Origin of the sequence: Alteromonas sp. CH_MED4-4, assembly GCF_037029575.1 — a bacterium.
In the GTDB taxonomy this organism is placed as follows: Bacteria; Pseudomonadota; Gammaproteobacteria; order Enterobacterales; family Alteromonadaceae; genus Alteromonas; species Alteromonas macleodii.
Genome location: NZ_JAYMEU010000028.1, coordinates 1 through 57,671, shown reverse-complemented (window position 1 = coordinate 57,671; position 57,671 = coordinate 1). Strand labels below are relative to the sequence as shown.

The window sequence follows — 57,671 nt, the reverse complement described above, 5'->3', positions numbered from 1 at the left end:
TGAACTGCAGTTGCAATATTTTTCATGGATTGTTCCTAGTGAATTAGATTTACGTGCTTGTTGTTGGTTAACGCCCCGTAAATAGGCAAGGGCTAGCCAAATTGCATGCGTAGTTTTTACTTATGTTGCAATGGCGCGCATTCTAATTATCTAGTATTAAATAAATCAATTTTTTGCGGTGAATTAAATTCTAGCTATGAAAGAGTTAACTTAATTTTAAAGAATTTATAAATAGTAGGTTTAATTAATATTTTTGAGTTTTGTATTAATAATACTCAATAATTGTTTTTATATTGACCATGTGGTCGAAAAGTGTCTTTTTAGAGCGCTTATTAAGCGGTTTTCGTCTTGTTTTTAATTTGCTTGGTTAATTTTGAGTTAGAAGATTTTTGCTCGTATATTGCACTAACTGAGTAAATTTAAACCGTGTATATTAAAGTTTCTTTTTTTAACGTGAATAATAGTTGTTTTGTCGCTGTTTTAAATCAGGTAATTGCTAATGTTGCTCATAAGTTAAATATTTGTTGCTTCTCCATGTGTTATATTTTCTATCTTATTTCTTAATGATGTTTTTAATTATCCTTGATTCTGCGGAAACTATAAATAATGTAAGGGAGCTAACCTTAAATAAGGTCGAATAGATGAGAATAACGCTGATACTGTTTTGAACCGCTAGAAATAAAAAAGCCCACTTTGATATGGGCTTTAGTGCGCTTTCAAAATGCTCTTGCTTAACAAAAGTTTTGAGGCGTATTAAGCACTGAGCTTCTGAGCTAATTCCTGCCTTACTATTTCAGCGCCAGCGCTGAGCGCCTCAAGCTTGCCTCGAGCAACCTGTCGTGAAAGGGGGGCCATACCACAGTTTGTACAAGGGTAGAGTTTGTCGGCATCCACGTACTTTAATGCTTCACGTAATGTAGCTGCTACTTCTTCTGGTGTCTCTATTGTGTCAGTTGCAACATCAATAGCGCCCACCATCACTTTTTTGCCTTTAAGAAGCGAGATCAGTTCAATGGGTACATGAGAGTTATGGCACTCCAGAGAAACCATATCAATATTAGATTTTGCTAACTTAGGAAAGCTCTCCTCATATTGTCGCCACTCAGAGCCTAATGTCTTCTTCCAATCGGTATTAGCTTTGATGCCATATCCGTAGCAAATGTGCACTGCAGTTTCGCATTTAAGCCCTTCAATGGCTCTTTCTAATGCGGCAATACCCCATTCATTGACTTCATCGAAAAATACGTTAAACGAAGGTTCATCAAACTGGATAATGTCAACACCAGCAGCCTCAAGCTCCTTTGCCTCTTGGTTTAGTATTTTGGCAAACTCCCACGCAAGTTTTTCGCGACTTTTATAATGGTCGTCGTACAGCGTATCAACCATCGTCATAGGGCCAGGTAACGCCCATTTTATGGGCTGATCGGTTTGGCTCCTTAAGAACTTTGCGTCTTCAACGAACACTGATTTTGGCCGTGTAACAGCATGGGTAACGACAGGTACGCTAGCGTCGTAGCGATTGCGAATACGTACGGTTTTACGGTTTTCAAAATCAACACCGTCAAGGTGCTCAATAAAAGTAGTTACAAAATGCTGACGAGTTTGCTCACCGTCACACACAATATCTATGCCTGATAGGGCTTGTTCCTGAAGCGTAACGCGAAGCGCGTCTTTTTTGCCTTCCTCTAATGCTTCATCTTCTAGCTTCCACGGCGACCACAGGGTTTCAGGCTGTGCAAGCCACGATGGTTTTGGAAGACTGCCTGCAATTGAAGTGGGGAGTAGTTTTTTCATGTGATTCGCTTTCTTCTAATCAATAATTTGTATGGATGCGCGAGGGGCAGAACGTGCTGCCCTTATCATAGCTTTGTAGTCGCAACATGTGCGGTTTGAAAATCGCAAGTATCTAAATGAACGGATCAGGCGTAGCTTGCTGTGAATTGCGCTAACTTGTGTTGATAAGGCTTTATAAAGTTCTCTTCTACGAACTTGCCTTGTTCAACGGCTAGATGAGTCCGCTCCTCACGGTCATAAACAATGCGAGTCACTGAGTGATCGCTATTTTTCAAGTTTGGTTTGTAGCTTAAACCTGCCTGGGCGTTAGCGTTATAAATCTCAGGGCGATAAATTTTCTGGAAGGTCTCCATCGTAGCAATAGTGCTGATAAGTTCTAAATTGGTGTAGTCGTTTAACAAATCACCAAAGAAATAAAATGCAAAAGGAGCAGCACTGTTTGGTGGCATGAAATAGCGCACGTTTAAGCCCATCTTCTTGAAATACTGTTCAGTTAGTGATGATTCATTAGGCTGATATTCAACGCCTAAAACGGGGTGCTGATTTTCTGTTCGACGGTAGGTTTTATTGTCGGAAACGCTTAAACAAATGACCGGCAGCTTTGAAAAATGTGCTTTATAGGCTTCTGAATTAACGAAATACTTAAACAACTTTCCGTGCAGATCACCAAAATCGGTAGGGACACTGAACGAAGACTGGCCACGATTGTGATTAGATAGACGAACGCTAAAGTCATAATCGCGAACATAAGACGAGAAGTTGTTTCCCACAATACCTTGAGTGCGTTTACCCGTTTTTTTGTCAATTATATTGGTTTGTAAGATTTCGATAGTTGGGAATGTGTTGCCGTTACCCTCAACGTCGATATCTACCGACACAATTTCAAGTTCGACAGCATAGCGATCGCCACTTTCATTATCCCAGCTAGCCAGTGCATTAAAGCGGTTGTTTATCATGCTTAGTGCATCGCGCAAATTTTCTTTGCGGCGTTGACCACGAGCTAAATTGGCGAAGTTGGTGGTGATGCGTGTGTTGTCTGAAGGGCGATAATCTTCATTAAACTGAACGCTGTTAATAGTAAAAGAGAAATCTGTGTTCACGTTGTTGTTCATGAGAATGCGCTTCTATTCCTAAAGTTAAACCGAGTAGTGAGACTGCTGTAAAAGCTATGAACACGTTATACGTTGATTTAACTATGAATAAAAATGACTTATTTTCATTTTATCATGAAATATTGTCATGTATTGGGCGGGCGAAGAGCTAGTCGCCTACTAATGAGGCGGTAGATCTTTACTTGAAGTTGAGGTTTGCCACGAAATGCACAAATTATGCGTGTCTGATAAAACGTAATCATCACCGCCACAGTGACCAGTTTTTGTATGTGGCGGTCTATCCGCCACTAATGATTGCGTAACGCATCAATTAATTCGTCTTTGCTCATGTTAGAGCGACCTTCAATGCCGACTTCCTTGGCCTTTTGATACAGTTCCTCTTTAGTGCGATCCTCGTATTTTTTGCCTTTTCCACCATCTTTAGAAGGGGTTTGTTCGCTATTGGCTTGCGCATTGGCAATGCGCGCCGACTTCTCTTTACTGTAGCCTTCGTCGCGAAGGGCTTCGTAAGTGTCGTCGTTTTTAATTTGGTTGCCGTGGTCCTTAGCCATATTTAACTCCTGTTTTGCATACTGAGTAATCGATGAATGTTTCGCCGTAATTCTTACTTTGTATTTATATAGATGGATTACACAGTCGTTTAAAAGGCAGGCTTCAAGTGCGAAGAACCAATAGCGAGAGAGTGCTGCGCCTTTAACATCAGAAAAAATGTCATTCATCGCAAACGCCAAAAACGACAAAATAACGCTGCACCGTAATGTAACGACTTAACGCGTTAAAACTTCTTATGTTGTCAATTTTAGTGCGCCACATGCACGTAAAAAGTGCATTTATGTCAATGGTTTAGGTTTTTCATGCTATTGCGCGTTCAAAATTAAGCCTTTAGTCTAAAGTGAATATAGACGGAAGGCAGAGCGAAATATGAATAAAAATGAACAACAGAGCACCGTGAATTCTTCACGCCGTAATTGGTTAAAGTCTGTGGGATTAGGTGCAGGCGCGGTAGCGCTAACGACCAGCGTTGACAGTATTATGGGCGACCTTCGTGCCGCAGGTATGCAAACTGAACACTTCCCGTCTGCTACCCCCAATGTAAACGATGGTCTTATTCGCTTATCGTCAAATGAAAACGCCTTTGGGCCGTCAAAAAAAGCCGCAAAGGCAATGCAAAGCGAGCTTTTAAACCTAGCGCGTTATACCGACGCTACGGTTGAAGTGTTAGCGCAAAAAATTGCTGAGCAAGAAGGCGTATCTGCTGAGCAAATCGTAATTACGAATGGATCTTCACCTATTCTTTTTGGCTATGCGGACTGGATCACCAAAAACGGCAATAAGCTGGTAACGTCTATGGCAACCTACGAAGGCGTACCACGGGGCGCTGAGTTTATGGGGGCAGACGTGATCTACGTGCCGTTAGCCAATGATATGACTTTTGACCTAGATGCAATTGAAGCTGCAGTAACCGAAGATACGACTGCTGTGTACGTATGTAATCCAAATAATCCGACAGGGAGCATGGTAGATGCGGCGAAGCTTACCGCTTTTGCAAAACGCGTATCGAAGAAAGCACAGGTTTTCATCGATGAAGCCTACATTGAAATGTCTGATGCTTACCCCGCTAATGTGCAATCGAAGCTAGTAGCTGAGGGGTACAACGTGGTGATTTGCCGCACCTTCTCTAAAATTCACGCCATGGCGGGACAGCGTCTCGGTTACGCCATCATGCCTGCTGAGCAAGCTAAAACAATGGGCGGTATGCTACGCATGGGTGGTGTGAATTACTTGGCATTAGTAGCGGGTATGGCAAGTATGGATGATCATGAGAACTTAAACACAATGCGCTCACGCATTAAAACTGAGCGTGAAAAGTTAGTAAAAGTAGCTAAAGAGTTAAAGCAGCCGTTTGCGCCAAATCCACAAGGGAATTTTATTTACATGGATACGGGCATGCCGCACGATAAATTTGCAGAAAAGATGAAAGCTCAAGGTATAAAGGTTGTAGGGCGCACGTGGCCTGGGTACGACTCATGGTCACGTATTAGTGTAGGGACACCTGAAGAAACTGACGCGTGCGTTAAAGCATTAAAAGCGGTACTCGCTTAAAAAACAAAAATAACACCTAGCGCAGAGAGAAAAGGCTGAACGCAATTTGTGTTCAGCCTTCGTTTTTTGAATCGCTATTTCTCGATAGCAAACGTTAAGCCTGCTTTTTCTTCTAAACGGCGGATAAGCTTGTTACCAAGTGCTGCCGCAGGTGTGAAGAAACCACCAGATAAACTAACGTCTTTGCACAAGCAAAGGGCAGATTCTGAAATCATTTTACTGGTAGAGCCGTAACCTGGATCCTTGTCGCCTTTTACCGATACGGCTAGCATATCACCATTGGTAGCGGTACCCACAAACATGACATCGTAAAAGCCATTTTCGCGCTCTTCTTTGCTCGGGCCTTCACCTGGTTTAGGGCCATCATCACTTGCAAGCGACTTATCTTTGGCAACGTGATTCGCCATGGCTTCACCTTTCTCACCTGGACCAGTCATCATCATTTCATCATATTGAAAGTTCTTGCCGTAGCTATATCCGCCCAGGTAGTTCGTGCGATGAACGTTTTTAGTATTGATGGCCGCCATAATAAATGGTGCAACCCATGTGCCTAACTGCTCATCGAAGTAAGGTTTATTGCCATCGGGCTGTGGCTGATTTGACGCGCCATCGGTTAATGAGTGCGGGTTAATAAGTGCCGCCATGACAGACTTATCTTTGTGCGCAGCCGCCATGGTCGCTTTTAAACTTGCAGCCGTACCGCCAGAGAACGTGCCCTGCATTTTACGAACGCGACCTTTTACATATTCAATGACATCGCCAGTTTGCTTTTTGGCATGTTCTTGAAGGTAGTACACACCAAGGTCAAAAGGCACAGAGTCAAAGCCACACGAGAACACAATGTTTGCGCCGGTTTCTTTAGCTTTCGCTTCGTATTTATTGATCATTTGGTGCATCCAGGCTGGCTCACCGCAAAGATCTGTATAGCCGGTGCCGTTATCGACACATGCAGAAAGTAACTTTTCACCGTAAATTTGATACGGACCAACAGTGGTAAGTACAACGGCTGTGCGCTTCGTCAACGCATTTAGCGCGTCATCATCATCACCATCGGCTACAATGCTAGCAACGCTTTCACTAATGCCTAGCTCCTTTTTTACGCCGTTGAGTTTAGCTTCGTTTCGGCCTGCGACCGCCCACTTAACGTTGTCATCGCTGCCATACTGAGCCTGAAAATATTCAGCTACTAACTTACCCGTAAAACCTGTAGCACCGAAAATAACTACATCAAATTCCCGTTCGTTACTCATTGTTTTGTCCTGTTTTATCTCGTTTCGACACGTGTCATCAATATGCGTTACTCAATATACGCACAAGCACCCATATCTATCATTTTTTTCGGTAATATTTGTCTATTCACGAAATTAAATGGTGAGCATAAAAAAGCGTTAGCTTAATGATTCTACAAACTCAGCAAGCCGTGAAAGCCCTTCCTCCAAGCGTTCAATGCTAGTGGCGAAAGACAGTCTTACGTAATGGTTGGCATTGTGCTCACCAAAATCATTACCCGGCGTAAGCGCTACATGATGTTGTGAAAGTAGGGCATCACAAAATTCAATTGCACTTAGCCCTGTGTGCTTAATATTGATGTAGGCGTAAAACGCACCGTCAGGCTTTGCATCTAAACCAAGCCCCATATTTTCAAGTGCACTAAAAACAAGGGAAGCACGCTTTTCCAGCGTATGGCGGTTTTGCTCGCATTGCGCCAATGCTTCTGGTGTAAAGCACGCAAGAGCGGCCTTTTGCGAAAGGGTAGAAGGGCAAATAAACAAATTCTGCGCGAGTTTTTCAACGACGGGCGTCATTGCTTCGGGTACCACACACCAGCCAAGACGCCAGCCGGTCATACCAAAATATTTGGAAAAACTGTTTATTACGACCACTGTTTCTTCAAGCTGTGCATTGGCAAGTACGGTTTGAAGTTTGGTATCAGTGCCCAAGGTCGATTGGGAAGCGAATGTATCATTGCGTAAATCAAGATCAGCCGAAAGCGATAGATCCAAGTAAATTTCGTCAACAATTAAAAAGCCACCTTTGGATTTGCAGTACTCGCCAATTTTAGTCAACTCTTCTGCATCTATAACCGTACCAGTAGGATTGGCAGGTGTGGCAATAAGTACACCTTTCGTGTTGTGCTTCCAATTATCGGCAACACTTGTTGCGGTTAGCTGAAAGTTATCCTCACTGCGTGTTGGTACCAGCGTTACCTCTGCGCCAAATGCGTTTAAAAAACGTCGGTTACAAGGGTAAGAAGGGTCGCCCAATATCACGTTGTCGCCTGGTTCAACCAAGGCAGCACTTGCCAAAAGTAAAGCGCCAGAAGCCCCAGCGGTCACGACCACTCTAGAAGGGCTTACCGCTACGCCATGTTTAACTTCATAAAAGCGTGCAATGGCTTCACGTAGATCAGGCATGCCCAGCGCCGAGGTATAGGGAAAATCTGGGGCACTCAAGCTTTCTTTCATTGCCTCGAGTACTGCCGCGGGTGCGCCGAAATCAGGCTCGCCTAAATTAAGTCTTATAACATCTTTACCTTGCTGTTCTAGTGTCGTGGCTTTTTCGCCATAGGCCATAGCAAGAAACGGAGAGATCGCCGTAGCGCGAGAGGCAAACTTCAAAATAAAACCCTTATTAGTAAGTGCCAATTCAAACTGTACCGCAATTAGTGATCACTCTTGGTCATGATTCAAGGGAATTCTTCGAGAAGTACAATTAACTCGCTGACTTACTTCATAGCTAACTATTTAAACGAACAAACTTTTCGGCCAGCTCGTCTAGTGACTCTCTATTGTTCGGGTCGGGCTTAACCACATCGATAGGGCATACCGCTAAGCAAGTAGGGGCATCGTAATGCCCCACGCATTCTGTACAGCGTAACGGGTCTATTTCATACACTTTATTACCCATGCTTATAGCGGCATTAGGGCATTCGGGTTTGCACATGTCGCAGTTAATGCAGCTATCAAGAATAAGCAGTGCCATGCATTATGCCTCGCTCGCGTTTTCGGGTGTTACTGCACTAGGAGCTTTTCGAAACGGATTGCGGGTATCAACGCCTTCATCTAAATTTCGCAGCAGTAGGGCAAAGTTTAGAGACACATCGCTGGGTATCGGTATTCTTACTTGGTGTCCTGAACCCTTAGCATCCGTAATAGAATGGTTTCTCTTATCCAGCATCTTATTTAGAGTAAAGGTAATGTTGCCGCTTGGCGTCATCAACTCAAGCGAGTCACCTACACAGAATTTGTTTTTAACGTTTATAATTGCATAGCCAGACTCTTCACAACGGTCAATCACTTCACCAACAAATTGCTGTTTATCGCTGACTGAGTGGCCATACTCATAGTTCTGATACGCGTGGTGCGCATGGCGACGCAAGAAACCCTCGGTATAACCTCGATGCGCTAAAGTTTCCAAGCTTCCCATTAATGTACTATCAAAAGGCTTTCCTGCTACCGCGTCGTCAATTGCTTTTCTATAGACTTGAGCGGTTCGGGCACAGTAGTAATGTGATTTAGTGCGGCCTTCTATTTTTAAACTATGCACGCCCATTTGGGTTAACCTGCCAACATGTTGCACGGCACGCAAATCTTTAGAATTCATAATATAGGTGCCATGTTCGTCTTCAAAAGCTGGCATTAGCTCGCCAGGCTTTTCCTTTTCTTCTAACATGAACACTTGAGTGCTTGGTGTGCCTTCACCAAGGGTAGGAATTACCATTTGGGGCGCTGTCCCTTTTTTGTCAATCTCGTTGGCTTGAACGATGTCGCCAGTTTCGTTTTCCTGGCCTGCCTTAACATCGTAAGACCATCGACAAGCATTGGTACAAGTGCCCTGATTCGGATCGCGTTTATTCATATATCCAGACAATAAACAGCGGCCCGAATACGCCATACAAAGCGCTCCATGCACAAACACTTCAAGTTCCATATCTGGAACATGTTCGCGAATAGTTTCAATTTCTTCCAAAGAGAGTTCTCGCGATAAAATAACGCGCTCAATGCCTTGTTTTTGCCAAAACTTCACAGTAGCGTAGTTCACCGCATTGGCCTGTACACTTAAGTGAATAGGCATTTCGGGGAAGGCGTCACGCACCATCATAATAAGCCCCGGATCTGACATAATTAGCGCATCTGGCTTCATAGCAATTACTGGAGAAATATCTTTAAGGTAGGTACCTAGCTTGCTGTTATGCGGAGCAATGTTGCTTACTACATAGAACTTTTTACCTAAAGCGTGTGCTTCTTTTATGCCTATCGCTAAGTTTTCAAGGCTGAATTCGTTGTTTCTTACGCGAAGTGAGTAGCGAGGCTGCCCAGCATAAACAGCATCAGCGCCATAGGCAAAAGCGTAGCGCATATTGCGTAAGCTGCCCGCAGGTGCAAGCAACTCTGGGGCTGTTAACGTTTGGTTTAGCAATGTTGACGCTACGTCTTCACGTTGAAGTGAAGAACTTCGATTAGGTGAAAATTTTGAAGTCATAAATAAAAACCGCTACTAGACGCTTTAAACAAGGCGGCGGATTCTATAAGCCGTAAAATACCTCTACAAGCCAAATAAAGACTGCCTTTGACCGAGATCAAATAATTTGTTGTCGCTCATGTTTTTGAATGTTTAAACGGCAATTGAGCAGGGTCAATGCCAGCTGTTTTCTTCCATATAGTTGCTTTTTTAGTGCATTACCTTCGGTAGGAAAAACCAAGCCTGTTCACAGCTAAATAACATGCAAAAAGAGCGCATTTAAACGATGAACTGCCATGGGCAAAAGCCACCACATAGGGTAGGCTAGAAATTCACAATAATAAGGACTAACTGCATGCTGCAATTGAACATTTTTCACAAAGCGGCGCGACATGTAAAAGCATCGGGTAAATCGGCCATTGCGATTACGGTATTATTTGTCGTGTCTACGTCTTCCGCATTGGCAGCGCTGCCAAGCATTGGTGAATTCACCAGCGATATGACCAAAAAAGATGGTTTAATTCCTGTTTATTATGATGATGAAAGCGACAAAGTTTACTTGGCGGTGCCAACAGACCACGCCGAATACCTGTTTCAAAGTAGTTTGCCGTACGGCGTAGGGTCTAACGACATTGGCCTTGATCGCGGCCAGCTAGGCAATACGCGTTTAGTAAGATTTGAAAAATTTGGAAACAAGGTTTTATTAAAGCAGCACAACACCAAATACCGAGCAGCCCATGGCAGCGACGCTGAGAAACAGAGCATTGATGAAGCCTTTGCTGATTCGGTTATCGCAGGTTTTACGCTGGTAGCCAAAAACGACAGCGCCAGTCTAATAGATTACACACCGTTCTTATTAAGCGATATCCATGGCATTGGCAATCGCTTAGCGGGAACTAACCAAGGCAGTTTTAGCGTAGATAACATGCGAAGCGGCGTGTATTTACCTAAAACCAAAGGCTTTGAAAAAAATACTGAATTAGAGGCTTTAGTCACCTTTGCAGGTAAGAAGCCAGGCGAATACGTGCAGCAAGTTACGCCCGACCCAGAAAGCTTGTCGGTGCACTTGCATCATTCGTTTGTGGCTCTGCCTGACGATAATTACACGCCCAGAGAGTACCACCCGTACTCGGGCTACTGGAAATTCAGTTACTTTGATTATTCAACGCCTATCAGCGAGCCTACTGAACAGCGTTTTATTACCCGCCATCGTTTAAACAAGAAAACCCCGCATGCTGCAATGAGCGAAGCAGTGGAGCCTATTGTGTATTACCTAGATCCTGGTATTCCAGAACCCGTAATGACCGCGCTTAAAGAAGGGGCGAGCTGGTGGAATCAAGCCTATGAAGCCGCAGGCTACAAAGATGCGTTTCAGGTGAAAGTATTGCCCGAAGGTGCCGACCCAATGGACGTGCGCTATAACGTAATCAACTGGGTACATCGCGCAACGCGCGGTTGGTCTTATGGTTCGTCGGTTGTCGACCCGCGCACTGGTGAAATTATCAAAGGTCACGTTACGCTCGGCTCATTGCGTGTAAGACAAGATTATTTAATTGCCCTTGGTCTAACCAGTCCTTATAAGGACGGCAGCACCGACACCACTGCACAGCAAAAAATGGCTTTAGACCGCATTAGGCAGCTTTCAGCCCACGAAGTAGGGCACACATTGGGTATAGCCCACAACTTTGCGGCAAGTGAAAATAACCGTGCGTCGGTAATGGATTATCCTCATCCCAAAATTAGTATTAAAAACGGCAAAATTAGCTTGGAAGGCGCGTATGATAAAGGCATAGGCGCATGGGATATTCACGCCGTAGCGTATGGCTATCAAGATTTTGCCAGCGACGTAGAGGCAACCGAAGCCTTGGCAAAAATTATCGTAAAAGGCCGTAATGAGGGTTTAAGTTTTAAGTCAGACCCCGATACCCGCAGTAGTCGCCATGCATCGGCAAACGGCCATATGTGGGAAAACGGTAGCAATCCGCTAGATGCTTTCGATGAAATTTCACAAGTACGCGAACTGGCGTTAGCCAATTTAGGTTTAGACACCTTAAGCCCAAATAGCAGTTTATCCTCGCTTGAAAATGCTTTAGTGCCTATTTACTTACTCCACCGTTATCAGTTAGAAGCCGTTGCAAAGCAAGTCGGCGGCTTAGTGTATGAATACGAACGCAAAGGTGACTATACCAAAGCACAGGGCCAACAGTTTGTAGCGCCTGCAGTGCAGCAACGCGCTATGCAGCAGTTAATTACAGCTACTACCGCTGACTACTTGACTATACCTGAATCGGTACTCGCCCTTATTCCACCGACAGCGTATGGCGACGATATTACTCGCGAGCACTTTAAGGGCAAAATGGGGTTAATGTTAGACCCTGTTTCTGCCGCCGCTTCAGCATCTAACTTTGCGTTTGAATTACTATTGCACCCAGAGCGCTTAAACCGCTTGGAGTGGCAGACAAGAAGCACTAATGACAGACGCAAAAAAGTAGGCGTTTCTATGCTGGTGAAGCAAATACTTAACGTTCACTGGTATAAAAATAAGTCACAAAGCCCATTAGCAAAACGCTTACAGTTAGTGGCGTTAAATGCAGTGATGAAAGCAGTAACTAACGATAAGTTGGCGCCTGAAGTAAGAATGGAAGCCGAACTTGCTCTGCTTGAATTTAGCGAATGGTTAGACGACAAAGCAGACGACAATCAGTATGAAATACTGAAAGAACAGTTCGATACTTATTGGGCAAGTAAGGCATGGCCAAGTACCTTTGAAGTAGAGCCGCTACCGCCAGGTTAGCCGATTTAAAATGCGCTGCTACCAAGGACGCTGCTGATGCATAACCATAGTAGTAAAAAAACGTCAATGCCGCACAGGGATGCTGCGGTACGGCGTATTCCTGTATTTGTTGGGCTACTGCTAATTCTCATACCTTTAGCTGAAAGCGTTAATGGGAGTGTTTTGTGGGGGATGAACTACCATTCCCCAAAGCTCATGTCACAGGTCGGGGATATGGTAGCCTGGGTGAAATTGATAGCGGTATGTGTAGGTGTTTACCTGATTTTTAAGCAGAAAGGTGCACTTAAGCTTTTGTTCAAAAATAAATGGGTTTCTAACATCCTTAACATTTTTATCGCTGTAGTGGCTTTTATTCAGGTTAACCTAGGTTTTTTTGACGTCGCAATGGATATGGTGTTAACCGATAATACAGACTACTTTCATAAAGAATTTGAAATAGGCAAAAACACTATTTACGTGCATACCCTAGACCAAGGTGCTTTGGGAAAGGCTTATCATAACTTTTACTTAAAATGCCCACTTCCTTTACACCGTTTTGAATTAAAACCAATTGAACAAACAGACTGGGTTTTAGATTTACAGCTTAAAGCAACCGATGTTGGTTTTGGCGTGTTTAACGGACGTGGAGAGTTTAAACATGATATTGGTTTGAATGGGATAAATTGTACTTAAATTGTGAGCGGCTTCCTCGTCACGCTGGACAATATCATCATTGTATTGGACTCTGCCATTATTGATAGATCTTCCAAAAAGCCGTCTAGTGCTTTCATTGAATCTGTCGCTACTTTCATAATGAAGGCGCGTTCACCCGTCACATTGTATCCTTCAACGACCTCTAGCCGTTCTTTCATAAATGCTAGTATTTGCGGCTCCTTACCAATAAATACACGGGCTTGAACCATGGCTGTAATAGGTAATCCCATGTTGTGGCTATCGATTGTTGCAGTATAGCCAGTAATTACGCTTTCCTCTTCTAATCGCTTTACGCGTTCAGCAACCGCGGGGGCGGAAAGGTGGACACGTTTCGCTAATTCCGAGAAGGAAATACGCCCCTCAGACTGCAAAATATGTAGAATATTTCTGTTAATCTTGTCCATCTTATTTTTCCAAAGTAAACGCAGCCTTTTCCTTTGTTTTACAAAGTTAAATGCGCGAAATTCAATTATTGTGTTATTCATCGCTTAGCAGGTCAAGCATACACTGAGCAGTATCAATTGACCTACAGAAGACAAATCATGCAAATCGATGAATTTACACTTGAACGAATCCAATCGCTCTATGAAAACTTAGTTGAACTGAACCTATCTGATAGCGGTGTTCACCCATATCGATTAAACGAACTGCTCAATCAGGAGCAGCAACAAGAGCTATTGAGTATTGAACTTGGATACGGTTGGACTAATGGTAGTGTGCAACTTCGAGAGCGCATTGCTGCCCTATACAGCAATCGAACTTCTGACAATGTAATCGTTACAAATGGCTCGGCTGAAGCAAATTTTCTAATGGTAATGAGCTTACTTGAAAAAGGCGATGAGCTAATAGTTATTGTTCCTAACTACATGCAGATAGCTGGGTGGGCTAAGTCGTTAGGGGTGAAGGTCGTCGAAATTCCATTATTGGAACAAGACGGTTGGCTACCAAACTTTGAACTGCTAGAAAAAAGTATATCGGCTAACACCAAGATGCTCACTATTTGTCATCCCAACAACCCAACGGGATCTACGCTGCCTCTTGAACAAATACAGGAATTGGTGAACTTTGCAAAACGGCACGACATTTATATCCATGCTGATGAGGTATACAAAGGTGCGGAGTTTGATGGAAATGAACTACCTAGTTTTGCAGATGAATATGAAAAGGCGATTATTACCTGCGGCTTGTCAAAAGCTATGGCGATGCCTGGTTTACGCCTAGGATGGCTAGTTGGGCTACCCGACGACATCTACAAAACGTGGCAGTGTAAGGATTATACCAGCATCACCACTAGTGCTGTAAGCGAATATGTAGCGAATATAGTGCTAGAACCAACCTTTCGGCATCAGGTATTAACCCGCAGTAAAGAATTCTTAATAGATAATCTAAATAGAATTAGTAAGTGGGTCGATGAAAATTCCTGGGCCTCGTTTGTACCGCCCAAGGCAGGAGGTATGGCATTTATTCGTTATGATTTACCAGTTAACTCTACTGAACTTGCCCACGAGTTTAGACAAGAATTGAGCGTGCTTATTTTACCTGGTGATGTGTATGGCTTAGACGGTTACTTCAGAGTAGGAATAGGCGCGCCTAGCGATCATTTAGAAAAAGGGTTGGAGAGAATTAGTCATTATATGAAGCACAAATATGGGGTGTAAACATGAAGATTGTCACTAAATCTGAAATTCTGACCGTGCTGAGGCAATTCGACCCATTACTTGATGTTGAAAGTGGATTTGTTGACTATTCCAAAGGCTTAGCGTGCATCCCGCCTGTAAGTGAACTAGTGCTTGAGAAAGGTGAAGTACATATTAAGTGCGGTTACCTCAAGGCTGGAGTTCATTATGTGATTAAGGTTGCATCAGGCTTTTATGGCAATAGTGTATTAGGCTTGCCGTCCAGCAACGGCTTGATGATGCTGTTCTCCACCGAAACAGGTGAAGCCAAATGTTTACTGCAAGATGAAGGTATTTTAACCGACCATCGTACTGCAATTGCAGGCGCCATTGTTGCCAAGTATTTTGCTCCTGCCGTGGTCTCTGCCATTGGGGTAGTAGGCACTGGTATTCAGGCACGTCTTCAGGTGAAGCGAGTGAGTCAAGTGACAGGATGTAAAAAGATAATAGTGTGGGGACGTTCAACGGAAGCTGCTGAACGCTTTAGACGGTCCATGCAAGTCGAAGGTTATAATGTAGAGCTTATCGAGCACTTGGAGTCGTTGGCCGGGAAGTCAAACCTAATCATTACCACAACCCCGTCTTCCCGACCGTTACTAAGCCAGAATATGATCCAAGCAGGAACATTAATAATTGCAATTGGCTCCGATACACCCGAGAAGCAGGAGCTGGATACAGATATTTTGGTGAATGCCACCAGAATTATTGTGGACAGTAAAAAGCAAAGTTTAACACGTGGTGAGGTATCTAGAGCACTTCGTGCATCCGCTATCGGTGAACATCAAGTGTTCGAGTTGGGAGCAGAAATCGCAAAGGGGAGGCGACCAACGATGGCAACAGAGACAACGGTTGTAGATTTAACGGGGTTGGCAGTTCAGGATTTAAAAATTGCCGAATTTGTACTAAATAGGATTAACTAAGCTTTATCTTGCTAAATATTCAGTGAATCTAGCAAAACGGACTATTGACCCTTGCGTAGTTCGCCAATTTTTCTCGTGAAAAAGGTGCGCTTTGTAGCTGCTTTATGAATCAGCGAGAAAGCACTCCCTTAGGGCGGTTGCAACAAACTCTAATCCAATTTGTTGCAACCAAGTTCGCATCGTATCTATTTGTAGATAAAACCTACAATTCCCGATAATTAGTAAACACCTTGTAAAGCTGGGTTCCACTCAATACCGAAGCCGACGGGAAGTGTAGAATAGGGATCAAATCGCAAGGCGCTTCTAAGGTCCTGCTGCCGTTGTCGGTATCCAGATCGTCAATATTTAAAATTTGCGCCAGTGGTTCGCCTTTCTTCACCGTTTGGCTTGGTTTCGCCATGTACTCCACCATGCCGCCCCAGTTAGTAAACAGGGTTTTATAGTCTTTTAAATACACGCCTAAACGCTGCATTACTTTCGGTTTAACATCGCATTCGTGCAATACGCCTTTGGCGTTTAAGTAGCTAAGAATACTGGTGGCGTCTATATTACCTTCGTTAAAGTCGATAACTTCTTGGCTACCCATTTCAAGCGTAAACGCTTCAACGTTAAAGCTTACCTCACGCGCTAAATTAGTTTTTATGCTTTCTTGCAGTGTCCACCATGGGCAGAACGTCGCTTCGTCCAACGCCCCCGCAAATACGTTTGGAATAAAAATACAATGGGGAATGTTAAACAGCTTAGCACTGTCTTTGGCGTACTCGGGAATATAAACGTGACGGGTAGACACCGGGCCGTTGTGGAGATCTAGTACGAAATCGGCGTTGACCGCCATTTGCTGTAGCTTTAGGTTAAGCTGCTGCGCTAGTCCTAGGCCCCATGGTTCAGCCAGCTTGTTGTCGATAGCGTTAGACAAGTGAGCACGAAAACGTTGTTTTATGCCTTCAATAGACTCTTCGCGGGTGACTGTTTTGGCGAAATGCTCAACTGCATCCTTATCGAAGAAGTAGCCGCGGTTCCAGTTTGTGCCGTTCACAGGATCGAACCGGCCTAATGTGTACTCACCGGCTTTAATGTTAGTACCAATGGGATTACAGTTGGGCACTAGGATAATTTCGCCGCAAATATCCATGTCTTTTAAGCGCTGAATGAGATGGTAAATAACCACGTTACCTTGTACTTCTGCGCCGTGAATAGAACTTTGAATATACACGGTGGGGCCAGGGCGCGCTCCTTTCATTCGATAAATTGGCACGTTCATGTTACGTCCAGACGCGTTTTGCGCCACTACCATGTGTTTTTTCACTACTTGGGTTGTCATTTAAATCAACCTATTTTCTGTCTTGTTCTTTGTTTTAATCTGTTGTTTTTAATCACGTTTTTAGAATTCATGCCGCAAATTCACATAAACTTAACAAGCACATAGCTCGCAATCTACGCCTTTAGGTAGCTTCCAGTTTCGCCACTCGTGCGACAGAGCATCAAACGTCATTAACGTGTTTTTAGGAATATTATCGAAATCCATCAATACTTGCATGGCAAGCATAGCTTGGTAAGTACCAACAATATTTACTACTGGCGAGAATATACCTGCCTCTACACAGCTTAAATCGGGCGATTCAAATAGCGTCCGTAAGCATGCATAGCAGCGGCTCTCACCGGGTATAGCGACGAAAAGTTGGCCTTCAAAGCGAATGGCCGCGCCCGATACTAGCGGGGTATTTAGTTTAAAACACAGTAGGTTTATTAAATCTCGCGAGTTTGTATTGTCGGTGCAATCTAGCACAACGTCAGCACGCTCTATGGCTTGTTTTAATAATCGTGAAAGCTGAGTAGAGCTGGGCGCCGAAAACGGTTCTGCTATTACGGTAATGTCGCAGTCGCTGTTTATTTCACTAAGCCGCGCTTTAGCCGCCTCTACTTTATTTTTGCCTACATCTTGTTCGCTAAACAAGGTTTGCCTTGGCAGGTTGGTGGCCTCAACTGTGTCGTGGTCGATAAGTGTAAGAGAGCCCACGCCACTGGCGCAAAGGTTAGTAGCAGCCGCGGTGCCAAGCCCGCCAATACCAATGATACAAATATTGGCGTTTAGCAGCGCTTCTTGACCGTCTAGGTCCACTTTTGGAAGCACGATATGGCGGTTATAACGCATAGCCTGCTGATTAGTTAGGCTTTTAGACATAGTTTATGCCAACTTAGTTGTTGAATTCATGGCATGCACCCTTATAAAGTGATTACCAAATAGTATTTTGGCTGGTACTTTATCAAAAACCGCCAAAATGTCGCATATCAAATTAGGATTTCATATGTCAGTTGTCAGCCAACCCCTTAATATTGCCGTACTCACTATTTCAGATACGCGCACCCTCGAAAACGACAAGTCGGGAGACTACTTGAAAGAGGCGCTTACCTCGGTTGGCCATAAGCTTTACGATCGCGATTTGGTGAAAGACAATATTTATCAACAGCGCGCCGTGGTGTCGAAGTGGATTGCCGATAAAAACATTCACGCCGTATTAATTACCGGTGGTACAGGTTTCACCCACCGTGACTCAACGCCAGAGGCCATCAGTGTATTGTTCGACAAAGAAGTCGACGGCTTTGGCGAGCTATTCCGTCAAATTAGCTATGAAGAGATTGGTACATCAACCATTCAGTCTCGCGCGGTTGCGGGCTTTGCTAATAATACGGTTATTTTCTGCTTACCAGGCTCAACAGGCGCGTGTCGTACTGCGTGGGAAAAAATTATTTCTAGCCAGCTTGATGCCGACTTTAGACCGTGTAATTTCGTGAAGCATCTGGTGGAAGCATGAGTACCTTTAGCCATTTAAACGCTGGTGGCGAAGCCAATATGGTCGACGTTAGCGACAAAGACGTTACCAAGCGAGAAGCCACAGCAGAAGGTTTTTTATACGTAAGCGAAGACGTTATTCGCCAAATCTCTGAATCAAAAATTGCAAAAGGTGATGTATTTGCAGTTGCCCGTGTAGCGGGTATTCAAGGGGCGAAACGCTGCGCCGATCTTATTCCTCTTTGTCACCCATTGGCACTGTCAAAGGTGGATATTAATTTTGACATTCAGGCCGATCAGAATCGAATTCAAGCCACCTGTTATTGTAAGCTAAGCGGTAAAACCGGCGTTGAAATGGAAGCGCTCACGGGTGTAAATGTGGCGCTGTTAACCTTGTTTGATATGTGCAAAGCCATCGACCCTGGCATGCATATGGAAGGGGTACGGGTACTGGAGAAAAAAGGCGGTAAGACAGGCCATTGGCAGTCCGACACCTAGTTTTCACAAAGGCCAGTGAGCTAAAAAATGACGTGCATAAAGCGTACACGCATTCAAGACGCAACGCACTTTAGGCTCAACGTATTTCCGAGGCTTGGAAAGATTAATTAGCGCGCACAAAGCAACCTTAACAACGTAGATAACAGGCAAAGCATGCAGGTAACGGTAAAAACATTCGCACAAACCAGAGAGATTACGGGAGAGGACAATATCGCGCTTAATCTAAGCGAGAGCAGCACTATTGAGACCGTGATATCGCAGCTTAAAACGCGTAGTGACAAGTGGGCATTAGCACTAGAGGGCAGTGTGCTTACTGCCTGTAATCAAGAACTTTGCGATCTCCAAACAGTACTTAGCGACGGTGATGAGCTGGCGCTATTTCCACCTGTGACAGGGGGCTAGCTATGTTCGCGCTAGTTCAAGTTGAAGATTTCGACCAAGGAGAGCTTTACGCTAGGCTAAAACAGTCGGCAGATGAGAAGGCCTGCGGCAACACCGGCGCGATTGTTACTTTTACTGGGCTAGTGCGAGATTTTAATAACGCTGGCGACATAGACGGCATCGAATTAGAGCATTACCCGGGTATGACTGAAAAAGCGTTAATGCTTCTTGTTGAACAAGCGAGCGAACGCTTTTCACTTAACAGTGCTGGCGCACTGCACAGAGTAGGGCGCATACACAACAACGAACAAATTGTATGGGTAGGTGCCGCCGCTCCCCATCGTCAGGCGGCGTTTGACGCTGCCTGCTACTTAATGGATATGCTTAAACAGTCGGTACCGCTTTGGAAAAAAGAATTTAAGGGCGATAAATCTGAATGGGTTGAGGCGAAAGCATCTGACGATAAAGCGGCACTTAAGTGGATGCGCAAAAAGTAATGCTCTTTTCTTTAGCAATGCGACTTTCAAGTTTTGTTAACTTGGCCATGCTTATTTTGGTAAGTGTTAGCGCAAGTGCAAGTGCAAGTGTAGTCCCAGATGTTACGTTTTTTTCCAGCTCTGCAGCACATGCGGGTAGTTTTGAAGCGGCATATGATAATGTAAATGAAGGGAGCGTTATTAGTAACGAAAAACAAAACCAGTCAGTAAATTTCAAGCGCGACGAAAAAATTAACGTAGCCGTTGCGGCAAACTTTGCAAAACCGCTAAAGAGTATTGCCGAGCAGTTTACTGAGCTAACCGGCATAGATGTCGCGGTAACGGTATCTTCTAGCGGTACTTTGTATGCGCAAATTCAACATGGTGCTAGCTTCGACGTGTTTCTATCTGCAGATCGCGCTAGGCCGCAAGCGTTGGTGGATAACAACGTAGTTCACCACGGCAATCTGGTGGATTACGCTAAAGGCAAGCTTGCGTTTGTCTATGCTGGCGACTTATCAAGTGAGGCATCACGTGAAACATCCGGTAAAAGGAATTGCGAGCAAATCGCGCGCTCATCTACTGGAGACACAACTGCACAAATAAACGCTCAGCTTACCGATTGCTTGTCGAGGCAGCTTGTTCAATTAATGGAAAACCCTCAAAACAAGGTAGCTATCGCAAACCCTAAACTGGCTCCCTATGGTGATGCTGCGCAACAGGCGTTGCAAAACTTATCCTTATGGCAACAGTTTTTACCTCACAGAGTGATGGGTAAAAACGTGCTACAAACCTTGCAGTTTTACACCACGGGCAGCGTGAAAGGGGCGTTCGTTGCGTACTCATTGGCCTTAGATTTGCCCGCAGACTTATCCTCTAATTTGCCTTCTAATTTTAACAGTGTTGTGAATACCAAAAGCGCCGATGCTGTTACGGTTATCGTCCCCGTACCTGAAACCTTGTATCAACCCATCATTCAGTCGTTGGTGGTTAACAGTAAAACGGTAGCTACACTATCACCGAATCTGTTCGAGCCACTTCCAATTAAAAATGTGACAGCGCCAGTTGATGAGCCTGTTCACAAAGGCGACAATGAGACAACCAGAGCGTTTCGTTTGAGTGACGCTAATGGAGTGTCATCACCCAGCCTGTTCGTACAGTATTTAATGTCGCAAGGGGTGCAGCACAGCTTAATTGAATGGGGTTATGAACCTACCATTGCATCGGGCGTCGGTAACTAAGTATGCTCACAGAATTCTTCGGGGCATCGACACTTGAAGCCATATTACTCACCTTAAAACTGGCCTTTATAACCAGTGGTTTGCTGTTGTTAATCGCATTGCCGCTAGCGTGGTTTTTAGCGAAATGGCAGAGCAAAGCTAAGCCTTTGGTGATGGCGATACTCGCGTTGCCTTTGGTGTTACCGCCAACTGTGCTGGGGTTTTATCTACTTATTGCTTTTTCACCGCAAAGTGCGTTGGGGCAGGGATGGCAAAGCCTAACCGGGAGTACTTTAGCATTTAGCTTTGAAGGCTTGGTATTGGGGTCTGTTATCTACTCCCTTCCTTTTGCTCTACAGCCTTTGTACAGCGGTTTTTCACAATTGGATAACCGTTATTTAGATGTAGCAAAAACGCTGGGGTTTTCGGCTTTTGAAGCGTTTATAAAAATAGTGCTGCCTTTAAGCAAAGCGCCCATCGTGGTGGCATTAGGCTTAAGCTTTGCACATACCATAGGCGAGTTTGGCGTAGTATTAATGATAGGTGGCAATATTCCTGGAGAAACTCAGGTGCTGTCTATCGCGCTATATGAACAGGTAGAAGCGCTGGAATATAGCAGTGCACACAACCTTGCGTTGGCCCTTTTGATTTTTTCATTCGTGATGCTCGCGGCGCTCTATCGTTTTAACGGTGTCACCCGTAGTGATGAGGCGCGTTAACATGCAAATATCTGCGCTACTACCAAATCGCATTAACGCACAAATCTCATTGCTGCCACAAAGCCGATTCATTGGGGTTACCGGTCCATCAGGTGCGGGAAAAAGCAGCTTGTTTCGCGCCCTAGCTGGCGTAGAAAAAAGCGCAAGTGTGCAAACGCCGTGGACCTCTCAAAAGGTCGGTATCGTTTTTCAGCAACCTATGTTATTTCCCCATACCGATGTGCGGGGTAATTTAGCTCTCGCGCAGCGTCACGCAAGCCCTAATGCATTGTCTATCGACGCGTGCTTGCGCGGCTGTTATTGCGATCATTTAATCGATAAGCCGGTTCAAGCGCTTTCTGGTGGTGAAGCGCAGCGGGTCGCGATTGCGCGTGCGTTGGTCAATGGGCCAGATGTGTTATTGCTCGATGAATCGTTAAGCGCAATTGATATCTTCACCCGTCGCAAAATTTACCAGTTTTTGAACAATTTGTGTGTGTCGGGGAAGCTCACCTGCCTTGTAATCTCTCACGATTTAGATGACCTTGCCTTGTTCAGCGATGAGTTGGTTTTTATTGACCAAGGCCGCACCGAGCTTTGTGGAAAAACGCGCGATGTATTGACTCAAGTATTCGCAAAAGAGGGATTTGCGACACCGTCTAGCGTACTTGAGGGATTTAAAGTTACTGCGCAAAGCGAAGCACATGACAGCAACCAGTCACAAAACGCCGTTGTCAGCTACAAACACGGTAGCGAAACCCAACAAGATCAAAATGCTCTAACCTTACAAGGCAATGAGCAGTGCCAGTCGGAAAACGGTATTGAGCGCGTTGAGGTAGCGGGGCAAGAGATATTCGTCACTGCAGAATCAGTGTCCTATTTGCCTCAGCAAAGCGGTGAAAAAGTTTTTGTTCGTTTTGCAGTTAAAGCCTGTGATGTAAGTATCGATACCAATATTGCTGACTTTGGCAATGCCAGCACAATCAGTATTTTAAATGCGCTGCCATGTGTTATATCTAGCATCGAACCCGTGGCGAATCCACTCAGTCCCCTGAACGAGCCAGAAAATAACGCCGATACAGAACTCACAGATACAAAGTTAACTTCTAAAAAGCTAGCGACCGTAAACAGCGCGAAAGTGTTGTTAAAACTTGATGTACTAGGCAGTAACCAAACCCTATATGCCAGCATTAGCTGTATCTCTCTATCGCGTCTTAAGCTTGATGTAGGGATGCAAGTGATTGCGCGGTTTAAATTGCCCTAGGTTTAAATGGCTTTGGAATAGCTACTGAGTATTTCACTTGCGTTCAAATAAGCGTCGAAACGCGCACAAATAGCCCGAATGTAAATGCGAGCAGACTCTGGCACTCGAATATACCGAGATGTTGTTTCGATAAGCCCGTCTTCTTTAAGTTCTTCAAGGTTGTTTAAGGCTGAAGCAAAGTATTCATCAAAAATGATGTGGTGCTTGTCGGCAATTGCTTGCTTGTCTACCGCTAAATTGCACATTAAGCTAGAAATCACGTCTCTGCGAATAAGGTCGTCGACACTTAATGACAGCCCAACCTTTGCATTGGGCAGGTGGTTGTCTAAGCGATGGTAATATTCTTTTAGCTCCTTAGCATTTTGCGCAAAGGCATTACCTACGGTGCTAATGGCTGATACGCCGAACCCTATAAGGTCAGCGTCGCCACGTAAGGTATACCCTTGAAAGTTACGGTGAAGCTCGCCTTTATTTTTCGCAATGGCCAGTGAGTCTTTGCTTAAGGCAAAATGATCAAGACCAATCATTTCATAACCTATGTTTGTAAAGCTGTTAACGGCAAGCTTGTAAAGCGCCGCTTTTTCTTCACTACTTGGCAGTGTTTCTTCAGCAAATTTACGCTGCGCTGCGAACCTCTCGGGAAGGTGTGCATAGCTAAAAAGCGAAATACGATCTGGCATCATGGCTTTTGTTGCGGCGATGGTTGATGAAAACGTTTCAATTGACTGATTCGGTAAACCATAAATTAGATCTAAGTTGACTGAGTCGAAACCCAGCGACCGAGCCTCGAATACTAAATCGGCAATGTGAGACGTGCTTTGTATGCGATTTATGGTTTTCTGAACATTATAATCAGTATCTTGTAAACCAAAGCTAATGCGTGTGTAGCCGAGACATTTTAAGTTTTGAAGATAGCGTTTATCGATATTTCTGGGATCTAACTCAATTGACAGTTCAGCACCTGCTTCAAAGGTAAAGTGTTTCTTAAGCAGGTACATTAAATAAGTATGCTGAGTCTCGCTCAAAAAACTGGGTGAACCGCCACCCAAGTGCAGAGAAACTGCACGCCTGCCGTCAGTTAAATAACGCTTAGACAGAATTTCTTTTTCTATGTAATCTAAATATTCGTCCGCTTTTTCATTGTGACGCGTCACCATTTTATTGCAGCCACAGTAGTAGCATAGCGTTTTGCAAAATGGAATGTGCACGTAGAGACTTACTGCCGGCGCTTTTGACACTGCAAGTGCTTGTGGAAGTATGTCATCTTGTAGCGGTTCAAATTTAAGTGCAGTAGGGTAAGAGGTATAGCGAGGAGCATTCAACGCATATTTGGTAATGATTGATACAGGTCGTTGTTGTACGGCAATTATTGTCATATTGGCTCTGCACTCATATGTAGATATCTAGGCGCGAATTCAATTCGATGGTTAAAGCTTAATGGATTGCTTAGGAGGCTGATTTGATCTACTTCAAGGTTTTGGTATTAAACCTGATAATTGTTTTACTTCTTCCAGTCATTTTGCTTCAAGCATTGTGGGTGAGGAAGAAGACCGCTGTACTACCAGAGCCCGACGGCGAGCGGGTATTAACCTCTGCCGATAGTAAATTGCTGCTAACTAATAACGTTTTGGTTATAGGCGATTCTGCCGCCGCTGGTGTTGGTGCAACGACGCAAATGGGGGCACTCACAGGTCTGCTGTACTCAAACCTTGTTAAGCATGGGCCAACGCGAGTGACGTTGAATGCTAAAACAGGTTTTAAAAGTGAAGATGTGCTCAAGCTTCTTCATGAAATGCCTGCCGAGCACTTTTCATCGGTGCTCGTCTCTATTGGTGTTAACGATGTGACCAAATTTGTACCGTTGAAACGGTGGCGACAAAACATCGATGCTATTAGTACGCTACTGTCAGATAAATTTGGGTGCGAAACAATATTATTTACTGCGCTACCGCCAATTCATTGCTTTCCAGCGCTTCCGCAACCTTTGCGTGCACTATTAGGTTACCGCGCGTGGATACTAAACCAAGCTTTGGCTGATAGCGTAACAGCCCGGGCTAACGCAGACATATTATATGTTAGTGCACTTAATGTGAGCGGAACTATGACGGATATTCAGCAAAGTGGTTTGATGGCAGAAGATGGCTTTCATCCCTCCACGAAAGGCTATGAAATATGGGCACACTCAGCCCTTGAAAAACTCTCCACGCTTTACAGCACCACAATGGGCACGACAACAAAAGTCACAGCAGAAACTGATGTAACTGCGACGAAATAATCGCAGTGTGGGGTTGAAGTTTCTTTTTGTAACCTTATCTAAGCCCTTATATCTTCATGAAATCAATAAAGCGAGGCCTATCATGGCAGCAAATGAGCAAGGTGTACAAAGTGCGAGCGGTATGCAGAGTGTAACAGTTAATATGGTTTCTGACGTAGTATGTCCATGGTGTATTGTTGGGTACCAGCGTTTGCAAGAAGCCATTAAAACCCTTGATAACATTGAAGTGGATATTAAGTTTCACCCCTTCGAGCTAAACCCCAATATGCCAGAAGAAGGGCAAAACCTTCGCGAGCACATAATGGAAAAATACGGCATTAGTGAGCAGCAAAGCGCGCAGAACCGAGCACGGTTAGTAGAAGCGGGCGAGCAATTAGGCTTTTCGTTTAACTTTACTGACGACTCTCGCATGCAGAACACGTTTAAGGCTCACCAACTTATTCACTTTGCTGCAGAAAACGGCCTTGAAGAAGAAATGAAGCTGGCCTTATTTAATGCCTACTTCACAGACGGTAAAAACATTAATGATCTAGGTGTTCTAGTAGCGTTGGCACAAACGGTTGGCCTTGATAAGTCTGAAGCTGAACAAGCGCTTAAGAGTGAAAAATACGCGCAAGCAGTGCGCGAGGAAGAAGCCCTTTGGATGCAGCGCGGTATCCAAAGTGTACCTACTTTTGTCATTGGTAATCAGGGCGTAGCCGGGGCACAAGAGCCAGCAACATTGGCTGCATTTATTTCCCAAGCGGCATCACAGCAATAAGCAAGTTAAACGGGTTTAGAGGTAGTTATGAGTAATCACGTTAACCATTTGTTGGCCCAGTGGCTTCCACTTAAAAACAAACATAAGTGGGTGTTAGGTTTTATTTTTAAAACCGAAGGCTCATGCTACCGCAAAGCAGGCGCCATGATGTTGTTTAGTGACGCTGGGCATCAGTTAGGTATATTAAGCGGTGGCTGCTTAGAAAGTGACATCGTTAAAAAAGCCCAGCGAGTAATGACAGACGGGGTTAGTCGTACCGCGGTTTACGACGATGAAGATGAAGAAGACATCGCGTTTAAGCTAGGTGTTGGATGCGGCGGTGTGGTGCACTTGGCACTCGTACCAGTTAACGAGAGTAACCAGTATTTATCGTTGGATGTGGTTAGCAAAAGCTTATCAAACGGAAAAGCGTGTGAGTGGCGCTGCGCTGTAGACGGTACGTTGGGTGATTGCACGGAATTGGAAGACCATTCTGCTAAACCTAGAAAAGCTGTGCTAGACACCGTTGATGGCAAGCGCATCTTGTCGGTTTTGATGCTGCCGCCTATCCACCTACTTGTTGTTGGAGGTGGGTACGACGCTACCTTTATGACTAAGCTTGCTAGTTTGCAGGGCTATTTAGTCAGCCTTTGGGATCCAAGGCCTGCACAAGCAAGACTTGAACATTTTCCCGAGGTAAATTACTTGATTGAAGACCCGTCTACTGAAGGCTTACGTCTTCACATGGGCGAACATAACGTTCAAGCAGCAGTGCTTATGTCCCATCACCGTGAAATTGATGCAAAGGCGCTGCAGGTGCTAAGCAAGCAATCGTTAACCTATACGGCAATGCTCGGGCCACTGCACCGTAAGCAGGAAATTATGGATTTAGCCGGGCTTGGCGATACCAACTTTACTCAGTATTTTGCAAGCCCCGCTGGTTTCGACATTGGTGGTGAGCTACCTGAGCATATAGCGCTGTCTGTTATTGCTCAGTGCCATGCGGTGTTTCATACCAAACCTACGCATTTAAAGCGTTAGAAAGACTTTCTGAAGGTAACGCCAAAGCTTCTAGGCGCGCCTGGGTAGGCCATGATCTTTCCGGTTTGTACGGGTACATCAAAGCCACTTCGTGCAACGTACTCTTCATCGAAAACGTTGCGCGACCACGCAATAATTTCGCTATCCCATTGTGGGATAGTGAAACTTACGCGAACGTTAAATAATGAAAAGTCGTCAGCGTATTTGTACGGGTCGTTCGCATCATCAAGAAATACGTCGCCCGTGTATTGGTAGTCAATACTGGCGGAGGCTGGATAATTCCCAACTTCGAAATAGTGATTCAGCATAAGAGATAGTGAGTTCTGAGGCTCGAAGCCTACGCGGTCTCCGTCTCTTGAACAGAACGGGTCGTTCGGCTCCACACGGCCCGGATCGTCAATGCCCGTGTGCCACGTGTACGCAACCCAACACGTACCGCGTTTAAACTCATCAAAGTTCGCCAATGTGCGCGATGCAACAGCGTGTAATTCGATATTTTCAGTCATTAGCCAAGTTGCTTCAAGTTCTACACCTTTGACTATGATATCGCCCGCATTTTGCAGGTTGAACCCCGTTCCGGTAAAGGTCGTCGCCTGAAAGTCGCTAATTTGTGTATAGTGCGCCGCAGCATTTACGCGCACGCCGTATTCTTCAAAATCGTGTTTTATACCTATTTCAGCACTTCGAGATTTTTCAGCATCAAAAAGCGGGCTAAGCGAAGGTAAAATTCTGTCGGTATTCGTACCGCCAGCTTTGTAACCAGTCGCAAAACTGGCGTACGTTAGTGTGTTGTCATTAGGGTGATAAGCCAGTTTTACCGTGCCGGTTAACTGTGAATCATCAAGCTCTTCGTTTAAGTCAGGTCGCGGCATAACCGCTGCAGACCCCAAGAAAAAATACCCCCAGCCCGCTTGTTGAAATGGTGCGATAGCGTTAAGGGACTGTGCTGTAGGGGCTTGTCCCGCCGCTAACGCAGCAGCGATGTTTTGTAACCCAAATACAGCACGACCTACATTAGGCCATTGCGCTGGGTCTTGAGTTAGTCCGTCAATACCAGGCCCTTGCTCATCGTAGGCTCCGACAATCGACTTTTCTTCGCGGGTATAGCGTAAGCCCGTTGTTAAGGTGAAATCACTGTTTAACAGCCAATCCAGCTGAGAGAATAAAGCAATACTATCTTGCTCTTGATAGGCGCTGTGCGCGAAAGCAGTACCGGACGGCGCGGGTGCTGCAGCAGGCGCAATAAAGCCTGATGTAACTGCAGATAGCTCGTTGATGGCGTTAGCCAAAGGCAGCAGATCGGGCGCGGCGGCATTAAAGAACGCACTAAAATCATCTTGCGTGGTAGTATCAAAGGTTAGATCTAAGTTTTGGCTGTAATAGTAAACACCTATTAAACCGCGCACATCTTCACTGGTGTAATGTAATCTAATTTCTTGAGAAAACGACTGCTGCTTGGCGTCGTTAGTGGCAGTAAGAAGGTCCGCATCAGAAAAGTCGGTATCTACCGTATCTAAGCTGTCAAACGCGCGGTACGCGCTTATGCTCACAAAATCCCATGCTTTGTTTAAAGCCACATCTACTTGAACTGATAGTCCTTTGTCTTTCATTTTTGAAAGGGGAGTTTGCGACAGCGAGGTTTTATAGTCATAAAAGTTATCGCGCCCGTAAATAGTTGCATTAAACGGCGGTTGTAGCAGCAGCGCATCAGTGCCGAATTTACCCGCTATGTCATTAGCCTGAATGTTGTTTTGAAAAGTAAGTGCGCCGCAGCATCGTTCGTCTAGCTCGCCGTAATCAGCAATAAGTCGCACGCTAATTTCATCTGTTGGAGTGTAAAGCAACTGTGCTTTTATCGCAGAACGGTTACGGTTATTTAGGGTTTGTCCGCTGCGCTCGTCGGTAATGAAACCGTCACTGTGAGAACTAAAGCCAGATACTCGCATGGCGAGTACATCGTCGATTAGCGAAAACGACGAGCCAGCGCTTAAACGAACCAAGTTATCATTGCCGATGATGGCTTCGGCAAAGCCGTCGCGTTCGTCGTGTGAAGGTGCGACCGTAGTTAACGTCATTGCGCCAGCGGCGGTATTCTTTCCGAATAGTGTGCCCTGTGGCCCACGCAACACTTCTATGGATTCAATATCGACTAAGTCGTTTATTAACGCGTTTTGTCGTGCACGGTACACACCATCTACGTATAAACCCACCGAAGACTCGAAGCCGAAGTTTTGTGAAGACGTGCCAATGCCGCGTATTGAAAACCCTGAATTTGTTACGCTTTGATTTTGAAACGCGCCAAAGGCAGGTACGTAGTTTTGCAGGTCAAACACATCTCGGCTAACTGTTTCAACTAGGTCTTGACCTGAAAGCGCAGTGACCGCAACGGGCACATCTTGCAAGTTTTGACTGGTCTTTTGCGCCTGTACAACAATGTGTTCCAGCGCCTTTTTGTTATGCGGAGTAGATAGAGCATTCTCATCGGCGTGAGCGTGGGGAGCCAAAGCAAGTGTCGACGAAACAATAGAGGCAATAAACGGCGAACTACACAGGCAACGCGTAATGGCGTTTTGTGGTGTAGATATGCTTAAGCTATTACAAGACAAAGCGTGTGTAAGTGACTTCATTTTGGTTCTTTTTATTTTTCAAAAGCGGGGGGCTTTAAACAAAATTAATCACGACAAGGTCGCGTCCAAATGCGTACAGTCCTTTACATTTTAAATACGCCAACTTCCCTATGACGTCGTGTAGTGCTTTTTCACTATACAATCTAATGAACATATATTGCACGCATTTGAAGCTATCATGTCAAATTTTGTTCGTAACGTGCAAAAAGCGAACGGATATTTGGCAGTGAATAGTTTCACATGATGCATACTCATTCAAAATATCAATTAAACTTATATCGCTGTTTTCCTTAGTATGTTGGTTGAAAGTTAACATATTAATAACATCAGGCAGCGGTATGACAGACATCTATTTAGTGCGACATGGTCAAGCGTCTTTTGGCAAAGCGAACTATGACAAACTTAGTGAACTGGGTGGGCAACAGGCCATTTGGCTTGGTGACTATTTCAAGCATCGCAATGTTGAATTTGATGCAGTTTTCTCTGGCGACATGGTTAGGCATCACGAAACCAAAGACGGTATTGCCTCGGGTATTGCTACTGAAGACTATACGCTACCTGAAGTTACAGTGAATAGTGCACTGAATGAATTCAATTTTCAGGCAGTGGCTACCGCCTATTTAACACGCTACCCAGAAGCAAAAGTACCTGAAGGTGCTTCGCCTTCTGAATATTACCGATTGCTAAAAAAAGCAATGCTTGCCTGGTCGCAAGACGAATTGGCGCATGAACTCCTTGATGAAACATGGGGTCAGTTCGAAGACAGAGTTCACAGTATGCTCACGCACCTTCAAAGTATAGATGCGAAGCGTGTTCTCGTTGTGAGTTCTGGCGGTGCAATTGCCATGATGCTCAAACACATTCTTGGCTACGATGCGGCCACCGTTGTAAATATGAATTTGCAGATCCGAAATGCCAGTTTTTCTCAATGCTTTGCCAATGCGCGAGGCGTTCACCTTAATAACTTCAACAGCGTACCTCACCTGGATGTGATTGACAGGTTACACGCCATTACCTACAGCTAAATGGGGCAGTTATGAACTTTGAATATAATGAAAAGACCCAAGCACTTTTAGAAAAACTAAAAGCGTTTATGAAAGAAGAAGTGTATCCAATTGAAAAGGAATACATTCACGCCGTAGAAAATGGCTCTGCCAACAATGGCGAAGGTCGTTGGAAAACGCCTGAAATGATGCATACATTGAAAAAGCGTGCAAAAGAAGCGGGTCTTTGGAATCTATTTTTACCTGAGGAATATAAGCCATATGGCGCGGGCTTGACTAACGCAGAGTATGCACCACTTTGTGAAGAAATGGGCAGAGTTTTGTTTAGCTCTGAAATCTTCAACTGTAGTGCGCCAGATACCGGCAATATGGAAGTGCTGGCGAAATACGGTAACGAGAGTCAGAAAAAGCAGTGGTTAGAGCCTCTCTTAAACGGGGAAATACGCTCAGCCTTTGCTATGACAGAGCCTGCAGTGGCATCAAGTGACGCGACAAACATCGAAACTTCCATTAAGCGCGATGGCGATGAATACGTTATCAACGGCCGTAAGTGGTACACCAGCGGTGCTATGAATGAAAACTGTAAAATTATGGTGGTAATGGGCAAAACTGATTTCGATGCGCCTCGTCACCAGCAGCAGTCTCAAATCTTAGTTCCTATGGACACCAAGGGTGTAACTATTGTTCGCCCAATGGCAGCAATGGGCTATTACGACGAGCCTATTGGTCATGCTGAAGTCTTGTTTGAAAACGTACGTGTACCGGCAGAAAACTTACTGCTTGGTGAAGGGCGTGGTTTTGAAATCGCGCAAGGGCGCTTAGGCCCGGGCCGTATTCACCATTGTATGCGCCTTATTGGCTGTGCACAGCGCGCGCTCGATATGGCCTGTGAACGAGTTGAAAGCCGAGTGGCGTTTGGCAAACCGTTGTCAAAACAGCAATCGGTTAGAGAAAGCATTGCGCAGATGCACTGTGATATTGAACAGGCGCGTCTGCTTACGTTGAAAGCGGCTGATAAGATGGATCGCTATGGCAACAAAGTATCGCGCGACCTTATCGCTGCTATCAAGATAGTTGCACCTACTATGGCCTGTAACGTTATCGACCATGCCATTCAGATGCACGGCGCTGCAGGTACAAGCCAAGATTTCGTATTGTCTGCCATGTACGCTTATGCGCGTACTATCAAGCTGGCAGATGGCCCTGATCAGGTTCACATGATGCAGTTAGGTCGTAATCTTATTGCTGAAAAAGCAGTCGCTGAATAAGTCAGTGTTGTAAATAAACAATACAAAAAATTACGGGTAAGGAGTGAATGTGTCTAAAGACAATGCGAAAGCCCCACATGTCATAGATTTAGCAGTGCTGAATTCGTATTTATCTTCTGCGTGCCCGAGTATTGGGCACGTCAAAAGCGCTGAGAAATTTGCGGGTGGGCAATCGAACCCGACGTTTAAACTTACTACGGATAACGGCGTTTATGTATTACGCCGTCAACCTCCGGGCAAATTACTGAAATCGGCCCATGCAGTTGACCGAGAATTTCGCGTTATCAACGCGTTGCAGGGCTCAGAAGTGCCTGTGCCCAAAGCGTACCATTTATGTGAAGATGCCAGCATAATCGGTAGCATGTTTTACATTATGGCCTATGTTGAAGGTGACATTTTCTGGAATAGCGCACTGCCTGAAATAGCATCTTCTGCTACTCGTGGTGCCATGTATGATGAAATGAACCGGGTGCTTGCAGCGCTTCACAGCGTAGATATTGAAAGCGCAGGCTTACGCGATTATGGAAGGCCTGGCAGCTACTTTGAACGTCAGCTAAGCAGGTGGACCAAGCAGTATCGTGCATCTGAACTTGAGCATGTTGAAGAAATTGAAAGTCTTATTCAGTATCTTGAAATCAACCTGCCAAAAGATGATGGTCAAGTCTCGTTGGTCCATGGCGATTTTCGTTTAGACAATATGATGTTTGATATGTCTGACCCTAAAAAACCAAGAGTAGTCGCGGTGCTTGATTGGGAATTATCAACGTTGGGGCATCCGTATGCCGATTTGGCTTACCAATGTATGCAGTTGCGCCTTCCCTCTGACATTGCGCACGCAGCTGGGTTAGGTGGTTTAGACAGAGAGCAGTTAGGCATTCCAAGCGAACAAGAATATATCAATGCGTATTGCGAGCGAAGAGGTATTGATGGCATTAGCAATTGGACGTTTTACCTCGCATTTAGTTTTTTCCGTTTAGCCGCTATTTTACAAGGCGTGGTAAAACGCGCACACGATGGCAATGCGTCAAGCGAGAAGGCTATGCAATTAGGCGCAATGGTGCGACCTCTGGCGCAAATTGCGAACCAAACCATTCACCAAAGCGAATAAACGCCATATAACGTATTTAATGACATGTCATGCTATCAATAGCGTGCTCGTCGAACAAAGCAACTGGAGACAGTATGAAAGCAATTGTATGCGAATCTTTTGGACCACTTGAAGAACTTCAATTTAAAGACGTTGCAGACCCAGAAGTAAAAAAAGGGCATGTAGTCGTAAATGTTGAAGCCGCAGGGGTGAACTTTCCAGACGGACTATTGGTGCAAGGTCTGTATCAAATGCAGCCAGACTTCCCGTTTATTCCTGGCAATGAAGTGGCAGGCACCATATCTGAAGTAGGTGAGGGCGTAAGCCATTTAAAAGAAGGGCAACGAGTTATTGCGTTGTCTAACTTAGGTGGTTACGCAGAAAAAGCGCTGATCCCTGCCACTCATGTTATGCCGTTACCTGATCCCATCCATGTTAATGAGGGGGCTGCTCTTGTAACTGCGCATGCGACAGCACATCACGCGTTAAAGCAGCGCGCAAAACTGCAGCCAGGCGAAACACTGGTTGTAACCGGCGCAGCGGGTGGTACTGGCTTAGCAGCAGTGCAAATAGGCAAGATTATGGGCGCTAAAGTTATTGCAGTTTGCTCAACAGAAGAAAAGCTGGCGCTTGCTAAAGAGTATGGCGCAGACGTTTTAATTAACTACAAAGAAAAAGATCTCAAAGAAACGCTGAAAGAAGTCACAGGCGGCAAAGGTGTCGATGTAGTTTATGAATGCGTTGGCGGTGACACATTCCACGCTTGCAGCCGCAGTATGGCATGGGAAGGGCGTTTACTTGTGGTTGGCTTTGCTGGCGGTGAGATCCCGAAATTCCCGGTTAATTTGGCGCTGGTAAAAGGCTATTCAGTCATGGGGGTATTTTGGGGTTCGTTTACTCAGCACGATCCAAAAGGCTTTGCGGAAAACATGCAAGAGCTTTTAACTTGGTATGTGCAAGGTAAGGTAAAGGTGGTCGTAGATGAAGCATTACCCTTAGAACAAGCAACGAAAGCCATGGCCAAGGTAATGAACCGGGAAGTGAAAGGTAAGATGGTGCTTGTGCCCTGATCCTACAAGCCTGACACGTGGGTAACTTAACAATAAAGCCTGAACAATCGATGTTCAGGCTTTTCTTGTTAACAGTGGGTTATTCCATAAGCCACATTCGGGCGCTTCTTCCTGGTACATAGAACTTGTGCCACTGAGTTGTAATATATTGCACATCATTACTTAACGTATCGCGGTAATTTCTATACCACCACAAATTGTCCGTAGATGTATCTACCCATATATCTTGGCCGTCTGCGCATTTATTAATACCCACAACGCCTTGATGGTCACGCTTGAAGAAAATAACGCAGTCATTATGACTTACCACTTGCATGCCACTGCCCTGAACTCCGTTATGGAATTTAACCATACCCTTGATGTCATCACGCTTGTACAAATCTACCCAACGATTATCACCACTTTCATTGTTATCTGAGTACAGTAATGGAACACCACCGTCACGGCCTAGTACATAGGCATTTGCCAAATGTTCGTCGGTAGGGTCAAGTAACTGGTAGCGGAAGCCGTCGTTTAGCGGGATGTCGTGGGTAATACTAAATGTGATGGCCTTGTCGCCTGATAAAGCCTGACCGTACGCTCCTGGGTCAACTAAGGCATTCATCGAACCACCGAAGCTAAATGCACTGCGTATCTGCGCGAAAAGCGGGAAGTCGTAGGCCGAGTGACCTGTTGCTGATAAATAAGGTGCAAGGAAGTTATCATACTCACTAGAGCCTGCACCGCCCGTGGTAATTATTTCTCCGAAAACATGCACGCCGTTTTTTATATTGCTGTCGAACACCGCGTTGATATGATAGTTGGTCATGTGCTTTGCAGCATCAACGCGGAAACCGGTTACACCCATGTCTTTTAACGCCTGAAGATACGCTTTTTGCTGGGCTACTACCCAATTATTGGGGTCTAGGTCGGGCAAGCCAGGATCTGGCGCGGCGCCGCATAATCTATTGTACTGAACATCGCCCACGTCGCTGTAGTTACTAATGCACTTAGGGCCACCTTGATCATACGTACCGTGGAAGTCACCACCGCCAAAAAGGCCGCTACTTACATCACCAAACAATGTGATGCCATTGTAGTATCCCTGATTTGAAGAGTACTGCTGTAGTATTTCACTTCCGGGGTAGTTTAAGTCTGAACGTTTCCATGCTTCGTTCGCCATATGATTAAAGACAATATCCGCATAGGTCTCTACACCTTTGGCATTTAATGCATTAACCATCGCTTGAAAGTCAGCAGTGTCACCAAGTGGGTTATCAATAACTCGATAGTCCTGTGGTTGATATCGCGCCCACCACTGATCACCTGTCGATTTATAAGCAGGCGAAACAAGTACTTTGGTGTAACCAAGATCCGCAATTTCCTGGGCTTTTGCGGCTACGTCGTCGTAGGTCCAGTTAAATGCGTGTAGTATAACGTCGGCATAGCTTTGATAACTTAATGTACTCAGTGCTGCGCCTATTAGAACGCCAGCCGCATGTTTCTTCATCTTCATAGTGTGTCCTATTTTATGTGGAAGCGAGATAAAAGATGAAAGTAATGCTTACATTTTGTTTACAAATAATAAACATCATGCATACGTATTCAATTCACCTTTAATTTTAAATTAAAGGAAAGGTGAACAATCAAGATGCGCAGGGAAGGGAGTACAGTTAGTTATTGCAATTGGGTTAGCGGCTCTTAGTTGCGCAGCACTGTTTGAATTTTTTGTTGCTACCGCAAACACAAGGTAGGTTTCTCCCGTATTTAATTTTGCCGCAGTCGTCGTGTAATACGCCGTCGTGATAACGCCACTTACCGTCTTCAACACTAAAATTCGACGTTTCGTGAAGCTGATACATGCTTTTATTTTCAAAATAGTAAGCAGTGAATTCAACAATGGCATTATTGGGTTTGGAGATGGACTTTAAATTAGTCTTAGAGATTGGCTCGGCGTTGGTTACTGCTTCGACTTTAGCGTCAGCATTTACAGTACTGTCTATCGAACTATCTTCAGTACTACTGACCGAGTTACCTACCAAGCTATCTACGGAGCTAGCCGCTAGAGTGGGGTGAACTTTAAGTGCGAACCATGTCGCACCTTGTGCGCTTTGCGCCAAATCCTCTACAGAAAGACCCTGCTGCTTTTCTTTGGTGTAGGTTTCAAGAATATACTGATAATGCGCTGTAGCGTAGGCTGAAAAACGGGAGCGCATAAGTTGCTCTGCAGAACTAGGGTGTTTATCACCCTTAATAAAAGGCCCGCAGCATTCGTCGAAGGATTTTGATGAGCAACAGTAGCAGCGCATAAGACAACTCGCAGTTTAAGAGTAAAACAAAGCGCTACAGTATAAGTATAAGTTGCGTGAGCTCCAACTTTTTTAGACGTAAATATTGCCGATATTCAAAGATTCCTTGGCGGTCCATGCCAGAGGGTACATGTCAGAGATTTCAAGCCAAAGAGTTGTATGAAAATAGATATTTAGGTTTTGTTTACGCACCGCTACTCAGGCAAACGTAAAATGTAAGCATAAACAGGCTTTGTATTACCAAGGACCTAATGCTACGTTTTGTTCGTCATTAATACTGTTAACACGTACATTCACTAGGCTGACAGAATAAAGCTCACACAGCTTTCTGATCATTTCACTGTCGGTTGGTTGAAGGTCTAAATCAATGTTTTCCACATACAGTGTTTTACACTGGCCACCTGTAATCAGCTTACTGATCCATTCGGGCATTTTTTCTTTTTCAGGTTTTTGAATACGGATAGCGTGATCTACAGTTTTCGAAAACGACACCGTATTTGAAAGCAGATAATTCCAACCTTTGTCGTTACTTCCTTTTCCATTACCTTGTTTTTCGCTAGGAAACCCTTCTATCGGCAAAGGTAGTTGAACAACATTTGAAACCGAAGCGCGTAAAGCATTGAATCGTGAAACTGAAGATGTGTTCATAGTAAAACCCTTTATGCATTTGCCCTTAAGTTCATAAATCGAACTTCAGGAATATTGTTATTGATTGATACTGGTTGCTTGTACAGTGTGTATGTGTATACAGTATTCTTAAAGGAGGACTTTGGCAAGTATTTAGTTGTACTTTTTTCACACAAATTGGTGTTTTCTCAGTAACTACATAAAAGATAATGGTTTTTTTGTGCTATCGAATTCTGAAGGAAGTATTCATACTCCGATTAAGGTAAGATGCGCGCGAATTTTACATAGAAAACTACTGTATAAAGCTGGAGGAGCGTTGAGCGCATTAATACATTTAGGCTACTTGGGGATGTTCTTATCGGCATTTTTGGCAGCCACTATATTGCCTTTTAGTTCTGAAATCGTGCTTAGTGCTTTATACAGTAGTGGGTTGAACTGGGTGTTGTTGCTTGTTGTTGCTTCGTTGGGAAATGTACTTGGCTCGGTGGTTAATTATGCATTGGGCTTCAAGTTCGGAAAAGAAATTGCGACCGATAAGTTAAAAGTGAGCGAAGCGGCGTTTAAACGTGCAAGCTACACCTTTACAAAGTGGGGGAAGTGGAGCTTGTTTTTATGCTGGGTACCTATTATTGGCGACCCTATTACTTTAGTAGCAGGTGTACTTAGAAGCCCGTTTTGGTTTTTTATTCTCGCGGTAACGCTCAGTAAAACAGCGCGTTATGCTGCGCTGCTTTACGTACTTGTTTAAAAGGTTTTCGACTTTAGTTTTCTCACGCCACTGCGTTTTTGCCTCTCGACTTCTTTTGGCTTTTCTTCTGATACGTCACATACCACAGCTTCATTCTTGGGCTCATTAATATCAGTCCAATCATCCAATACCAAACGGGCTCTTGCCAAAACGTCTTCTGCGACCAGCTGAAATGAAGTAGTGCAAGGGGCAGGATCAGGTAAATGCTGTTGTGAAGCTTCTGCCACTTTTTTCCCATGTTGCGCTGGATACGCTTGAACGACGTAGCGGTGAGAGCAAAAAGAAGAAGTAACGCTGCCATGCCAACAATGATGTATGGCCTGCTTACTATCTCGCTAGCCACTAGTGCCATATCAAGCTGGATTTCAAACACAATGTATGTGAGCAGGTGTGCAAAGGCGTACACAAAGGTGTATACGCCAATCATACGTCTGAATTGCATCGGTTCTGGGCTTGGTAGCCATTTAGCAAGTGGGCTAAGAGTAAGCGTTAGTAAAAGAAAGTGAATTGCCCAGGTTCCAGTCTCATTGATGAGCGTGTTTACAGGGTCTGGACCAAGCTGATCGGTTACCCCTGCAAAAAACAACCAGGCGATATAGCCCAATGCGAAAAGGTGAATAAGACCTTTTAGGCTGCGGCGTTGCCAAACAGAGAGTCGAAATGGTTTTTTTCTTAACGGCATTAAATGAACAACTTAATAATAATGTTTAATAGCTTCGGTCATGAGATATTGGTTAGAAGGGCTAGCTATTTGCTCGTAGCCCTATAAAACGTACCAGCTAGTAATAACGGGACAAGTCCATATCTTTGTATAGCGGCGCGACTTCGCTGTAACCGTTGAACATTTGGGTGTCGATGCGATTTCTGGCGAGTAGCCCACCTGTGGTTATTCTACGCTCGCTGGCCTGGCTCCACCTTGGGTGCGACACGTTTGGATTCACATTGGCGTAAAAGCCATACTCGTTGGCAGCCAGTCGATTCCATGTGGTAGGCGGCTTCTTGTCGGTAAGGCGAATTCTCACAATAGACTTAATGCTCTTAAAACCATACTTCCACGGTACAACAAGCCTGATAGGCGCGCCGTTTTGAGGTGGCAAGGTCTTCCCGTAAAGACCAACCGACATGAGCGTTAACGGGTGCATGGCTTCGTCAAGACGCAAACCCTCTACGTAAGGGTAATCAATACCACCACCGGTAAAGCGGCTTCGTTGACCGGGCATTTGCTCAGGGTCATATAAAGTTTCAAATGCCACATATTTGGCTGACATTAATGGCTCGGCTTGTTTTAACAACGCCCCCAACTCAAACCCAATCCAAGGCACCACCATCGACCATGCTTCCACGCAGCGCAAGCGGTAAATGCGTTCTTCAAGGGGAAAACGCTTTGTCAAGGCATCGTGATCAAGCTCAATGGGGTTTTTAACCATCCCGTCAACTTTTAACGTCCATGGATTAGTTTGAAATTCAGTCGCATTTTTGGCTGGTGCATCTTTAGATGTGCCAAACTCATAGAAGTTGTTGTAGCTGGTCACTTTATCTTCAGGCGTTCGGGTTTCCGTTATTTGAAACTCAGGGGGCTGACTAAACTCCAGCGCCTTTCCCTTAAACGCTGCCTTCTCTTCTTCATCTTCCCAAAACCAACCGGCAGCGCCTGCCGACTTCGCCAACAGCGTAGACGCTCCCACAAAGCCCATAGATTTGAGCAATGAACGGCGACTCTTGTAAACGTCTTCATTGGTTACGTCGTTATCAGTTAATTTTACTGAGGGTTTAAATGGTTTTGGCATTACGTCACCTAAATTATGATAAGACTATGAGAAATGGTCGTCACTTCGCCCAGTACATTTAGCTACGTTAATGTAACGAGTAAGTTCAACATAATAAAAAAGACCGAGAGTACGGTCTTTTCATTTCAATTAATTTGGAAAAACAAAACAATCTACATATGCAGACTATCTTGAATACCGCCTTGTTTAGGTGAAAAGATATTACTGTATAGGCGAGATGCGAATTCATCGGTCATACCCGATATATAGTCGGCGAGAACGCGCATACCATTGCCGCTCTCGCAGGCCTTACGCCAGCGAACTTGAGTGTTTTCGGGAAGTAAGCGGTCGGGATCTGATGCAAAGGCTTCAAAAAGCTCCATAACCACCAGCTGTCCTTTGTATTCAAGAAGCTGCACATCGGGGCGGCGTATTACTTTGTTAAACACAAAGCGTTTGAAAAGCTCCAAGGCTTGTGCAAAATGTTCAGGCATTACGGCGTTGAACGCCAGTAACGGGTGAGCGAAACCCTCAACGCCTTTTATTTCAATAGCTGTAATAAAGCTATTTACCAGCGCGCCTATGGCATTTTTTCTTTCGTGATGTGCAGCGCTAAATAGCTTATTGGTTAGCACTTCTATATTGTCTGAAAGCCACGGTACATCTAGCGCTTTTAGCGGCGTGGTTACATCCTCGACAAAGTGATGCTTGTCGACCATATCCATTACAATGGCATCTTCTAAGTCGTGAATGCCATAGGCGATATCGTCAGACAGTTCCATAATTGAGCAGTCGAACGATTTAAATTGCGTTTTACTGTGTGCATTCAGTTTTGCAGTAAACTGCATAAACCCATCTTTATCTTCATTGCTAAATGGCGTAAGTAGCCAGTCGAACAGGGGCTCATCGCAGCGAAACAGACCTTTTGGCGGATGCCAGTCGTGGGCCTTCACCTGACGAAGTGAAACAGGGCGCTCTGGCGTAGGTCCTTTACTATGAAGGGCATCGATAAAATTCGGATATTTAACCAAGCCTAACACGCTTCTTCTGCATAAATTCATGCCGTGTTCGGCGGTATAGGGCTCTAGCTGAGTGATGATCCTAAAAGTTTGTCCGTTTCCTTCAAACCCGCCGTATTGGTGCATCATGTAATTAAGCGCAATTTCACCACCATGGCCGAATGGGGGATGACCAATATCGTGAGCCAAACAGAGGGTTTCGATTAACGTAGGATCAAGCGCTAACGTCGAGGCAATATCTGGAAATTTCACCCAAAGTTGGGCAGTAATACCGGTGCCAATTTGGGCGGCTTCTAGAGAGTGGGTTAGTCGAGTGCGATAGAAGTCGCTCAGCCCCACACCGAGCACCTGGGTTTTTGCCTGCAATCTACGAAAGGCGGCGCTGTGAAGAACGCGCGCTTTATCACGTTGATATGGATTGCGATGATCGCCGTCTCTTGTTTCGCTACGGGGTAAACGACGCTCGTGTAATGCTAATTCCCAATCGCTTGTTGCCAAAAAAACCTCGCTGCCTTGCTGTGTATGCTACTTCTATTCGTCAGTATAGTGATTTATGGGCTGTTAGCCGCCTCGCTCACATATCGTCTTGCGTAATTTCATCAAGACTTAAAGAAAAGCTTGGTACGTAACGCGTTAAGAAGTAGTCCACCTCTTCAGAATGATATTCTTTAAGGGTTTTATCTAATCTTTTCTTAGCCAGCTTAAACTCTTGGTTACCAGCAGCTAATTCTTCAAGCGTTTTTAGGTAAGCGCAAAGTACGTCTGCTGCTTTCACAATAAAAGCTTCTTCTTCACTATGGTAGTGATGATCAATAAGCGCAGCGTAGTCTTCTCGAAATGCTTCTGGTGCCATTTCAATTAGCTTGTTCTCTGCAATTTTTTCGATCTTTTTATATTCTTCTTTAATCGCAGGGTTAAAGTATTTCACTGGGGTAGGGAGGTCTCCGGTGAGTACCTCCGACACGTCGTGAAATATTGCCATGGTAGCAATACGATCAGGGTTTAGTGTGCCGCCAAAAAACTTATTTTTTATTAAAGCAAGTGCGTGGGCAACCATGGCCACCTGCAAACTGTGCTCCTGCACATTTTCTGTGCGCACGTTGTGCATTAGCGGCCAGCGATTAATAAGCTTTAAGCGCGCCAGGTGCGCAAAAAAGTGACTTTTATCAGACACATTACGCCCCTTGCTTATACGTTCTAAAGAAGTTGCCAATACGATGCAGAGCAGGCACCAATACATCGCTGTGCGGTAAAAATACTAATCGAAAGTACGTGCCTTCGGTCAGGTTAAACGCGCGACCGTGTACCAGCAGAATTTTTTCAGAGCTTAATAAGTCCAGCACCATTTGTTCGTCGTTTTGAATGTTGAATTTCTTCTCATCTACTTTGGCGAAACAATACATGGCACCTTTAGGTTTAACGCACGAAATACCGTCAATGCCGTTTAGCATATCTGTAGTCACGTCGCGCTGAATGCGAAGACGCCCGTTTTCTTTCACCAAGTCGTCAATGCTTTGATAGCCGCCTAACGCAGTTTGAATAGCACTTTGACACGGTACGTTAGCGCACATCCGCATGGAAGACAGAATATTAAGCCCTTCAATATAGTCAGACGCTAATCGCTTATTGCCGCTGACTACAAGCCAGCCAGAGCGAAAGCCCGCCACACGGTAGTTTTTGCTTAAACCGCCAAAGGTAACAAAAAAAACATCGTCAGCCAGTGAAGCAATACTGGTGTGTTTTGCTTCATCGTAAAGAATTTTGTCGTAAATCTCGTCGCTAAATACAACAAGTCCATGTTCGCGGGCGACTTCAACCACATCTTGTAAAAGGGCTTTGTCGTAAACTGCGCCGGTTGGGTTGTTAGGGTTGATCAGTACGATCGCGCGAGTTTTACTGGTGATTTTACTTTTTATGTCGTCAATATCTGGGAACCAGCCTGCTTGCTCGTCGCAGCGATAATGAACGGGTGAACCTGACGAGAGGCTAACTGCTGCTGTCCAAAGCGGGTAGTCAGGGCTTGGAATAAGCACTTCATCGCCATGATTAAGTAGCGCCTGCATTGCCATCATAATTAACTCAGATACGCCGTTACCAATATAAACGTCATCTACACGGATGTCTTTAATGTTGCGCTGCTGGTAGTACTGCATCACGGCCACACGGGCAGCATAAATTCCTGTCGAGTCTGAATATCCTTGAGACGTAGGCAGGTTATGAATAACGTCTTTTACGATATCGTCAGGGGCTTCAAATCCAAATGGGGCAGGGTTACCGATATTCAGCTTTAATATGCGGTGTCCTTCGTCTTCCATTTTGCGTGCTTGCGCAGCGATTGGGCCTCTAATGTCGTAACAAACGTTATCTAATTTATGTGAGCGAGATACAGTTTTCATGGTCTATCTGGTTGATTTACATACCCTGAGATTATCGCAATACAAAGCCATATGCGATGGCCTTTTTGCAGTATTTCTGCTTTAAGCACTACTTTTTTCACCAAGTGGCTATTTATTGACCACATAACGAGATGAATGATCCGCGTGTCACTTAAGTATAAAATTTATGTTAATAGCTTGTGAACTTTTCATTCAGCGCCTATCGTAGTAGTAAGGCGTGTATAAAAAACGCGTTAGTAACAAACAGGCTAACAAGCAGAGGTGATAAGAATATGTCGCACCATTTCAAAGAAACACCAGAGAATGCAATCACGCAAAGTGGTATAGCACGCGTTATTCCCTGTAAAGAATTAGACGTTGGCGACCCTATAAAATGGTTGTCATTGGCATTACGAGACGCTATGCGCGCACCAGGTCTCACATTGTTTTATGGCGTTCTTTTCGCGGTTATTCCGTGGTTTATTATGTACTTGGTTGAAATGACAGGTTGGCACTTGGTCATTCTACCGGCCATTGTTTGCTTTATGTTGGTAGGTCCATTTTTGGCTGCTGGTCTTTATGATGTGAGCTGGGAAATGGAGAAAGGCCATAAGCCCACGTTACGCCATTCTTTGCGTGCAATGCGCCGAAATGCTTTTAACGAGTGGGGCTTTGCCATTTTACTTATGGTGATGATGATATTCTGGTTGCGTGTTGCATCGCTAATCCATGCACTTTATCCGCCTTATATCGAAAACGATTTAGAAAGCTTATTACCATTTTTAGCGCTAGGCACAATTGTTGGTGCGGGTTTTACATTGGCCATGCTTTTCATTACGGCGTTTACCCAACCAATTTTGATGGAACGCAAAGTTGACCTTGCCACCGCTGTATTAACCAGTGTTAACGCAGTGTGGCTTAATAAGGTGCCCATGCTTATTTGGGGGGCGATCATCTTTACCACCGTTGCGATTGGTTACGTAACCGGGTTTATTGGTTTTATCGTGTTAATGCCTATTATCGGCTACGCTTCATGGCATGCTTATATTGATGCCATTGAAACTAAGCGCGAACGCAAATATGAGTAATCGCCCACGCTTTCTGTAATTTAATTACGGAAATGGTGAGGTTTTCTGTACATTAGATGCGCTTTATCATTATATATTTTGTTAAAATTACAGTTTTAAGGCCCCAAAAGGGGCCTTTTTATACTTAAGTCTTATATTTCTTTCTTCCTACAAGTTCCATCGCTAGATATATTAGTAATATGTAATCTAAATTAATCTCGATAAAACAGTGATTTAGCCTAGTAACAATGGTGTAACAAACTGATTTACCACACATTTACCCCCATTACACAATCATTCAACAGAAAAGTTTTAATTCTTGATGCATAAATAAAGGGCGTTGAGCGAATTGTTGATTGTTCAGCTTTGTTCAACCAAAAACTAAGAGTTTGCCACAAACTTGATTAAAGCCTTTATCTACACATTGAGGAATTAAACATGAAACCAGTTAAATCGAAACTAGCCAACGCGGTAAAAGTTCTAGCTGTAACTGCAACCGTAGCATTTAGCGTTAACGCAACTGCCGCAGCACCACAAAAAGACATACGCTTTGTAGGCGAAACCCAATTCGCAGGGTTTTGTAAAGCAGTGATAAATGATGACGTTAGAGTACTTCGCTCTAGTCTTTCACGTAACGTAGGACGCATTGGTGCTAGTCAGCGTGAAGTGTTGCGTATGGTAACGTCTGAAGAAGGGTTGACGTGCAATGGCAGTAGCCTAATTGAGTTTTCAGTTGAGCGTCACGCTGATGCCGTACATGAATACTTAACGTCGCGTAGCTAAGGCGTTGATTGCGGTAACGATAAATCCAGAAAAAGCGGGCTAGCTTGCACTCATCGTCAATCACGTTGACGTAAATGGTGAAAACTAGACCCGCTTTTTGTCTTACTTTTTGCTTTAAAATGCGCCTTAATTAGCGATTTTAATATACGTGGCTACACGCGCTTTACTGGTTTTAAACAAACGTTGCGTTTTAAACCTAAGCTTTAGTAGCAACACGTAAGCAAGTGGTACTAAGAACAAGCTGGTTAGCGTTGAGAATACTAGCCCACCAATGATTGCAATGGCCATTGGTGAGTAGGGAGGACCGTCGCCACCAATTCGAGTACTCCCCATCGCAAGTGGAATAAGCCCTAGAACTGTAGTGGCTACTGTCATCAGAATAGGCCTGATACGTGTCATACATCCTTCAATTACTGCGTCATACAGCGACAAGCCTTCATTAATTAGCTGATTAATTCTGTCTACCAATACGATGCCATTGTTAACCACAATACCCATCAGAATCAGCATGCCAATCATCCCCATGATAGACATAGATGTGCCTGTAACCATGAATGCCCAAAAAACACCTGTGAAGGAAAACAGTAGTGACGTAATTACAGATGTTGGAAGAATTAGCGATTCAAACAGCGCGGCCATCACAACGTATATCATGCAAAGCGCTAATAGCATATTCATTTGCATTACGGCATTGGCTTCATCCTGGCGAGAGAAGCTGCCGTCTAGCGTCCACTTATAGCCTGTCGGCAATTCGATATTAGCTAATGCTTTTTCTATGCGCTCACGAGCTTGTTCGGTGGTGGTTTCACCCTCTAAGTTTGCACCAATAGCTAGCGCGGTTTGACGATAGTTGCGGTTAATTTGCGAAAGCTGTGGCACCACAGAGAAATCTGCAATCATGTTCAGCGTTACCGATTGACCCTGCGTAAACCCAATATTGATGTTCTTAAGTTCGCTTAGCGAGGCTTGAATATCGCTGCCAAACTTAAGCTGCACCGCCACTTCTCCGGCGTCACCATAGCGGAATGTACGTAAATTACTTCCGCGTAGTGCCGTAGAGATAAGTTTTGCGACATCGTTTACTTGTATGCCGAAGCGGTTTGCTTTCTCTCTGTCTATGCGTATTTGAACCTCATCGCGGGTAGATCCCGTGTCGGCTTTTACATCTTCCAACCCATCTATGGTGGAAAGAATAGGAATGATTTGCTCTGAAATAGTGAGCAAGGTTTCTGAAGATTCCCCCAACAGCGTTACTCTTACGCCACCACCGTTGCCGCTATCCCACTGGAAAGAGGGGCGAGCACGCACGAATGAAGGCATGTTTTCGCGAATATCCTCCTTAATTTTACCCACACTTACGGGCAACTCGTCATTAAGCGTGATACCGCTTACTGCATGGCCGGCAGTAAAATAGGTATACACCTGCTTAATATGAAAGCGTTCTTGGTTTTCATAAAGATATGCTTCCATTTTATTTACGGTTTTTTCCACTTCATCTAAGGTGAAGTTTTGTGTCACATGGTAATTAAGCCAAATGCGCTCTTGGTTGTCGTTACCCTCATCGTCAGACGTTACCACCTGCATAGGCACAAAGGTCGACGCGAGAATAAGCAGAGAAATAACACAAGTTACACCCTGGTGTTTCAACATCCAGTTAAGCGCACGACCATAGCCTTTTATGTAGGACGGTGTTTGAGGCGTTTCTACAACAGGGATCTTTACCTTAGTTGTCAGCAAGGGAATAAGTGTTTTAGCAATGAAAAGCGACGCGAACAGAGATATACAGATAGCCACAGCAACGTGCTCTAAGAAAATAGTCACGTCTATTTTTACCCCAATAATATTAGGTAAAAACACTATTGCCGTGGTTGCTGTTCCGGCAATGACCGCAAGACTGACTTTGTTTACACCAATCTGGGTGGCTCGCTTAATGTCTCCCTCTTGTTGGCGTTCTTGAAATACGCTTTCAGTGATCACCACGGCGTTGTCTACCAGCATACCTACCGCTAGCATGAGGCCCATTAACGATAAGATGTTGAGTGTATAACCTAATAGATACATCACACCTAAGGTAATACAAATTGAGAATGGCACTGAAAGCACGACGATTAAGGTGGTGGTAAGCTGGCGCAAAAATAAGTACAGCACAATAACTGAAAGTAACGCACCTAAAAGGCCTGCGTTTAGCAAATCGCTCAGCGACGAAGTCACGCTTTTCGCGGTGTCGTCCATTACAAATAAACTAATGCCTGTAAACTCAGGGTCTTCCTTGGCTTTTTCGATAACCTTCATTACCGCGTCGGAAACTTCTACAAGATTGCTGCCCGATTCGCGAAATACGTTAAAGCCTACCGCAAAGGTGCGATCTAAATGACGTCCTTCATTGCGTTGAGGAAGCTCGTAAGTCACGCTGGCAATATCAGACAAGCGAACGCTGCGGGTAACCCACATATTTTTAAAGTCGTTTACATCGGTAAATTCGCCAGTTGGGTTAACCAGAATTTTTTCACCGTTATTGTACATATAGCCCGCGGTTAGCGAGAAGTTGGCGTTTTGAAGCTGCTGCTCTAAGCGTGTACCGTCTATTTGGTAGGCCGCCATTTTCTTAGGATCTAAGCGAATAGTAATTTGACGCTTCATGGTGCCGTATAGCTCAACTTTCGATACACCCGGAACACGCTCTAGCGGTCGCTTAAGGTTACGTTCAAGCAAGTCGTAAGCATTTGATAAGTCGCGGTCGCTCGATACACGCAGCTGGAATATAGGCATATCGTTGGTGTTAAATTTATACACCATGATCCGCTCTATATCGTCAGGAAGTTCGTGGCGAATAGCGTCAATCTTCTCCCGCGCTTCAATACTTTTGGCTTTAAGGTTTTCATCCCAATCGAACTCTACAATGACCTCAGCCATATTGTCGTACGACCGTGCCCTTAATCGCTTTATCCCCGACATGGTAGCAACGGCCTCTTCAACCGGGCGGGTGATCATGGTTTCAATCTCAACTGGCGTTGCATCAGGGTAGGGGATTTGCACTACCATTTCTGGAATATCAATCCCAGGGAACTTTTCCAAGGGTAATAAGCGGCCAGATACAATGCCGAACAGCAACATAGACAAAAACAGCATTCCGATGGTAACGGGCTTATTTAACGCAAAGCGTGCAAGCGAGGCGCCTATACCTGCAATTTTTGAAAGGTGCGGCTGTGAAGCTATGTCTGTCTCGCGTTGATTCGGGTCACGTGTTTGGCGCTTGTCAGTGTGGGTTTCAGAACTGTTATTAGCGTTGTGAGAAGGTGTACTCATAGTACACCTCCTTTCGACATTGCTCCTTCGCCACCAAAGCCCGCATTAGTGTTAACAGACGTTTTCTGCGCAACGTTTTTCTTCACGTCGAACAGGCTGTAAAGCACTGGCAGTAAAATGAGGGTGAGCAAGCTTGCAAACAGAAGGCCGTAAATAACAGTGATGGCCATTGGCGTGCGAATTTCAGCACCTTCACCAAAACCAAACGCCATAGGCAATAGACCCAACACCGTAGTAAGTGTAGTCATCACAATGGGGCGCAGGCGGGTCTTTGCAGCATCTAGAATAGCGGTGTCTTTATCTACTCCTTGACGGCGTAACTGATTTATACGGTCAACTAATACAATAGCGTTGTTCACTACAATACCGCACAGCATAATCAAACCGATAAATACCACCACGTTTAGCGGCGTATTGGTAAGCCACAATCCATACACGGAACCTGCACCGGCTAGCGGCACTGCGAACAAAATAAGCAGAGGGTGCAGCAGCGACTCGAACTGTGACGCCATAACCAAATACACCATGAACACCGCAAGTGCTAGGGCAAACTGTAGCGAACGGAAGCTGCTTTGCATGTCTTCACTTTGTCCAGTTACTGTTGCACTTAAAGATAGAGGAAGTTGGGTTTCATCAATGACTTTATTGGCAACGGCAACTGCTTCATCAAGCTTACCCTTAGCTAAATTCGCAGATACCAGCGCTACACGCTGCTGTCCAACGCGGGTGATCTCGCTAGGACCTACACTCATGTAAACGTCTGCCACGGCACTTAATGGAATAGGTTGTGCAGAGCCTGGATTAACAACAATGGCACGCACGCTGGCGATGTCATCTCGCTGGTTTTCTTGCGTTCTTACTAGCACATCCACCTTTCTGTCTTCAACACTGTACTGTGTAGCGACACGACCACCTACTTTGGCTGCAATAAGCTGAGAAACGGTTGATGCATCAAGCTCAAGGCGAGCAAGTTTGGCGTGATGGAAGGCTATTTTAAGCTCTGGGTTTCCGTCACGAATGCTGGTCGTTACGTCTGCAAAATTACTAAAACTGGCTAGCTTGGTCGCAATGGCGTCGCCATACTGCTGTAACTGATTTAGGTCGTAACCCGCAATTTCAATTTGAATAGGCGATGCAAAGCTAAATAGCTCAGGCTCTGAAAACGTTGCCTGAACCTGAGGTTTAAAGGCTAGGTAATCACGAAGCGCACGCTTTACCGCGTCCATATCGCCAGCTGTCGCCGAAGGCTGCATGACAATGTTTAAGCGACCCCAATGATCGCCACCCTGATTAGGCGCAGCGCTTATAAGGCTTCCCGTACCAGACATGGCATAGGTGCGAAGCACCTTGGTTTCGCCGCCATCATTGTTATTTACTGCAACCGCAGCAAGCTCGCTGATAATAGCGTCGGTACGCGCTAGTGGCGAGCCCGCAGGAAGGGTCACTTCTACCGAAAATTCTCCTTGTGACAGGGTAGGAATAAGTTCCATACCTAGTTTTGGTACAAGCATTATCGCGCCAGCAGCAAGAATAAAGGCAGTAGCTAACACCAGCGCTTTGGCTCTAAGACTTACGCGCAGCAGTTTTTCATAAGCAGAAGCGAGAAGGTCAAACCCTTTGTTAAATACCCAGATAAGTGGTTTAAACGCAACGCTTAATAATTTGCTGACGATATGCCATGCGCCTATCACCAAGGTAACCAAGGCTGCAGGTAAAAATACAAAGATAAGTCTGAATACCCAACGAACTGGCAGGGTAACGTAATACATAACTTTGCCCAATGTTGACGTAGGAGGGGTAGGCGCTGGTGTAGTAAACACATCTTCGTGGTCTAGCTGTTGCTTTTTCTTCTTATGTGCCATCGCAGGGATAAGTGTGAGCGCAACAACAAGCGATGCAGCTAAAGCGAACGACACGGTTAACGCTTGATCTTTAAACAGCTGACCTGCAATACCTTCTACAAATATCAGTGGCACAAACACGGCCATAGTGGTCAGCGTCGAAGCCACAATTGCGCCAGAGACTTCTTTTGTTCCTTCGCTGGCGGCAGATGCATCAGTGTCTGTGGCTTCTGCCGTCGTTTTTTCATTAGCTGTAGCGTTATCACTTCCAGCCATTTTTAACTTCTTATGGCGATCGATATTTTCAAGCACAACAATGCTGTTATCTACTAATAATCCAACAGCCAGCGCGATACCACCTAAGCTCATCATGTTTAAGCTTATATCGTTGGCATACATTAGATTAAAGGTAGCAATTACTGATACCGGAATAGAAACTGAGATAATAACGGTAGCCCAGAAGTCTTTAAGAAAAAGATACAGCACTAACATGGCTAAAATACCGCCCATCACTGCCGCTGATTTTACGTTATCTATAGCTTGCTTAATGAACACGCTTTGGTCATAAATTTCGCTAAGCGTGTAGTTTGAAGGCAAGTTGTTGTTGACCTCATTTAACCGGCTAGCCACTTTTTGCGCTACGTTAACCGCATTAGCATCGCCTTCTTTATAAATGGCAATTTCAATGCCTTCATTGCCGTTAAAGCGCGTTACCACATCACGATCTTTATAAGCACTCTCAACCGTTGCCACGTCTTTAAGTTGAATGTTTCTGCCTTCAAAACGCCCAATGAAAAGGTTTTCGATATCGCTAAGTGTTTCAAACTGATTCAGGGTTCTGACCAAAAACGCCTGGGCTGCGTTATCAATTCGACCGCCGGCCGCGTTAATGTTTTCGGCACTGACCCGGTCAATAAGTCGGGTAATGGGAATCGACAGCTGACTGGCTTTCTGCTGGTCGATAAGAATGTGTATCTCGTTTTCTAAACCACCGCCAACGCGCACGGCTGCCACACCTTCTACCGACTCTAAAGCTCGTTTTACCTGCTGTTCGGCATATAAACGTAATCGCTTCATTTGCGCTACGCTTAAACTTGACGTATCGCTTTGTGCCGTCAGCCCCAGTTTAATTACCGGGTCTAAACTTGGGTTAAAACGAAGGAGTCTTGGTTTTTCTATATCAAGGGGAAGTTGTAATACATCAAGTTTCTCGCGCACTTCTAAGCTCGCGAAATCCATGTCAGTACCCCATGCAAATGAAAGCACTACGTCAGACTGGCCTGCACGCGATGTTGACGTGACCTTACGTACACCTTTCACTACACCAATGGCTTCTTCAATGGGTTTTGAAACCAGTTGTTCGACTTCGCCTGGCGCTGCACCGTCGTAGTCGGTGCGAATAGTGAGAGTAGGGTAAGATAAGTCAGGCAGTAGGTTAACCGACAGTCTGCCTAACGACACCATACCAAAGAGCAATACCGCAAAAGTGAACATACTAACGGCAACAGGGCGCTTTACAGCAATATCTACAATACGCATTGTGTGAATTCCTTGTTGGGCCGAATTAGCTGTTTACTACTTCAACAGGGGCGCTGTCTTTCAAATTTTGGTGGCCTGCGGTAACCACTTCTTCATTGCCGCTTAAACCATTGGTAACTTCGATTACTTCGTTGTTTTCAAAGCCAGTAGAAATATCAACTTTTTTAACTTTGCCATTATCGACAACGAACACGCTGTGGTTGTTATCGATGGTAACCAGCGCTCTGCGGGGTAATAATGTAGCGTTTGCATGGGTAGCATATTCAAGTGATACATCGGTAAACATGCCGGCTTTTAGTTTGTTATCTTCGTTAGGTACTTTTAACGTTACTTTGAACGTGCCGGTGGTCGCATCGATGACCGGGCTTATACGTTCAACACTCGCGGTGATACTTCTGTCGCCTAAAGCCGCCACGGTAAGCATTGCACCTTGTCCAATCACTACGTTAGGTAGCTCATTTTCAGGCAGATACACAATGCCTTGAAGATTACGTTGCTGAACGATATGGAACATTCTCTCCCGTTGGAACGATTCAGTCAGGTTGCCTACTTTGGCATTCCTTTCTGCAATGTATCCATCAATTGGGGCTGTGATAGTGGCTTCTTTCAAATCAAGTTCAGCCAAGCGTACAGACGCTTTTGCTGATTCAAATTGCGAAGTGAGCTTGTCGTAAGTGTCATCGCTGATAAGCTTTTTAGAATAGACTTTGTTGACCTTTTCTAGTTCGCTTTCAATACCAGCTAAATCAGCCAAAGCTTTTGATAAGTTCAGCTCGTAGCGGCGTTTATCAAGCTGTGCCAGTACCTGGCCTTTTTCAACATAATCACCTTCTTCTACGAAGATTTCTTCGATAATTCCAGACGCTCGCGCAACCACAAATGCTTCTTCACGGGCTTCTAAAATAGCGGTTGTATCGTAAGTGGACGTGATGTCGCCAGTAACAATGGTTTGGGTTTCAACGGGAATAGCAAAAACGGTTTCTTCAACTTCGGTGGCGTTGGCTTGGTCGTTAATGGCATCAGCATCAGAACATGCTGTCATCGAGAGAGTAAGGGCAACAATACCGCTTCCAACAAGTAATTTGAGTGATGTTGGCGAAAACGGTAATAAAGAATGTGATGGTGACAAAGAGGTGTTGCTGTGCGTTGTAGTTTCCATGGTCAATAACCCTAACGTAGTTGTCGTTATATAATAATGACCATATACAGCAGCTAATATGCCAAAGATGTTAACTAATGTTAATTGTTAATAATATCAATCACTTATGAGTGTAACAAACAGTTTCAACGAAAAAGCCAACCCAAGTGGTTGGCCTTTTCTACTAATGCTTAGCGAGAATCGCTAAAAAGAGGCTGGTTCTACTATAGTTTATTAAACCAAAGTATAGCTTGTAGTGATCTCAACATTACCCGTTAGCATTAGCATGACGGAACAGTATTTTTCTGCAGAAAGCTGCACAGCGCGAGCAAGGGCCTTTTCACTAATGCCTTCACCTGACACTGTGTAATGCGCGTGAATTTTAGTAAATACACGAGGCGGCTCTTCAGCGCGTTCAGCTTCTAATTCACAGTTACAGGCTTCAATGTTAAAGCGCCCTTTTTTAAGAATATCTACCACGTCAATACTTGAACATGCACCAACTGCCAACAGCACTGATTCCATCGGAGATACAGCCTTACCGCTGCCGTCCATCACCATTTTGTAACCGCTGTCTGTAGTTCCTGTAAAAGTTAAATCTTGATCCCAAGAAACACGTGCTTTCATTGTTTGTCCTAATGTCATAAAAATAAAAAAGGAAGCTGCAAGACAGGCCAGTTTAGCGCTTCAATGCAGCTGTGACATGTGCGTTTATTTGTTAAGGCGAACAGCATCTGGGCTAAGCGTGATTTTCTTTTGCTTATATAACGCCCCTAACGCTTTTTTATACGCCGCTTTACTCACGTTAAAATGAGAGTAAATGGCTTCTGGCGCACTCTTATCTGTTAGCGTAGAAATGCCACCGTGGGCTTCTAAGTCATCCAAAATGGCTTGTTGAAGTGCATCACGGCCACCTTTGTCTACGCGCTGAAGGGCTACATCTACCTTGCCATCGTCACGAATTGTTTTAATTACCCCTTCAGTAGCTTGCCCGACTTTAAGTGGCTTAAAGGCATCGCTATGGAAAATAAGACCTAAGCTTTTTTCATTGATAACGACCTTAAAACCTAAATCAGTTTTGGCATAAACCAAGCATTGCACTGTGTCGCCCTCGTTGAGATAGGCACTACTTTCCTTTAGAAAATAGTGAAGCTTGGTAGCACCTAAAATACGCTGGGTTTTATCATCAAAAAAGGTGTGAACAACATAGTACATACCTGGATTGACAGGTTGGGCTTGGTAGTCGTTGGGCATTAAAAGGTCGTTGTCTAAACCCCAGTCGAAAAATGCACCAAAGTTAGTGGCAGATACCGCTTTAAGTACCTTAGTTTCACCAACTTGAATCAAAGGTTTCTTCATGGTGGCATAGAGATCGCCGCGCTGATCTGTGGCTACAAATACGTCTATCTGTTGTCCTTCTGCGAGGGAAGTTTCTACTTCGTCAATCGCAAGCGTAACAGTTTGCAGCTCTTCAGCATCATCTATTTCTATTACGCTGTCGTTTTCGTCGTTGTTTTCGACAAGTGGCGCTAAAGCGTAGCCAAAAGGGTATTGGGCTACCACGCGTAATGTATTAATTTTTCCAATATTTATCATCAGCACTGACTTTTTAAAAAGAACAGGTAACATGATACTGGAATGAACGTAAGAGCTAAACCATTATGAAGTTAAATTGCGATTTAGGTGAAAGTTTTGGCGCGTGGTCAATGCCGGTGGAATCGGCCATTATGGGAGAAATTGATCAGGCCAACATTGCGTGTGGTTTTCACGCTGGTGACCCATTAGTGATGAAGCAGGCTATTCGGTTAGCCAAACAACATGATGTTGTCATAGGTGCCCATCCAGCCTATCCAGACTTACAGGGATTTGGTCGCAGAAGTATGGCGATTGCCGCTGATGAACTCAGCGCTATGATCCAATATCAAGTGAGTGCATTGAGTGGAATGGCAAAGGTTTGTGGGGCCAACGTGAGCTATGTGAAACCCCATGGTGCGCTTTACAACGACATGATGAAAGATACAGCTGTCATGCGCACAGTGATGAAAAGCATAGCTGAAATAAATATGCAGTCGTTAGATTCGCCCCTCGCGCTAATGGTACAGGCTACGTCGCAAAATGCAGCGCTTAAAGAAGCTGCGCAAGAGTGGGGGCTGCCGTTGTATTTTGAAGCGTTTTCAGACAGGCGTTATACCGATGAAGGTTTACTGCAATCTCGCTTGATCGAAGGTGCCGTGTTAAGCGAGAGCGACGCATTGCTTCAAGCTAAACAACTTATATCATCGGGAACAGTAACGACAGCCTCGGGAGCAACACTTGCAATAGAAGCGGATTCTCTGTGTGTTCATGGTGATACTAAAGGGGCGGTGAATATTGCAAAGAAAATCAGAACATTTCTATAAACCTGCCTCATAAAAAACACATTTTACAAGAACAATACAAGAGGCTGTTACCCATTGTTGTGCTGAGAGTGGTATATCTAAAACCAAGTACTCAGAACCAAGCAATGACAGCCGTTTAAATAACAAGGACAGTAGATGCAAGCTTTCGGTCGCATTAAGCGAATAGTTACAGCAAGTGCAGACGCCATTATTTTGTATTTTGATGGCGCAAACCTGGACGACGCGAATAATGCCTGTCATCACATGCTGACAGCGATAGATAGCAAAAAGGGAAGCGATTCGTGGGCTTGGCTGCGTGAGTGTGTGCCTTCCTATGACAGCCTGTTGATTATTTTTGATATGGCAGTAATTGATAGCCACGGTGTGTACCGTGCCATAAGTAATCTAAGCGCTGAAGACATGAGCCTGCAATCATTCTCTTTGCAAGCAAAAGAGAATGAAAGTAGCGCCGTGATTGAAATTCCTGTTTGGTACGGTGCGCCTAATGCAAGTGATTTAAGCGTAGTGAGTAAGAAAACGTCGCTGTCCATTGAAGAAATTATCGAATTGCACATGGGCACTACTTATAAAGTATACGCAGTGGGGTTTTCTCCGGGCTTTGCCTATATGGGCGATACTCCGGAAGCGCTCAAATGTGCACGACTAGGCACACCGCGCAAACGGGTACCTAAAGGTGCGGTCGCAATCGCTGATAGGCAAACTGCCGTTTATCCCAGTGAATCACCAGGAGGCTGGAACTTATTGGGACTTACGGCATTTGACATGCTCATTCACAGCGAAGAGCAAAGTGAAGCGCGGTTAAAAGCAGGTGATGTCGTTAAGTTCGTTTCGGTTACTGAACAGGAATATATAGCAGGATTGCAGGTTGAACGATGAAAATTGAAGTACTCAATAAGGGACTGTATAGCCTTATTATTGATAACGGGCGAGTAGGGCGGCAACGGGATGGATTTTGTGAATCAGGCCCTATGGATAGTAACGCCTATGATTGGGCAAATTTTCTAGCCTTCAATTTAGACGGTACGCCATGCTTCGAAGCGATTGGTGAAATGCGATTACGGGTTGATGAAGATTGTATTATTGCTGTGACTGGCAGGGAACCATCACTCGATGTAGATGGAAACGCTAAAGCAACATACCAGAGTCAACACGTACCAGCAGGAGCAACTATTACGTTTGGCAGCGCTCTACTTGGTAGCAAAGCCTATTTGGCAATAGGTGGAAATTGGCATGTGCCAAAAGCGGTAGGGAGTGCATGTACTGTAGTACGCGAACAACTTGGTGGGTTGGATGGTAAGGGATGCGCGTTAAAAGATGGCGATTGCATCGACATTTCAGCTAACAGCAGAATTAAAAGCACCGCTAGAATGCGCACTCTCTCACGGCAGCACATAGACAACTATGGTTTTTTAGAGTCTATTCGGGTTATTCCCGGGTATCAGTTTTCGAGCTTTAGCGCTGTTGCTTTACGCACGTTTGAAACAAGCAGCTATACGGTTTCATCAGCTATCGATCGCATGGGCTTTAGGTTGACCGGTGAATCAGTTACAGCCGATATAGAAAACATGCGCTCAGAGGCAATTCATTTAGGCGCAATTCAAGTTCCCGGTGACGGGCAGCCTATTGTAATGATGCGCGACAGACAAACATTAGGGGGGTATCCAAAACTTGGTTGTGTAAGCCCCTGTGATATAAGTCGCTTGGCCCAAGCCGTGCCAGGCGAAAAAGTGAATTTTGTTTTTCAACATGAAGAAGAAGCAAGGGCAGACTGGCTACTGATGACAAGTAGGCGTCGCCGACTACAAGGAGAAATATTGTGACGATTGCGTTTTTAAACGGTGAGTATATGCCTCTTTCTGAGGCTAAAATTTCTCCGATGGACAGAGGCTTCCTTTTTGGTGATGGTATTTATGAAGTCATTCCAACGTATTCTGGTAGCGCAGTAGGCTTCAAGGGGCACACTTCGCGTATGGCGCAAGGCCTTAAAGCTATTGAAATCGCTAACCCTTATTCAGCAGAAGAATGGCAAGACATTTTGTTCAGCTTGGTCGAAAAAAACAAAGCGTTTATAGAAAGCGGAAACATTGGTGTTTATTTCCACGTAAGTCGTGGCACCGATACAAAACGTTTTCATGCATACCCTAAGAATATAGCACCCACTGTATTCGGGTTTGCTTTTGAAATAGCGCCACCACAGCCTACAGCAAAATCTGAAGCAAGGCCTTTCAAAGTTGCGCTTCAACAGGATAAAAGGTGGCAACGCTGCCATATCAAATCCACATCCTTGTTAGGCAATGTAATGCACTATCAAGCAGGTGTTGACGCAGGCGTTAACGAAACTATTTTGTACAACAGCGAAGGTATGATAACCGAGGCAAGCTCATGCAACGTGTTTATGGTGAAAAACGGATGTATATCTACGCCCCCCTTAAACCATGAACTTCTTCCCGGTATTACTCGCGCCATTGCAATTGAAGCATTTAAACAGGCAGGCCTGGTTGTTACAGAAACTTGGTTTAGCAAAGATGAGTTGCTGGAGGCAGATGAAGTATGGTTAACCTCTTCAAGCAAAGAAGTTGCCCCGGTAGTCGAAGTAGACGGAAAACCTATTGGCACAGGGGAAGTGGGTGACGTGTGGGAGAAAGCAATTAAGGCTTACCACGCATATAAGTTTAAAGCGTAACGAAAAAAGGCCCGCTTTAAGCGTAATGCCGATCAGTTAAGAATATTTTCATGATCGGTTGACCGATCTTTTTAAGGCTTCAAAATCCGATATCAGTCTC

At 44.7% G+C, this 57,671-nt stretch carries 52 protein-coding genes (1 of these 52 running past the window's edge); 26 read left to right on the top strand and 26 right to left on the bottom strand.

Features of this window, described 5'->3' with window-relative positions:
- The 4 genes from WA381_RS16735 to WA381_RS16720 all read right to left on the bottom strand — a co-directional run.
- A protein-coding gene (locus WA381_RS16735; protein WP_014949791.1) for a TonB-dependent receptor domain-containing protein crosses the window boundary here: on the bottom strand, positions 1-26 show its 5' end (the start). 2,815 nt of this gene lie to the left of the window's left edge; the window shows 26 of its 2,841 coding nt (coding positions 1-26); its start codon is at positions 24-26; its stop codon lies off the left edge, out of view.
- 727 nt (positions 27-753) lie between these two features.
- Positions 754-1,794 carry a methionine synthase gene (locus tag WA381_RS16730; protein WP_014949790.1) on the bottom strand — a complete coding sequence of 347 codons (1,041 nt, stop codon included), beginning with the start codon at positions 1,792-1,794 and terminating at the stop codon, positions 754-756.
- A 125-nt stretch (positions 1,795-1,919) separates the two neighbouring features.
- Complete coding sequence (locus tag WA381_RS16725) at positions 1,920-2,894, bottom strand: DUF1852 domain-containing protein (protein ID WP_014949789.1); 975 nt, start codon at positions 2,892-2,894, stop codon at positions 1,920-1,922.
- A 299-nt stretch (positions 2,895-3,193) separates the two neighbouring features.
- Positions 3,194-3,457 (bottom strand): DUF7218 family protein, encoded by a 264-nt coding sequence (locus WA381_RS16720; RefSeq protein ID WP_014976784.1) that lies wholly within the window; start codon positions 3,455-3,457, stop codon positions 3,194-3,196.
- 370 nt (positions 3,458-3,827) lie between these two features.
- Between WA381_RS16720 and WA381_RS16715 the strand changes: the two genes are divergently transcribed.
- On the top strand, positions 3,828-5,009 hold the full coding sequence (locus WA381_RS16715) for a pyridoxal phosphate-dependent aminotransferase (RefSeq protein WP_061486020.1): 1,182 nt from the start codon (positions 3,828-3,830) through the stop codon (positions 5,007-5,009).
- 74 nt (positions 5,010-5,083) lie between these two features.
- On the opposite strand, the gene WA381_RS16710 is transcribed toward WA381_RS16715, so the two are convergent.
- The 4 genes from WA381_RS16710 to trhP all read right to left on the bottom strand — a co-directional run bounded on the left by WA381_RS16710 (position 5,084) and on the right by trhP (position 9,491).
- Entirely contained in the window at positions 5,084-6,259 is a 1,176-nt protein-coding gene (locus tag WA381_RS16710; RefSeq protein ID WP_101564885.1) for a saccharopine dehydrogenase family protein, read from the bottom strand.
- Positions 6,260-6,397: 138 nt separating this feature from the next.
- Positions 6,398-7,627 (bottom strand): aminotransferase class I/II-fold pyridoxal phosphate-dependent enzyme, encoded by a 1,230-nt coding sequence (locus WA381_RS16705; protein WP_156086528.1) that lies wholly within the window; start codon positions 7,625-7,627, stop codon positions 6,398-6,400.
- 118 nt (positions 7,628-7,745) lie between these two features.
- Complete coding sequence (locus WA381_RS16700) at positions 7,746-7,991, bottom strand: YfhL family 4Fe-4S dicluster ferredoxin (protein ID WP_156086527.1); 246 nt, start codon at positions 7,989-7,991, stop codon at positions 7,746-7,748.
- A 3-nt stretch (positions 7,992-7,994) separates the two neighbouring features.
- A complete protein-coding gene (gene trhP, locus WA381_RS16695) occupies positions 7,995-9,491 on the bottom strand; it encodes a prephenate-dependent tRNA uridine(34) hydroxylase TrhP (protein ID WP_156086526.1) in 1,497 nt (498 codons plus the stop codon).
- A gap of 334 nt (positions 9,492-9,825) precedes the next feature.
- Between trhP and WA381_RS16690 the strand changes: the two genes are divergently transcribed.
- The gene (locus tag WA381_RS16690; protein ID WP_156086525.1) at positions 9,826-12,264 is read left to right on the top strand and encodes a zinc-dependent metalloprotease; all 2,439 of its coding nucleotides are present in this window, start codon (positions 9,826-9,828) and stop codon (positions 12,262-12,264) included.
- Positions 12,265-12,489: 225 nt separating this feature from the next.
- A complete protein-coding gene (locus tag WA381_RS16685; RefSeq protein ID WP_231506494.1) occupies positions 12,490-12,936 on the top strand; it encodes a hypothetical protein in 447 nt (148 codons plus the stop codon).
- Here WA381_RS16685 and WA381_RS16680 read toward each other — a convergent pair.
- Complete coding sequence (locus WA381_RS16680; RefSeq protein ID WP_014976775.1) at positions 12,933-13,361, bottom strand: Lrp/AsnC family transcriptional regulator; 429 nt, start codon at positions 13,359-13,361, stop codon at positions 12,933-12,935. The two genes, WA381_RS16685 and WA381_RS16680, sit on opposite strands and share 4 nt — an antisense overlap.
- A gap of 138 nt (positions 13,362-13,499) precedes the next feature.
- On the opposite strand from WA381_RS16680, the gene WA381_RS16675 reads away from it, so the two are divergent.
- Together WA381_RS16675 and WA381_RS16670 are read left to right on the top strand one after the other, a co-directional pair.
- Positions 13,500-14,615: an aminotransferase class I/II-fold pyridoxal phosphate-dependent enzyme gene (locus tag WA381_RS16675; RefSeq protein ID WP_231506491.1), complete on the top strand. Its 1,116-nt coding sequence runs from the start codon at positions 13,500-13,502 to the stop codon at positions 14,613-14,615.
- Between the two features lie 2 nt (positions 14,616-14,617).
- Positions 14,618-15,553 carry an ornithine cyclodeaminase family protein gene (locus WA381_RS16670; RefSeq protein WP_156086523.1) on the top strand — a complete coding sequence of 312 codons (936 nt, stop codon included), beginning with the start codon at positions 14,618-14,620 and terminating at the stop codon, positions 15,551-15,553.
- A gap of 202 nt (positions 15,554-15,755) precedes the next feature.
- On the opposite strand, the gene WA381_RS16665 is transcribed toward WA381_RS16670, so the two are convergent.
- Both WA381_RS16665 and WA381_RS16660 read right to left on the bottom strand, forming a co-directional pair.
- Positions 15,756-16,874: a succinylglutamate desuccinylase/aspartoacylase domain-containing protein gene (locus WA381_RS16665; protein WP_156086522.1), complete on the bottom strand. Its 1,119-nt coding sequence runs from the start codon at positions 16,872-16,874 to the stop codon at positions 15,756-15,758.
- Positions 16,875-16,964: 90 nt separating this feature from the next.
- The gene (locus tag WA381_RS16660) at positions 16,965-17,735 is read right to left on the bottom strand and encodes a HesA/MoeB/ThiF family protein (protein WP_156086521.1); all 771 of its coding nucleotides are present in this window, start codon (positions 17,733-17,735) and stop codon (positions 16,965-16,967) included.
- A 124-nt stretch (positions 17,736-17,859) separates the two neighbouring features.
- On the opposite strand from WA381_RS16660, the gene moaB reads away from it, so the two are divergent.
- The 7 genes from moaB (at position 17,860) to WA381_RS16625 (ending at position 22,881) form a co-directional block, all read left to right on the top strand.
- Entirely contained in the window at positions 17,860-18,366 is a 507-nt protein-coding gene (moaB, locus tag WA381_RS16655; protein ID WP_156086520.1) for a molybdenum cofactor biosynthesis protein B, read from the top strand.
- Entirely contained in the window at positions 18,363-18,842 is a 480-nt protein-coding gene (gene moaC / locus WA381_RS16650) for a cyclic pyranopterin monophosphate synthase MoaC (RefSeq protein ID WP_014949774.1), read from the top strand. The genes moaB and moaC overlap by 4 nt, the downstream gene beginning before the upstream one ends.
- 153 nt (positions 18,843-18,995) lie before the next feature.
- Entirely contained in the window at positions 18,996-19,244 is a 249-nt protein-coding gene (locus tag WA381_RS16645) for a MoaD/ThiS family protein (protein WP_156086519.1), read from the top strand.
- Between the two features lie 2 nt (positions 19,245-19,246).
- The gene (locus tag WA381_RS16640; protein WP_061095254.1) at positions 19,247-19,720 is read left to right on the top strand and encodes a molybdenum cofactor biosynthesis protein MoaE; all 474 of its coding nucleotides are present in this window, start codon (positions 19,247-19,249) and stop codon (positions 19,718-19,720) included.
- Positions 19,702-20,940: a molybdate ABC transporter substrate-binding protein gene (gene modA / locus WA381_RS16635; protein ID WP_156086518.1), complete on the top strand. Its 1,239-nt coding sequence runs from the start codon at positions 19,702-19,704 to the stop codon at positions 20,938-20,940. The genes WA381_RS16640 and modA overlap by 19 nt, the downstream gene beginning before the upstream one ends.
- 2 nt (positions 20,941-20,942) lie before the next feature.
- Positions 20,943-21,638, top strand: a complete 696-nt coding sequence (gene modB, locus WA381_RS16630) for a molybdate ABC transporter permease subunit (protein ID WP_156086517.1) — start codon at positions 20,943-20,945, stop codon at positions 21,636-21,638.
- 1 nt (position 21,639) lies between these two features.
- The gene (locus WA381_RS16625; protein WP_156086516.1) at positions 21,640-22,881 is read left to right on the top strand and encodes an ATP-binding cassette domain-containing protein; all 1,242 of its coding nucleotides are present in this window, start codon (positions 21,640-21,642) and stop codon (positions 22,879-22,881) included.
- Between the two features lie 2 nt (positions 22,882-22,883).
- Here WA381_RS16625 and hemN read toward each other — a convergent pair whose 3' ends face one another.
- Complete coding sequence (gene hemN, locus WA381_RS16620) at positions 22,884-24,257, bottom strand: oxygen-independent coproporphyrinogen III oxidase (RefSeq protein ID WP_156086515.1); 1,374 nt, start codon at positions 24,255-24,257, stop codon at positions 22,884-22,886.
- A gap of 83 nt (positions 24,258-24,340) precedes the next feature.
- Here hemN and WA381_RS16615 point away from each other — a divergent pair, with 83 nt between their 5' ends.
- The 3 genes from WA381_RS16615 to WA381_RS16605 all read left to right on the top strand — a co-directional run bounded on the left by WA381_RS16615 (position 24,341) and on the right by WA381_RS16605 (position 26,936).
- Positions 24,341-25,156, top strand: a complete 816-nt coding sequence (locus WA381_RS16615; RefSeq protein ID WP_156086514.1) for an SGNH/GDSL hydrolase family protein — start codon at positions 24,341-24,343, stop codon at positions 25,154-25,156.
- An 82-nt stretch (positions 25,157-25,238) separates the two neighbouring features.
- Positions 25,239-25,916, top strand: coding sequence for a DsbA family oxidoreductase (locus WA381_RS16610; protein WP_156086513.1), 678 nt, complete (start codon positions 25,239-25,241; stop codon positions 25,914-25,916).
- A 27-nt stretch (positions 25,917-25,943) separates the two neighbouring features.
- Positions 25,944-26,936, top strand: a complete 993-nt coding sequence (locus WA381_RS16605) for an XdhC family protein (RefSeq protein ID WP_156086512.1) — start codon at positions 25,944-25,946, stop codon at positions 26,934-26,936.
- Here the strand turns inward: WA381_RS16605 and WA381_RS16600 are convergent.
- The gene (locus WA381_RS16600; RefSeq protein WP_156086511.1) at positions 26,933-29,563 is read right to left on the bottom strand and encodes a TonB-dependent receptor; all 2,631 of its coding nucleotides are present in this window, start codon (positions 29,561-29,563) and stop codon (positions 26,933-26,935) included. The genes WA381_RS16605 and WA381_RS16600 overlap by 4 nt on opposite strands.
- Positions 29,564-29,901: 338 nt before the next feature.
- Here WA381_RS16600 and WA381_RS16595 point away from each other — a divergent pair, with 338 nt between their 5' ends.
- From WA381_RS16595 to WA381_RS16580, 4 genes are all read left to right on the top strand, one after another.
- Positions 29,902-30,588, top strand: coding sequence for a histidine phosphatase family protein (locus WA381_RS16595; RefSeq protein ID WP_014949763.1), 687 nt, complete (start codon positions 29,902-29,904; stop codon positions 30,586-30,588).
- 11 nt (positions 30,589-30,599) lie between these two features.
- Positions 30,600-31,835, top strand: a complete 1,236-nt coding sequence (locus tag WA381_RS16590) for an acyl-CoA dehydrogenase family protein (RefSeq protein WP_014949762.1) — start codon at positions 30,600-30,602, stop codon at positions 31,833-31,835.
- Between the two features lie 49 nt (positions 31,836-31,884).
- Positions 31,885-32,943 carry a phosphotransferase family protein gene (locus tag WA381_RS16585; protein WP_156086510.1) on the top strand — a complete coding sequence of 353 codons (1,059 nt, stop codon included), beginning with the start codon at positions 31,885-31,887 and terminating at the stop codon, positions 32,941-32,943.
- A gap of 74 nt (positions 32,944-33,017) precedes the next feature.
- A complete protein-coding gene (locus WA381_RS16580; RefSeq protein WP_014949760.1) occupies positions 33,018-33,992 on the top strand; it encodes an NADPH:quinone oxidoreductase family protein in 975 nt (324 codons plus the stop codon).
- 79 nt (positions 33,993-34,071) lie between these two features.
- Here WA381_RS16580 and WA381_RS16575 read toward each other — a convergent pair whose 3' ends face one another.
- The 3 genes from WA381_RS16575 to WA381_RS16565 all read right to left on the bottom strand — a co-directional run bounded on the left by WA381_RS16575 (position 34,072) and on the right by WA381_RS16565 (position 36,928).
- Complete coding sequence (locus tag WA381_RS16575) at positions 34,072-35,487, bottom strand: alpha-amylase family protein (RefSeq protein ID WP_083605958.1); 1,416 nt, start codon at positions 35,485-35,487, stop codon at positions 34,072-34,074.
- A gap of 175 nt (positions 35,488-35,662) precedes the next feature.
- Positions 35,663-36,280, bottom strand: coding sequence for a YchJ family protein (locus WA381_RS16570; RefSeq protein ID WP_156086509.1), 618 nt, complete (start codon positions 36,278-36,280; stop codon positions 35,663-35,665).
- Positions 36,281-36,517: 237 nt separating this feature from the next.
- Positions 36,518-36,928 (bottom strand): hypothetical protein, encoded by a 411-nt coding sequence (locus tag WA381_RS16565; protein ID WP_014949757.1) that lies wholly within the window; start codon positions 36,926-36,928, stop codon positions 36,518-36,520.
- Positions 36,929-37,256: 328 nt separating this feature from the next.
- On the opposite strand from WA381_RS16565, the gene WA381_RS16560 reads away from it, so the two are divergent.
- Positions 37,257-37,655 carry a YqaA family protein gene (locus WA381_RS16560; protein WP_014976753.1) on the top strand — a complete coding sequence of 133 codons (399 nt, stop codon included), beginning with the start codon at positions 37,257-37,259 and terminating at the stop codon, positions 37,653-37,655.
- Between the two features lie 22 nt (positions 37,656-37,677).
- Here WA381_RS16560 and WA381_RS16555 read toward each other — a convergent pair whose 3' ends face one another.
- From WA381_RS16555 to WA381_RS16535, 5 genes are all read right to left on the bottom strand, one after another.
- A complete protein-coding gene (locus tag WA381_RS16555) occupies positions 37,678-38,337 on the bottom strand; it encodes a sulfite oxidase heme-binding subunit YedZ (RefSeq protein ID WP_014976752.1) in 660 nt (219 codons plus the stop codon).
- A gap of 97 nt (positions 38,338-38,434) precedes the next feature.
- On the bottom strand, positions 38,435-39,442 hold the full coding sequence (gene msrP / locus WA381_RS16550) for a protein-methionine-sulfoxide reductase catalytic subunit MsrP (RefSeq protein WP_156086508.1): 1,008 nt from the start codon (positions 39,440-39,442) through the stop codon (positions 38,435-38,437).
- A gap of 152 nt (positions 39,443-39,594) precedes the next feature.
- Positions 39,595-40,938, bottom strand: a complete 1,344-nt coding sequence (locus WA381_RS16545; RefSeq protein ID WP_014949753.1) for an anti-phage deoxyguanosine triphosphatase — start codon at positions 40,936-40,938, stop codon at positions 39,595-39,597.
- A gap of 76 nt (positions 40,939-41,014) precedes the next feature.
- Positions 41,015-41,614 (bottom strand): 5'-deoxynucleotidase, encoded by a 600-nt coding sequence (yfbR, locus tag WA381_RS16540; protein ID WP_012519109.1) that lies wholly within the window; start codon positions 41,612-41,614, stop codon positions 41,015-41,017.
- 1 nt (position 41,615) lies between these two features.
- Positions 41,616-42,836 (bottom strand): pyridoxal phosphate-dependent aminotransferase, encoded by a 1,221-nt coding sequence (locus WA381_RS16535; RefSeq protein ID WP_014976750.1) that lies wholly within the window; start codon positions 42,834-42,836, stop codon positions 41,616-41,618.
- 272 nt (positions 42,837-43,108) lie between these two features.
- On the opposite strand from WA381_RS16535, the gene WA381_RS16530 reads away from it, so the two are divergent.
- Both WA381_RS16530 and WA381_RS16525 read left to right on the top strand, forming a co-directional pair.
- Positions 43,109-43,903: a DUF2189 domain-containing protein gene (locus WA381_RS16530; RefSeq protein ID WP_014949751.1), complete on the top strand. Its 795-nt coding sequence runs from the start codon at positions 43,109-43,111 to the stop codon at positions 43,901-43,903.
- Between the two features lie 417 nt (positions 43,904-44,320).
- The gene (locus tag WA381_RS16525) at positions 44,321-44,665 is read left to right on the top strand and encodes a DUF3718 domain-containing protein (protein ID WP_014976749.1); all 345 of its coding nucleotides are present in this window, start codon (positions 44,321-44,323) and stop codon (positions 44,663-44,665) included.
- A 126-nt stretch (positions 44,666-44,791) separates the two neighbouring features.
- Here the strand turns inward: WA381_RS16525 and WA381_RS16520 are convergent, their stop codons facing one another.
- From WA381_RS16520 to WA381_RS16500, 5 genes are all read right to left on the bottom strand, one after another.
- The gene (locus WA381_RS16520) at positions 44,792-47,971 is read right to left on the bottom strand and encodes an efflux RND transporter permease subunit (RefSeq protein ID WP_156086507.1); all 3,180 of its coding nucleotides are present in this window, start codon (positions 47,969-47,971) and stop codon (positions 44,792-44,794) included.
- Positions 47,968-51,351, bottom strand: coding sequence for an efflux RND transporter permease subunit (locus WA381_RS16515; protein WP_156086506.1), 3,384 nt, complete (start codon positions 51,349-51,351; stop codon positions 47,968-47,970). Before WA381_RS16515 ends, WA381_RS16520 begins: the two co-directional genes overlap by 4 nt.
- 25 nt (positions 51,352-51,376) lie before the next feature.
- A complete protein-coding gene (locus tag WA381_RS16510) occupies positions 51,377-52,510 on the bottom strand; it encodes an efflux RND transporter periplasmic adaptor subunit (RefSeq protein WP_156086505.1) in 1,134 nt (377 codons plus the stop codon).
- A gap of 213 nt (positions 52,511-52,723) precedes the next feature.
- Positions 52,724-53,116: an OsmC family protein gene (locus WA381_RS16505; protein WP_156086504.1), complete on the bottom strand. Its 393-nt coding sequence runs from the start codon at positions 53,114-53,116 to the stop codon at positions 52,724-52,726.
- Positions 53,117-53,200: 84 nt separating this feature from the next.
- The gene (locus WA381_RS16500) at positions 53,201-54,085 is read right to left on the bottom strand and encodes a CvfB family protein (RefSeq protein WP_061485999.1); all 885 of its coding nucleotides are present in this window, start codon (positions 54,083-54,085) and stop codon (positions 53,201-53,203) included.
- Between the two features lie 65 nt (positions 54,086-54,150).
- Here WA381_RS16500 and WA381_RS16495 point away from each other — a divergent pair, with 65 nt between their 5' ends.
- The 4 genes from WA381_RS16495 to WA381_RS16480 all read left to right on the top strand — a co-directional run bounded on the left by WA381_RS16495 (position 54,151) and on the right by WA381_RS16480 (position 57,571).
- On the top strand, positions 54,151-54,888 hold the full coding sequence (locus tag WA381_RS16495; RefSeq protein ID WP_156086503.1) for a 5-oxoprolinase subunit PxpA: 738 nt from the start codon (positions 54,151-54,153) through the stop codon (positions 54,886-54,888).
- Between the two features lie 135 nt (positions 54,889-55,023).
- Positions 55,024-55,764: a 5-oxoprolinase subunit B family protein gene (locus tag WA381_RS16490; protein WP_014979509.1), complete on the top strand. Its 741-nt coding sequence runs from the start codon at positions 55,024-55,026 to the stop codon at positions 55,762-55,764.
- A complete protein-coding gene (locus tag WA381_RS16485; RefSeq protein ID WP_014979508.1) occupies positions 55,761-56,708 on the top strand; it encodes a biotin-dependent carboxyltransferase family protein in 948 nt (315 codons plus the stop codon). The genes WA381_RS16490 and WA381_RS16485 overlap by 4 nt, the downstream gene beginning before the upstream one ends.
- The gene (locus WA381_RS16480; RefSeq protein ID WP_156086502.1) at positions 56,705-57,571 is read left to right on the top strand and encodes a D-amino acid aminotransferase; all 867 of its coding nucleotides are present in this window, start codon (positions 56,705-56,707) and stop codon (positions 57,569-57,571) included. The genes WA381_RS16485 and WA381_RS16480 overlap by 4 nt, the downstream gene beginning before the upstream one ends.
- Positions 57,572-57,671 lie beyond the last annotated feature (100 nt).

Excerpts from the sequence above, each read along its gene's own strand:
- WA381_RS16730 (WP_014949790.1), bottom strand. The coding sequence starts at position 1,794 with ATGAAAAAACTACTCCCCACTTCAATTGCAGGCAGTCTTCCAAAACCA.
- WA381_RS16720 (WP_014976784.1), bottom strand. The coding sequence starts at position 3,457 with ATGGCTAAGGACCACGGCAACCAAATTAAAAACGACGACACTTACGAA.
- WA381_RS16715 (WP_061486020.1), top strand. The coding sequence starts at position 3,828 with ATGAATAAAAATGAACAACAGAGCACCGTGAATTCTTCACGCCGTAAT.
- WA381_RS16710 (WP_101564885.1), bottom strand. The coding sequence starts at position 6,259 with ATGAGTAACGAACGGGAATTTGATGTAGTTATTTTCGGTGCTACAGGT.
- WA381_RS16700 (WP_156086527.1), bottom strand. The coding sequence starts at position 7,991 with ATGGCACTGCTTATTCTTGATAGCTGCATTAACTGCGACATGTGCAAA.
- trhP (WP_156086526.1), bottom strand. The coding sequence starts at position 9,491 with ATGACTTCAAAATTTTCACCTAATCGAAGTTCTTCACTTCAACGTGAA.
- WA381_RS16690 (WP_156086525.1), top strand. The coding sequence starts at position 9,826 with ATGCTGCAATTGAACATTTTTCACAAAGCGGCGCGACATGTAAAAGCA.
- WA381_RS16680 (WP_014976775.1), bottom strand. The coding sequence starts at position 13,361 with ATGGACAAGATTAACAGAAATATTCTACATATTTTGCAGTCTGAGGGG.
- WA381_RS16675 (WP_231506491.1), top strand. The coding sequence starts at position 13,500 with ATGCAAATCGATGAATTTACACTTGAACGAATCCAATCGCTCTATGAA.
- WA381_RS16670 (WP_156086523.1), top strand. The coding sequence starts at position 14,618 with ATGAAGATTGTCACTAAATCTGAAATTCTGACCGTGCTGAGGCAATTC.
- WA381_RS16665 (WP_156086522.1), bottom strand. The coding sequence starts at position 16,874 with ATGACAACCCAAGTAGTGAAAAAACACATGGTAGTGGCGCAAAACGCG.
- WA381_RS16660 (WP_156086521.1), bottom strand. The coding sequence starts at position 17,735 with ATGTCTAAAAGCCTAACTAATCAGCAGGCTATGCGTTATAACCGCCAT.
- moaB (WP_156086520.1), top strand. The coding sequence starts at position 17,860 with ATGTCAGTTGTCAGCCAACCCCTTAATATTGCCGTACTCACTATTTCA.
- moaC (WP_014949774.1), top strand. The coding sequence starts at position 18,363 with ATGAGTACCTTTAGCCATTTAAACGCTGGTGGCGAAGCCAATATGGTC.
- WA381_RS16645 (WP_156086519.1), top strand. The coding sequence starts at position 18,996 with ATGCAGGTAACGGTAAAAACATTCGCACAAACCAGAGAGATTACGGGA.
- WA381_RS16640 (WP_061095254.1), top strand. The coding sequence starts at position 19,247 with ATGTTCGCGCTAGTTCAAGTTGAAGATTTCGACCAAGGAGAGCTTTAC.
- modB (WP_156086517.1), top strand. The coding sequence starts at position 20,943 with ATGCTCACAGAATTCTTCGGGGCATCGACACTTGAAGCCATATTACTC.
- WA381_RS16625 (WP_156086516.1), top strand. The coding sequence starts at position 21,640 with ATGCAAATATCTGCGCTACTACCAAATCGCATTAACGCACAAATCTCA.
- hemN (WP_156086515.1), bottom strand. The coding sequence starts at position 24,257 with ATGACAATAATTGCCGTACAACAACGACCTGTATCAATCATTACCAAA.
- WA381_RS16610 (WP_156086513.1), top strand. The coding sequence starts at position 25,239 with ATGGCAGCAAATGAGCAAGGTGTACAAAGTGCGAGCGGTATGCAGAGT.
- WA381_RS16605 (WP_156086512.1), top strand. The coding sequence starts at position 25,944 with ATGAGTAATCACGTTAACCATTTGTTGGCCCAGTGGCTTCCACTTAAA.
- WA381_RS16600 (WP_156086511.1), bottom strand. The coding sequence starts at position 29,563 with ATGAAGTCACTTACACACGCTTTGTCTTGTAATAGCTTAAGCATATCT.
- WA381_RS16595 (WP_014949763.1), top strand. The coding sequence starts at position 29,902 with ATGACAGACATCTATTTAGTGCGACATGGTCAAGCGTCTTTTGGCAAA.
- WA381_RS16590 (WP_014949762.1), top strand. The coding sequence starts at position 30,600 with ATGAACTTTGAATATAATGAAAAGACCCAAGCACTTTTAGAAAAACTA.
- WA381_RS16580 (WP_014949760.1), top strand. The coding sequence starts at position 33,018 with ATGAAAGCAATTGTATGCGAATCTTTTGGACCACTTGAAGAACTTCAA.
- WA381_RS16575 (WP_083605958.1), bottom strand. The coding sequence starts at position 35,487 with ATGAAGATGAAGAAACATGCGGCTGGCGTTCTAATAGGCGCAGCACTG.
- WA381_RS16570 (WP_156086509.1), bottom strand. The coding sequence starts at position 36,280 with ATGCGCTGCTACTGTTGCTCATCAAAATCCTTCGACGAATGCTGCGGG.
- WA381_RS16565 (WP_014949757.1), bottom strand. The coding sequence starts at position 36,928 with ATGAACACATCTTCAGTTTCACGATTCAATGCTTTACGCGCTTCGGTT.
- WA381_RS16560 (WP_014976753.1), top strand. The coding sequence starts at position 37,257 with ATGTTCTTATCGGCATTTTTGGCAGCCACTATATTGCCTTTTAGTTCT.
- WA381_RS16555 (WP_014976752.1), bottom strand. The coding sequence starts at position 38,337 with ATGCCGTTAAGAAAAAAACCATTTCGACTCTCTGTTTGGCAACGCCGC.
- msrP (WP_156086508.1), bottom strand. The coding sequence starts at position 39,442 with ATGCCAAAACCATTTAAACCCTCAGTAAAATTAACTGATAACGACGTA.
- WA381_RS16535 (WP_014976750.1), bottom strand. The coding sequence starts at position 42,836 with ATGAAAACTGTATCTCGCTCACATAAATTAGATAACGTTTGTTACGAC.
- WA381_RS16530 (WP_014949751.1), top strand. The coding sequence starts at position 43,109 with ATGTCGCACCATTTCAAAGAAACACCAGAGAATGCAATCACGCAAAGT.
- WA381_RS16525 (WP_014976749.1), top strand. The coding sequence starts at position 44,321 with ATGAAACCAGTTAAATCGAAACTAGCCAACGCGGTAAAAGTTCTAGCT.
- WA381_RS16520 (WP_156086507.1), bottom strand. The coding sequence starts at position 47,971 with ATGAGTACACCTTCTCACAACGCTAATAACAGTTCTGAAACCCACACT.
- WA381_RS16515 (WP_156086506.1), bottom strand. The coding sequence starts at position 51,351 with ATGCGTATTGTAGATATTGCTGTAAAGCGCCCTGTTGCCGTTAGTATG.
- WA381_RS16510 (WP_156086505.1), bottom strand. The coding sequence starts at position 52,510 with ATGGAAACTACAACGCACAGCAACACCTCTTTGTCACCATCACATTCT.
- WA381_RS16505 (WP_156086504.1), bottom strand. The coding sequence starts at position 53,116 with ATGAAAGCACGTGTTTCTTGGGATCAAGATTTAACTTTTACAGGAACT.
- WA381_RS16500 (WP_061485999.1), bottom strand. The coding sequence starts at position 54,085 with ATGATAAATATTGGAAAAATTAATACATTACGCGTGGTAGCCCAATAC.
- WA381_RS16495 (WP_156086503.1), top strand. The coding sequence starts at position 54,151 with ATGAAGTTAAATTGCGATTTAGGTGAAAGTTTTGGCGCGTGGTCAATG.
- WA381_RS16490 (WP_014979509.1), top strand. The coding sequence starts at position 55,024 with ATGCAAGCTTTCGGTCGCATTAAGCGAATAGTTACAGCAAGTGCAGAC.
- WA381_RS16485 (WP_014979508.1), top strand. The coding sequence starts at position 55,761 with ATGAAAATTGAAGTACTCAATAAGGGACTGTATAGCCTTATTATTGAT.